At 66.1% G+C, this 53,411-nt stretch carries 53 protein-coding genes (1 of these 53 cut by a window edge); 37 read left to right on the top strand and 16 right to left on the bottom strand.

Going from position 1 to position 53,411, the window contains the following annotated elements:
* Positions 1-58: 58 nt before the first annotated feature.
* Complete coding sequence (locus tag DSAT_RS04525) at positions 59-583, bottom strand: hypothetical protein (protein ID WP_020886413.1); 525 nt, start codon at positions 581-583, stop codon at positions 59-61.
* Between the two features lie 169 nt (positions 584-752).
* Between DSAT_RS04525 and tpx the strand changes: the two genes are divergently transcribed.
* Complete coding sequence (tpx, locus tag DSAT_RS04520; protein WP_020886412.1) at positions 753-1,268, top strand: thiol peroxidase; 516 nt, start codon at positions 753-755, stop codon at positions 1,266-1,268.
* Between the two features lie 51 nt (positions 1,269-1,319).
* Here tpx and DSAT_RS04515 read toward each other — a convergent pair whose 3' ends face one another.
* Positions 1,320-3,218, bottom strand: coding sequence for a hybrid sensor histidine kinase/response regulator (locus DSAT_RS04515; RefSeq protein ID WP_020886411.1), 1,899 nt, complete (start codon positions 3,216-3,218; stop codon positions 1,320-1,322).
* A gap of 100 nt (positions 3,219-3,318) precedes the next feature.
* Positions 3,319-4,116, bottom strand: coding sequence for a M48 family metallopeptidase (locus tag DSAT_RS04510; protein WP_020886410.1), 798 nt, complete (start codon positions 4,114-4,116; stop codon positions 3,319-3,321).
* 153 nt (positions 4,117-4,269) lie between these two features.
* On the opposite strand from DSAT_RS04510, the gene DSAT_RS04505 reads away from it, so the two are divergent.
* Entirely contained in the window at positions 4,270-4,938 is a 669-nt protein-coding gene (locus DSAT_RS04505; protein WP_020886409.1) for a LexA family transcriptional regulator, read from the top strand.
* Positions 4,939-5,018: 80 nt separating this feature from the next.
* Entirely contained in the window at positions 5,019-6,329 is a 1,311-nt protein-coding gene (locus DSAT_RS04500) for an MFS transporter (protein WP_020886408.1), read from the top strand.
* A gap of 39 nt (positions 6,330-6,368) precedes the next feature.
* Here the strand turns inward: DSAT_RS04500 and DSAT_RS04495 are convergent, their stop codons facing one another.
* The 3 genes from DSAT_RS04495 to DSAT_RS15820 all read right to left on the bottom strand — a co-directional run bounded on the left by DSAT_RS04495 (position 6,369) and on the right by DSAT_RS15820 (position 7,701).
* On the bottom strand, positions 6,369-7,349 hold the full coding sequence (locus DSAT_RS04495) for a lytic murein transglycosylase (protein WP_020886407.1): 981 nt from the start codon (positions 7,347-7,349) through the stop codon (positions 6,369-6,371).
* Positions 7,350-7,449: 100 nt separating this feature from the next.
* Positions 7,450-7,557 carry a hypothetical protein gene (locus DSAT_RS15825; RefSeq protein ID WP_268870150.1) on the bottom strand — a complete coding sequence of 36 codons (108 nt, stop codon included), beginning with the start codon at positions 7,555-7,557 and terminating at the stop codon, positions 7,450-7,452.
* Between the two features lie 12 nt (positions 7,558-7,569).
* Positions 7,570-7,701, bottom strand: a complete 132-nt coding sequence (locus tag DSAT_RS15820; protein WP_268870149.1) for a hypothetical protein — start codon at positions 7,699-7,701, stop codon at positions 7,570-7,572.
* A 68-nt stretch (positions 7,702-7,769) separates the two neighbouring features.
* Between DSAT_RS15820 and DSAT_RS04490 the strand changes: the two genes are divergently transcribed.
* From DSAT_RS04490 to DSAT_RS04480, 3 genes are all read left to right on the top strand, one after another.
* On the top strand, positions 7,770-7,994 hold the full coding sequence (locus DSAT_RS04490) for a hypothetical protein (RefSeq protein WP_020886406.1): 225 nt from the start codon (positions 7,770-7,772) through the stop codon (positions 7,992-7,994).
* Positions 7,991-8,245 (top strand): hypothetical protein, encoded by a 255-nt coding sequence (locus tag DSAT_RS04485; protein WP_020886405.1) that lies wholly within the window; start codon positions 7,991-7,993, stop codon positions 8,243-8,245. Before DSAT_RS04490 ends, DSAT_RS04485 begins: the two co-directional genes overlap by 4 nt.
* Positions 8,246-8,384: 139 nt before the next feature.
* Positions 8,385-8,726: a YbjQ family protein gene (locus tag DSAT_RS04480; protein WP_020886404.1), complete on the top strand. Its 342-nt coding sequence runs from the start codon at positions 8,385-8,387 to the stop codon at positions 8,724-8,726.
* Positions 8,727-8,933: 207 nt separating this feature from the next.
* On the opposite strand, the gene DSAT_RS04475 is transcribed toward DSAT_RS04480, so the two are convergent.
* Positions 8,934-9,233 (bottom strand): hypothetical protein, encoded by a 300-nt coding sequence (locus tag DSAT_RS04475; protein WP_020886403.1) that lies wholly within the window; start codon positions 9,231-9,233, stop codon positions 8,934-8,936.
* Positions 9,234-9,445: 212 nt separating this feature from the next.
* Here DSAT_RS04475 and hemW point away from each other — a divergent pair, with 212 nt between their 5' ends.
* From hemW to eno, 5 genes are all read left to right on the top strand, one after another.
* Positions 9,446-10,585, top strand: coding sequence for a radical SAM family heme chaperone HemW (gene hemW / locus DSAT_RS04470; RefSeq protein WP_020886402.1), 1,140 nt, complete (start codon positions 9,446-9,448; stop codon positions 10,583-10,585).
* A 38-nt stretch (positions 10,586-10,623) separates the two neighbouring features.
* Positions 10,624-11,601, top strand: a complete 978-nt coding sequence (locus DSAT_RS04465) for a magnesium transporter CorA family protein (protein WP_020886401.1) — start codon at positions 10,624-10,626, stop codon at positions 11,599-11,601.
* A 103-nt stretch (positions 11,602-11,704) separates the two neighbouring features.
* On the top strand, positions 11,705-12,019 hold the full coding sequence (locus tag DSAT_RS04460; protein ID WP_020886400.1) for a hypothetical protein: 315 nt from the start codon (positions 11,705-11,707) through the stop codon (positions 12,017-12,019).
* Positions 12,020-12,044: 25 nt separating this feature from the next.
* The gene (locus DSAT_RS04455; RefSeq protein WP_020886399.1) at positions 12,045-12,848 is read left to right on the top strand and encodes a type III pantothenate kinase; all 804 of its coding nucleotides are present in this window, start codon (positions 12,045-12,047) and stop codon (positions 12,846-12,848) included.
* 22 nt (positions 12,849-12,870) lie between these two features.
* Positions 12,871-14,187 (top strand): phosphopyruvate hydratase, encoded by a 1,317-nt coding sequence (eno, locus tag DSAT_RS04450; RefSeq protein WP_020886398.1) that lies wholly within the window; start codon positions 12,871-12,873, stop codon positions 14,185-14,187.
* Between the two features lie 265 nt (positions 14,188-14,452).
* On the opposite strand, the gene hflC is transcribed toward eno, so the two are convergent.
* Complete coding sequence (hflC, locus tag DSAT_RS04445; RefSeq protein WP_020886397.1) at positions 14,453-15,301, bottom strand: protease modulator HflC; 849 nt, start codon at positions 15,299-15,301, stop codon at positions 14,453-14,455.
* A complete protein-coding gene (gene hflK, locus DSAT_RS04440; protein WP_020886396.1) occupies positions 15,298-16,326 on the bottom strand; it encodes an FtsH protease activity modulator HflK in 1,029 nt (342 codons plus the stop codon). Before hflK ends, hflC begins: the two co-directional genes overlap by 4 nt.
* 149 nt (positions 16,327-16,475) lie before the next feature.
* Between hflK and DSAT_RS04435 the strand changes: the two genes are divergently transcribed.
* From DSAT_RS04435 to DSAT_RS04415, 5 genes are all read left to right on the top strand, one after another.
* Complete coding sequence (locus DSAT_RS04435; RefSeq protein WP_020886395.1) at positions 16,476-17,834, top strand: phosphomannomutase/phosphoglucomutase; 1,359 nt, start codon at positions 16,476-16,478, stop codon at positions 17,832-17,834.
* Positions 17,835-18,096: 262 nt separating this feature from the next.
* The gene (pgm, locus tag DSAT_RS04430; protein ID WP_020886394.1) at positions 18,097-19,749 is read left to right on the top strand and encodes a phosphoglucomutase (alpha-D-glucose-1,6-bisphosphate-dependent); all 1,653 of its coding nucleotides are present in this window, start codon (positions 18,097-18,099) and stop codon (positions 19,747-19,749) included.
* Between the two features lie 90 nt (positions 19,750-19,839).
* Positions 19,840-21,075, top strand: a complete 1,236-nt coding sequence (locus DSAT_RS04425) for an efflux RND transporter periplasmic adaptor subunit (RefSeq protein WP_020886393.1) — start codon at positions 19,840-19,842, stop codon at positions 21,073-21,075.
* Positions 21,072-21,755: an ABC transporter ATP-binding protein gene (locus DSAT_RS04420; RefSeq protein ID WP_020886392.1), complete on the top strand. Its 684-nt coding sequence runs from the start codon at positions 21,072-21,074 to the stop codon at positions 21,753-21,755. The genes DSAT_RS04425 and DSAT_RS04420 overlap by 4 nt, the downstream gene beginning before the upstream one ends.
* Positions 21,748-22,980, top strand: coding sequence for an ABC transporter permease (locus tag DSAT_RS04415; protein WP_020886391.1), 1,233 nt, complete (start codon positions 21,748-21,750; stop codon positions 22,978-22,980). Before DSAT_RS04420 ends, DSAT_RS04415 begins: the two co-directional genes overlap by 8 nt.
* A gap of 45 nt (positions 22,981-23,025) precedes the next feature.
* Here the strand turns inward: DSAT_RS04415 and DSAT_RS04410 are convergent, their stop codons facing one another.
* Positions 23,026-24,036 (bottom strand): HD-GYP domain-containing protein, encoded by a 1,011-nt coding sequence (locus DSAT_RS04410; protein ID WP_020886390.1) that lies wholly within the window; start codon positions 24,034-24,036, stop codon positions 23,026-23,028.
* Between the two features lie 17 nt (positions 24,037-24,053).
* Positions 24,054-25,460: a pyruvate kinase gene (gene pyk, locus DSAT_RS04405; RefSeq protein WP_020886389.1), complete on the bottom strand. Its 1,407-nt coding sequence runs from the start codon at positions 25,458-25,460 to the stop codon at positions 24,054-24,056.
* Positions 25,461-25,953: 493 nt separating this feature from the next.
* On the opposite strand from pyk, the gene mraZ reads away from it, so the two are divergent.
* The 18 genes from mraZ (at position 25,954) to DSAT_RS04315 (ending at position 45,751) form a co-directional block, all read left to right on the top strand.
* On the top strand, positions 25,954-26,403 hold the full coding sequence (gene mraZ, locus DSAT_RS04400) for a division/cell wall cluster transcriptional repressor MraZ (protein WP_040370704.1): 450 nt from the start codon (positions 25,954-25,956) through the stop codon (positions 26,401-26,403).
* Positions 26,404-27,384, top strand: a complete 981-nt coding sequence (gene rsmH, locus DSAT_RS04395; RefSeq protein WP_020886387.1) for a 16S rRNA (cytosine(1402)-N(4))-methyltransferase RsmH — start codon at positions 26,404-26,406, stop codon at positions 27,382-27,384.
* Complete coding sequence (locus DSAT_RS04390) at positions 27,377-27,676, top strand: hypothetical protein (protein WP_020886386.1); 300 nt, start codon at positions 27,377-27,379, stop codon at positions 27,674-27,676. Before rsmH ends, DSAT_RS04390 begins: the two co-directional genes overlap by 8 nt.
* A gap of 5 nt (positions 27,677-27,681) precedes the next feature.
* The gene (locus tag DSAT_RS04385) at positions 27,682-29,667 is read left to right on the top strand and encodes a penicillin-binding transpeptidase domain-containing protein (RefSeq protein WP_020886385.1); all 1,986 of its coding nucleotides are present in this window, start codon (positions 27,682-27,684) and stop codon (positions 29,665-29,667) included.
* 1 nt (position 29,668) lies between these two features.
* Positions 29,669-31,132 carry a UDP-N-acetylmuramoyl-L-alanyl-D-glutamate--2,6-diaminopimelate ligase gene (locus DSAT_RS04380; RefSeq protein ID WP_020886384.1) on the top strand — a complete coding sequence of 488 codons (1,464 nt, stop codon included), beginning with the start codon at positions 29,669-29,671 and terminating at the stop codon, positions 31,130-31,132.
* On the top strand, positions 31,123-32,538 hold the full coding sequence (locus tag DSAT_RS04375) for a UDP-N-acetylmuramoyl-tripeptide--D-alanyl-D-alanine ligase (protein ID WP_020886383.1): 1,416 nt from the start codon (positions 31,123-31,125) through the stop codon (positions 32,536-32,538). The genes DSAT_RS04380 and DSAT_RS04375 overlap by 10 nt, the downstream gene beginning before the upstream one ends.
* Positions 32,539-33,615: a phospho-N-acetylmuramoyl-pentapeptide-transferase gene (gene mraY / locus DSAT_RS04370; RefSeq protein ID WP_020886382.1), complete on the top strand. Its 1,077-nt coding sequence runs from the start codon at positions 32,539-32,541 to the stop codon at positions 33,613-33,615.
* Positions 33,616-33,628: 13 nt separating this feature from the next.
* Positions 33,629-34,930, top strand: a complete 1,302-nt coding sequence (murD, locus tag DSAT_RS04365) for a UDP-N-acetylmuramoyl-L-alanine--D-glutamate ligase (protein WP_020886381.1) — start codon at positions 33,629-33,631, stop codon at positions 34,928-34,930.
* Positions 34,927-36,102: a putative lipid II flippase FtsW gene (gene ftsW / locus DSAT_RS04360; RefSeq protein WP_020886380.1), complete on the top strand. Its 1,176-nt coding sequence runs from the start codon at positions 34,927-34,929 to the stop codon at positions 36,100-36,102. Before murD ends, ftsW begins: the two co-directional genes overlap by 4 nt.
* Positions 36,099-37,190 (top strand): undecaprenyldiphospho-muramoylpentapeptide beta-N-acetylglucosaminyltransferase, encoded by a 1,092-nt coding sequence (murG, locus tag DSAT_RS04355; RefSeq protein ID WP_020886379.1) that lies wholly within the window; start codon positions 36,099-36,101, stop codon positions 37,188-37,190. Before ftsW ends, murG begins: the two co-directional genes overlap by 4 nt.
* Before the next feature lie 8 nt (positions 37,191-37,198).
* On the top strand, positions 37,199-38,569 hold the full coding sequence (murC, locus tag DSAT_RS04350; protein WP_020886378.1) for a UDP-N-acetylmuramate--L-alanine ligase: 1,371 nt from the start codon (positions 37,199-37,201) through the stop codon (positions 38,567-38,569).
* A 4-nt stretch (positions 38,570-38,573) separates the two neighbouring features.
* Positions 38,574-39,452, top strand: coding sequence for a UDP-N-acetylmuramate dehydrogenase (gene murB / locus DSAT_RS04345; RefSeq protein ID WP_020886377.1), 879 nt, complete (start codon positions 38,574-38,576; stop codon positions 39,450-39,452).
* Entirely contained in the window at positions 39,449-40,327 is an 879-nt protein-coding gene (locus DSAT_RS04340) for a cell division protein FtsQ/DivIB (protein ID WP_020886376.1), read from the top strand. Before murB ends, DSAT_RS04340 begins: the two co-directional genes overlap by 4 nt.
* A 181-nt stretch (positions 40,328-40,508) precedes the next feature.
* Positions 40,509-41,741 carry a cell division protein FtsA gene (gene ftsA, locus DSAT_RS04335; RefSeq protein ID WP_020886375.1) on the top strand — a complete coding sequence of 411 codons (1,233 nt, stop codon included), beginning with the start codon at positions 40,509-40,511 and terminating at the stop codon, positions 41,739-41,741.
* Between the two features lie 51 nt (positions 41,742-41,792).
* The gene (gene ftsZ / locus DSAT_RS04330) at positions 41,793-43,067 is read left to right on the top strand and encodes a cell division protein FtsZ (RefSeq protein ID WP_020886374.1); all 1,275 of its coding nucleotides are present in this window, start codon (positions 41,793-41,795) and stop codon (positions 43,065-43,067) included.
* A 130-nt stretch (positions 43,068-43,197) separates the two neighbouring features.
* Complete coding sequence (locus DSAT_RS04325; protein WP_020886373.1) at positions 43,198-44,871, top strand: radical SAM protein; 1,674 nt, start codon at positions 43,198-43,200, stop codon at positions 44,869-44,871.
* Between the two features lies 1 nt (position 44,872).
* The gene (locus DSAT_RS04320) at positions 44,873-45,103 is read left to right on the top strand and encodes a hypothetical protein (protein WP_020886372.1); all 231 of its coding nucleotides are present in this window, start codon (positions 44,873-44,875) and stop codon (positions 45,101-45,103) included.
* Between the two features lie 279 nt (positions 45,104-45,382).
* Positions 45,383-45,751, top strand: a complete 369-nt coding sequence (locus DSAT_RS04315; RefSeq protein ID WP_020886371.1) for a VOC family protein — start codon at positions 45,383-45,385, stop codon at positions 45,749-45,751.
* A 111-nt stretch (positions 45,752-45,862) separates the two neighbouring features.
* Here the strand turns inward: DSAT_RS04315 and DSAT_RS04310 are convergent, their stop codons facing one another.
* The 3 genes from DSAT_RS04310 to DSAT_RS04300 form a co-directional block, all read right to left on the bottom strand.
* On the bottom strand, positions 45,863-46,132 hold the full coding sequence (locus DSAT_RS04310; protein ID WP_020886370.1) for an FmdB family zinc ribbon protein: 270 nt from the start codon (positions 46,130-46,132) through the stop codon (positions 45,863-45,865).
* A gap of 145 nt (positions 46,133-46,277) precedes the next feature.
* Positions 46,278-46,478, bottom strand: coding sequence for a hypothetical protein (locus DSAT_RS04305; RefSeq protein ID WP_020886369.1), 201 nt, complete (start codon positions 46,476-46,478; stop codon positions 46,278-46,280).
* 147 nt (positions 46,479-46,625) lie between these two features.
* Positions 46,626-49,220, bottom strand: a complete 2,595-nt coding sequence (locus DSAT_RS04300) for a glycogen/starch/alpha-glucan phosphorylase (protein ID WP_020886368.1) — start codon at positions 49,218-49,220, stop codon at positions 46,626-46,628.
* A 369-nt stretch (positions 49,221-49,589) separates the two neighbouring features.
* Here DSAT_RS04300 and DSAT_RS04295 point away from each other — a divergent pair, with 369 nt between their 5' ends.
* A complete protein-coding gene (locus DSAT_RS04295) occupies positions 49,590-50,396 on the top strand; it encodes a 2-amino-3,7-dideoxy-D-threo-hept-6-ulosonate synthase (protein ID WP_020886366.1) in 807 nt (268 codons plus the stop codon).
* A 121-nt stretch (positions 50,397-50,517) separates the two neighbouring features.
* Complete coding sequence (locus DSAT_RS04290) at positions 50,518-50,811, top strand: hypothetical protein (protein ID WP_020886365.1); 294 nt, start codon at positions 50,518-50,520, stop codon at positions 50,809-50,811.
* A gap of 220 nt (positions 50,812-51,031) precedes the next feature.
* Here DSAT_RS04290 and DSAT_RS04285 read toward each other — a convergent pair whose 3' ends face one another.
* Positions 51,032-51,814: a glycosyltransferase family 2 protein gene (locus tag DSAT_RS04285; protein ID WP_020886364.1), complete on the bottom strand. Its 783-nt coding sequence runs from the start codon at positions 51,812-51,814 to the stop codon at positions 51,032-51,034.
* A gap of 8 nt (positions 51,815-51,822) precedes the next feature.
* Positions 51,823-52,938 carry a glycosyltransferase family 4 protein gene (locus DSAT_RS04280; RefSeq protein WP_020886363.1) on the bottom strand — a complete coding sequence of 372 codons (1,116 nt, stop codon included), beginning with the start codon at positions 52,936-52,938 and terminating at the stop codon, positions 51,823-51,825.
* Between the two features lie 226 nt (positions 52,939-53,164).
* Here DSAT_RS04280 and DSAT_RS04275 point away from each other — a divergent pair, with 226 nt between their 5' ends.
* Positions 53,165-53,411, top strand: partial view of an RDD family protein gene (locus tag DSAT_RS04275; RefSeq protein ID WP_020886362.1) — the 5' portion only. It continues 245 nt past the right edge of the window; the window shows 247 of its 492 coding nt (coding positions 1-247); it begins with the start codon at positions 53,165-53,167; its stop codon lies beyond the right edge, outside the window.

The raw sequence follows: 53,411 nt of genomic DNA, 5'->3' as shown, positions 1-53,411 counted from the left end.
GCGCGGCGGCCTCCGACTTTTTGCGGAAACGCGGCGGACGGGAGCCTCGGGCGGCCCGCTAAGCCCCGTCGTCCTTGGGGAGCCTGTCCGTGCGGAAGCGGTTGCGGAACACAAGCAGGGCGATAAAGATGTAAGTCAGGTATCCGGTCGTGAGGAAATTGGTGATCAGGTCCAGATTCAGGTCGGCATGGTCGATGTTGACCTTGAAGATGGCCTGGAACGTGCCCACGAACATGATCAGGGTGGCGTTGCCCAGCCAGATGAAGTGGGTGGACACCGAACGGATGGTCTCGGCCTTGCGCTCCGGGGCCAGCCAGTGGTCGCGGCCGGGCAGGATTCTGAAGGCGCGCTCGGGCAGTTTGTGCAGGAGCAGGCCCACGCCCAGGAAGTAGGCTCCACCGCCGAGCAGAATGACGGTGTAGATGGCCCCCAGAAAAGCCTTGGCGATGACCAGTGATGGTTCGCCCGTGGCTGTCTGCTGCGTGATCACGCGAGCCGGGAGGTCGGGGAAGAAGGTCACGAACTGCCACAGGCCGACCAGGATGAGAAGGGCGCACACGCACGCCGCGATGGTTTTGTTCATCGCGGCTGTCTAGCCTTGGCGCGGCTCGGGGTCAACCACGGCGTGGCGCGGGACCGCGACGTGGCAGATGGATTTGGGTGCCCCCTGGGCGCTTCGCTTCTCGTCTCTTGCCTTGAACCCGAAAGTCTGGTCTATGGTGGAGCATGAAAACCCCCGGGAGGACGTTGACATGAACGAACGCGCAAACGCCGTGACCCTGCACGGCAACCCCCTGACGCTGCTCGGCGATCTCGTCGCCGCAGGCGACAAGGCTCCGGATTTCACGGTCGTGGACAATGAGTTGAAGGAAAAGCGGCTGGCCGACTACGCCGGAAAGGTGCTGATCATCGCCAGCGTGCCTTCACTGGACACCCCTGTCTGCGAGTTGGAGACCAAGCGTTTCAATAAGGAGGCCGGGAGTCTTTCGGACGACATCGTCATGCTTACCGTGAGCATGGACCTGCCATTCGCCCAGAAGCGCTGGTGCGGGGCTCAGGGCGTGGAGCGCCTCGTCACCCTCTCGGACCATCGCGAGGCCTCCTTCGGCCTCAACTGGGGCGTGCTCATCAAGGAGCTCAGGCTGCTTGCGCGGGCCGTCTTCGTGGTGGATCGCAAGGGCCGCGTGACCTACGTGCAGCTCGTGAAGGAAGTGACCCAGGAGCCGGACTACGCAGCCGCCATCGAAGCGGCGAAGGCCGCGGTCTAGGGCCCGTCTCTTCCTTGTCGGGCTGGTTTCGGGGCGTCCCGGCGGGTTTGGTCAGCCGCCGGGGCGCGATTCGATGGCCGCCAACGTGGCCGAGACGCCCGCTTCGAGCAGTCCGGCTTCGGCGGCCAGGAGCCGTGCGGGAGCCGAAGCACTCTGGACGACAAGCCGCTCGGCCAGATCCTGTACGAGTTCCGCTCCGATTCCGGCTGCTGCGTCCCGCACGTTTTTGGCCGCCTTGGCCGCGCTTTCGCGGTCAAGGGCCGCAACTGCCGCGTCGAGCGCCTCCATGGACGAGCGGACGTTGTTCGCGAAGGCCGCAAGCGCTCCGGGCGACATGCCGGACTCTCGCAGGAGCCGGATCTCGCGGGCGGTGGGCGGTTTGGCCTGCGCCCTCGTGCGTCTGGCTTCATCGTTTCGGGCCAGGTCCGAAACGGTAGCCAGAAGGCTTTTAGCGTCCAGGGGCTTGGTCAGATAGGCGTTGGCTCCGGCTGCGATGAAGCGTTCCCGGTCGCCCTTCATGACGTGTCCCGCGAGTGCGACCACCGGCACGTTCGGGTCGACCCCTGGGGCCTTGCTCGCGCGAATGAGACGGATGGCTGTCACGCCGTCCATGACCGGCATTTCAATGTCCATGAGCACCACGTCGATCGCGTCCGCGTACGTGGCCAGGAGCGTCAACGCCTCGCGGCCGTTTCCGGCCTCCAGGACATTGGCCCCGGCCTGCTGCAGCAGCGTCCGGGCCATGTGTCGGTTGGCGATGTTGTCCTCGACCAGGAGCACGCTCTTTTCGGCCAGCAGCGCGGCGTCTCCGTATGAATCCCTGATCGCGGGGCGCGCGTGGGTGCGGAACCTGGCGGTGAAGACGAAGGCGCTGCCCTTGCCAGGTTCGCTCTCCACCGTGATGCCTCCGCCGAAAAGTTCCAATATCCGGCAGGAGATAGCCAAACCCACGCCAGCTCCGCCATGGCGGCGGGTAAGGTAATTCTCGCACTGGGTAAAGCTTTGGAATATCTCCTGCGCCTTGGCCTTGGGGATACCCTGGCCCGTGTCGCGCACCGTGAAGCGCAACAGCGCTCCGGCGTTGCTCAGGTCCACGAGTTCGGCCCGCATCTCCACTCGCCCGCTGTCCGTGAACTTCACCCCGTTGCCTACTATATTGTAAAGCACCTGCCTGAGCTTGTCCGCATCGCCGAGGAGGTTGTCGGGCACATCCGGGGCCACGTCCCAGGAAAGCTCCAGCCGTTTGACCGCCGCCTGGCCGCGCAGGGCGCGCATGACACCGTCCACGCAGGCGCGCAACTCGAAGGGCTCCTCCTCCAATTCCACGCGGCCAGCCTCGATCTTGGAAAGGTCGAGCAGATCGTTGAGCAGGCCGAGCAGAGACTGGGCCGACTCCTTTATGATGGTCAGGAACTCGCGCTGCTCGGCGTCGAGGCGGGTATCCGCGAGCAGGTTGGTCATGCCGATGATGCCGTTCATGGGCGTCCTGATCTCGTGGCTCATGTTGGCCAGGAAGGCCGACTTGGCGCGGCTCGCGGATTCGGCCTGCTGCTTGGCTTCGCGCAGTTTGCGTTCGAGTTCGTGTTTGGTCAGGGCCACGGCAATGCTGGAGTGCAGTTCGCGCTCCTCGAAGGGCTTGACCAGAAATCCGAAAGGCTGCTCGGCCGTGGCGCGGGCCAGGGTCTCGTCGTCGGAGTAGGCGGTCAGGAAGATGATGGGGACATTGAACAACGCCTTGATGTGAGCCGCGGCTTCGATGCCGTCCATGCCCTCTCCGAGGCTGATGTCCATGAGCACCAGATCCGGCCGGGTTTCTCCGGCCAGGGACACGGCCTCCTCGCCGGAGGCGGCCGTGGCGGGCACTTCGTATCCAAGCCGCTCGAGCGTGCGGCGGATGTCCATGGCGATGATGCGCTCGTCGTCCACCACGAGGATGCGCGTTTTGTCCATGCGTCCCCCTATGGAAGCCGGAGCCGAAAGGGCTCCGGCGGCCATTTACCGTGGCGGCACAATGCCCCACGCGCGCGATGGTGTAAAGGGAGGGAAAACCCTACGAGGTGCGGGGGCGGTAGAATCCGCGCGCCCATGGGACAAGGGCTCGGATGTTCTCGATGCGGTCTTGGGTGGCCGGGTGGGTGGAGAGGAAGGTCGGCGGCCGCTTGGCGGCGTCCTCGTCGTCGGCCATGTTCTGCCAGAATTCCAGCGCCTTGGCGGGGTCGTATCCGGCTTCGGCCATGAGCCTGAGGCCCACATGGTCGGCCTCCTCCTCCTGGCGGCGGGAGAAGGGCAGGATCACGCCGACGTTGGCCGCGAGGCCGTAGGACTGCGCGAAGACCTGGCCCGCGCCCGAGCCTGCTGCGCCGCCGATGGCGATGGCCCCGATGGTGCCCACGCCCTGGGCTGCCATGGCCATGCTCATGCGCTCCGCGCCGTGGCGTAGCAACGCATGGGCCACCTCGTGGCCCATGACCGTGGCCAGTTCCGCATCGTCGGTGGCGTACTTGAGGATGCCAGTGTAGACGAAGACCTTGCCTCCCGGCAGAACGAAGGCGTTGGCCACGTCCTTGTCAATGACGAAGAATTCCCACTTGAAGTCCGGGCGCGAGGACACGGCCGCAATGCGCTCGCCGATGCGTCTGACCTGGGCGTTGATCGCGGGGTCCTGGCTCAGTTTCTCTTCCTTGAGGATTTCCCGCGCAGCCTGTTCGCCGAGCGCCAACTCCTCACTTTGGCTGACCATCATGATCTGCGTGCGGCCGGTGTAGGGCGTGGTGGCGCAGTAGGCCAGCAAAAGGGGCAGCACCAGGGCCGCAAGGATAAGAAAAAGGCGCGCGCGGAACGTCTTCATGATGTGCACTATAGCCACGCCCCGGCGCGAGGTAAAGACCCGGCGAGTCGTTTCGTGAACGAACGTATGTTTTTGCAGGACAGCCTTGTCCGCAAGGCCTTGACATGAGGCGGTTCCGAAAGCCACAGTGCGGCCCGAAACCGGGAGGGAGCGATGAAAGGCCTGTTTCTCGAAGACATCCTCGGCCGCATGATGCACGTCTCGGGCAGCCGCAACCAGGCCGAGCTTGCGAACGTGCTCGGCGTCAAGCGTGCCGCCGTGACCGACGCCAAGCGGCGCGGGGCCGTGCCCTCGGACTGGTACATGCGGCTGACGCGGCTTTACGGGGCCAATCCCGTGTGGCTGGAGACGGGGCTTGGCGAGGAGCGGCTTGGGCAGGCCGACGGGGGCCTTGGCGGTGAATGGGCGCTCGTTCCGGCCACGGGCTCGGAGCCGAAAATCGGACGCGACGGCAGGCTGCTCGCGTCGGAGGAGGCCGAAGGCCAGGCCTTTAAGCGCTCCTGGTTGGCCTCGCTTGGCGTGCGCGATTCCGACGACCTGTGCCTGATGCCCATGCTCGGCCCGGCCATGGCGCCGGGGCTCTTGCCTGGCGACGCGCTGCTCGTGGACCAGGGCAGGCGCGAGGCCTCGGCCGGTGCGGTCATGGTCTGCGCCGTGGACGGCGCGGCGCTCGTAAGGCGCATCGAGCGCCGCCCCGGAAAGATCCTGCTCGCGGCGAACGACCCGCACGTCGCGGCCATGGAGCTGCCCGCGTCCGCGCCCGTAACCGGCGCGCTGCGCCTCGTCGGCCGGGTGATCTGGGCGAGCCGCGTTTTGGCGTGACAGCCTCTACGGCGTGAAAATCCCGGAACGGGACGCGGTTTCGGCTTGATCGGGACGCGAAAGCCGGTACACTGGCCACGATGCCCCTGAAATCCACGCCAGACAAGGCCGCCGGGCCGCACGCCGACCCGAAGGTCGTGCGCGCCTGGTGCATGTACGACTGGGCCAACTCGGCCTACATCCTGACCGTGGCCACGGCCGTGCTGCCCGCCTGGTTCGCGGCCGGGATCGTGGGGCCCGAGGGCTACGACGTCTTCGGCACGAACGTCAGCGCCACCACCTTGTGGGGGCTGACCGTGGGCCTTTCCGCCCTGGCAGTGTTCATGTTCGCGCCGGTGCTCGGCGCGGCCGCCGACCTCACGGGCCGGGCGGGCTCGTTCCTGCGCCTCTTCTGCCTGCTCGGCGCGGCCTCGGCCTTCGGCCTCGGCTTCCAGGGGCCCGGCGACGTCGTGGCCGCCATGCTCCTCTTCGCCCTGGCCCAGGCCAGCTTCAACAGCGCCAACGTCTTCTACGACGCCTTCCTGCCGCGCATCGTGCCCGATTCGCAGACCGACACGGTCTCCGGCCGGGGCTACGCCTACGGGTACATCGGGGGCGGGCTGCACTTCCTGCTCTGCCTCGTTCTCATGGCCCTGCACGAGCGACTGGGACTCACCCAGGGCCAGGCCGCGCAGATATCCATCGCTACGGCCGCGCTGTGGTGGGCCGGGTTCTCCGTGCCCACGTTCCTGGCGCTTCGCGACGCGCCCACGGGCAACGGCAAGGGGATCGCGCACATCGTGCGCCACGGCGTGGACGAGGCCGTGGCCACGGCGCGCACGCTGTTGCATGGCGGCCCGGCCTCGGTCTTCCTGCTGGCCTATCTGCTCTATAACGACGGCATCCAGACGACCATCAGCATGGCCACCATCTATGGCGCGGAGGAACTCGGGCTGGCGACCACGGAGTTGATGATCACGCTGCTGGTCATCCAGGCCGTGGCTTTCGCCGGCTCGCTGCTTTTCGCGCGGCTGGCCGGGCGCATCGGCACCAAGGCGGCGATCATGGTCGCCCTGGCCGTGTGGACGGGGGTGGCGGGCTGCGCCTACGTCATCGAGACGGCCGTGCAGTTCTTCGTGCTCGGCGGCTTCGTGGGGCTGGTGCTCGGCGGTTCGCAGGCGCTTTCGCGCTCGCTCTACGCCAAGCTCGTGCCGCGCGAGGCTTCGGCCCGTTATTTCGGGTATTTCTCGGTGGTCACCAAGTTTTCGGCCGTGGGCGGCCCGCTGATCTTCGCGCTGATGCGCCACTGGACCGGCAGCTCGCGGCCCGCGGTGCTGGTCATTGCGGTCTTCTTCCTTCTGGGCATGGTGGTGCTTTCGCGCGTGCGCGTGCCGCCCGAAAGAGACGCCTGAGTCCGGGCCGTTTCTCCTCTTGACGAAAAGCGCCGGGCGTCAGCCCTGGCGGGCGGCCCTGGCCTTGGCCAGGTGCTGGGCGATGACGACCACGGTGCGCGCGTAGCGGCTGTCGCGGTTGTAATGCATGATCAGCCGCTCCTGGCGCTCCTCGGAGAGGCCCGGCCGCCAGCCGTGGAAGGCCAGGTAGTTGGCGATGGAGTGTAGTGCGTCGGCGGGCGAGAAGAGATCGACCGTGCCGTCGCCGTCGCCGTCCACCCCGAAGCGCACGGCGTTGGAGGGCATGAACTGGCAAAGGCCGATGGCTCCGTAGGGGGAACTGGGCACGTTCAGCGGATCGAGCCCCGAGGCCATGGCGAAGCTGATGAAGGCCAGCAGTTCCTCGTAGGCCCAGTTGGCCTTTTGGAGCGTGCGCCGGACCAGCCATTGGCGCAGGTCCGGGGTCAGGGAGTTCATGGGCAGATAGGCCTGCACGAGCAGGAAATCTTCGGCCAGGGCCATGGAGGCCAGGTTCACGAAGGCGTTGCCCTTGCCCAGATAGGAGCCCAGCCGCGTCTCCACGAGCATGATGGCCACCAGCACCTCTCGCTCCACGCCGCGCTCGTTCTCGGCCGCCTGCAGGACGTCGGTGTGGTCCTCCATGAAGCGTTGGGCGTTGGCCAAAAGCGCGGGCTGCATGTAACGCTCGTAGACCTTTGGGCGCGGCGGCGGGGCGGGCTTGGCGGGCTCGCGCGGGGCTTCTCCGGCCCGGGATGGCGGGGGCGGGGCAACAGGCTGGGGAGGCGGCTCGGCGGTTTTGATCCTGAGCAGGGAGATCATCTTACGGGCCATGACCCGCGGCTGAAACGAGACCTCGGACCGGGCGAAGAGCCGTTCCACGTAGTCGCCGGGCAGGCCGTCCTCGACCAGCCGTTCCATGAGCGGCCGCCAGACGTCTCCCTTTGTCGCGGAGAGCGGGCTCGCCACGGCGACAAGGGCGGCCAGGGCCGCGACGCATGGAAGAAGACGCATCAGACGCATGCCGAACCATTCCCCCCTGGTTGAGCCCGTTCGACCAGTAACTTTTACCAGGGCAGGCCATGGGCTGTAAACCGGCCGGGAAAGAGCCGCCGCGCTTGGGTCAGCAGCGGTCGGAGAAGATGGAGGCCATGCGGTCCTCCAGTTCGTCGTCCAGAAGGTGACTGTGGGTGCGAAGGGAATAGAGAGCGCCGCACGCCGTGCAGCGCAACGAGACCTCGCGTCAGCGGCGGCAGGGGATGAGGCGGCCGTCGCAGGCGGGACAGTGGCCGGGCCGCGCGGGCCGCTCGTTGTGGCCGGATTCTGGGCCGGAGTGGGGCGTGGAAGGGATGTTCGTCATGGCGTGCGCGGTCATGCCACAACCCCCGCCCGACCGCAAGCCGCATGGACTTGAATTCCCGGCCGGTTGAGGTACAAGTGGGCATGCGCCCGACAACGCCCGTCCACATTCCGGACGACGCCCCAGGGTTGGCCCCGAAGTTCGTGCCCATGCTGGAGATGCTCTTGCGCCATACGGAAAGGCTGCTCGAACACTTGCGCGCCTCCGAGAACGCCTCCTTCGCGCTGCGCAACGGCCCCATTACTTCGCGGACCATGAACGCCGAGGTTTTTTCCACCGTGGGCCGCATCGTGGACGACACGCTATGAGCGAAGAAGAGCGCCTGTTGCGGGAGATACTGGCCCTGCAGCGCGAGATGCGCGAGGAACTGCGCCAGATGCGGACCGAGCTTTTCCGGCACGGGGAAGGGAGCGGAGCGGCCGGGGCCGCGCGCCGCACGGAGCCTGGCAAGGCGCGCGGCGACGACCTCTCGGGCCTTGTGGAGATGATCACGGAGCGCAACCGCCGCGCCGACGGTTCGGTTCCTGCGGCGAAAGGGCGCAAAGGATCAGGCCGCTGAGGACGCGCCATCTGCTGCGCCGCGGCGAAAAGCTCAAGTTTTCGCGCAGGGCAAATGGCGCGTCGGCTTTGAACTTTTCGCCGCAACGCGGCAGATGGAGTTTTTCAACGGCCTGACAACAGCCTGAAAGGATGGCGATATGGTCTTTTTCGGCGGGAAGAAGCGGCCCGGGGACGAGGTGGACGAGCAGCGCTACGAGGCCGCGCGCAACGCCTATTTCAACGGCCGCGTCAAGATCGTGACCACCGAGCGCGTCGAGGGGCGCGAGATCAAGTGGGTTTTCGGCTTGGTGGCCTCGCGCTCGTTTTCGGCGGACACGGCCTTCTACGGGCTGGTCAACTCGGCCCTGGAGGCCGGGGCCGACGCCATCGTGGGCTACCGCGAGTCCGTGGCCTTCCACCCCGAGGGCGAGCGCCACTTCACCTGCTACGGCACGGCCGTGTTTCTCGAACCGCAGAAGAAGACCGGTCGCACCGTCTAGCAGGCCGCACACAAAAACACCATCTGCTTGGTGCCTTGAACTTTTCTTGTGTCTTGCATCCGGCACGTTTTGAGCCGTCCAGGACGGCACCGGGTTGTGCGCACACGAATCCCAGCCACTGGGAAGCATGCGCAGTTGGGCCGCTTCCCGCCCCTTTGCGCGGGCGTGCGCCTGGAGGCGGACGGAGCGGGAAGGGCCCCCGTGGGACTAAAGTTCGTCCAGCCAGCCCTCCACCCAGTTCTGCGCCGCCTCGATCATCTCGGGCATGGTCAGGCCGCGCGCGGGCATGTTGTCGGCATAGGCGTACAGTGCCAGATCGTTGTCCTCGGGCATGGCGTAGGCCCGCCACAAGGTGTAGAGCACGAATTCCTCGTGGTCTTCCCAGATCACGACTACGCCGCGCTCGGGGCGGCAGGCCAGTATGGGCCCCTTCAAGGCCAGTTCTTCGAGGGTAAAGCCAAAGAAGGCTCCGACACCGGCTGCTTGTTGCACATAGATGGTTTGCATGTCGCCCTCCCGTAGATTTCAGACCGTTAGGGTAGGGAAAGGTTCCGCGTATCTTTTTCCTTATTTCCCCTTTGGCACGAAAATAGGAGAGGTGCAAGCGATTTTCTTTTCCCTCTGGATGTTCTATTTTTGGCGGACCACTTGGGCATGGGCAAAGGCCCGGTCCAAGAGCGTCCTTGCCATCGCCGCCCACGCGGCTACAATGGCGGCTCATGCTGCTCTACCTGCACGTTCCCTTCTGCCGCGCCAAGTGCGCCTATTGCGCCTTCTACTCCAAGGTCCCCCAGGGGGATGACCTGGCGCTTTTCGAGCGGGCCGCGCTGGCCGAGATCGAGGCGCTGGGCAGGAGGCACGGGCGGCCGAGGCTCGACACCGTGTACGTGGGCGGCGGAACGCCCACGCTCATGCCCGTCTGGCTGTGGGAGCGGCTGGTGGCCGCGATCGGTCGGCATTTCGATCTGCCGCGCGGCATCGAGTTCACGACCGAGGCCAACCCCGACTCCGTGGACGTCTGGCTCTTGCAGGATTTGCGGGGTCTTGGGGTCAACAGGCTGTCGCTGGGCGTGCAGAGCCTTTCGGATGCGGACCTCGAACTTCTGGGCAGGCCGCACACCCGCGCCCAGGCGCTGGCCGCCGTGGAGGCTGCGCGCGCGGCGGGTTTCCGTAACCTGAGCCTGGATTTCATCTGGGGCCTGCCCGGCCAGCGTTTGGCCACCTGGCTCAGGCAGCTTCGCTTCGTGGCCGAGAACCTGCGGCCCGAGCATCTGTCCTGCTATTCCCTGACTCGGGAGCCCGGCACGCCCTTGGCCGCGCGTCTCGATGCCGAGGAACTCCCTCTACCCGACGAGGGCGAGCAGGCGCGTATGTTCGTCAACGGCACGTCCTTTCTGGAGTCCGCCGGCTTTTTGCATTACGAGATATCCAATTTCGCCCGCATGGGCTTCGTCTGTCGTCACAACATGGGCTATTGGGAGGGCAGGGACTACCTCGGCGTGGGCCCCTCGGCCGTGTCCACGGTGTCCGGCAGACGCTGGGAGAACCCGCGCGAGCTTTCGGCCTGGGCCAAGGCGGCCCTGGCCGGGACCACAGGCGGGAACGCTGAGCAGCTTTCCGAGCGGGAGAGGCTGCGTGAGACGATCATGCTTTCCTTGCGCACCGCGCGGGGTCTTTCGCTCAAGGCCTATGGTCGGGCCACGGGCAGGAGTTTCGTGCGCGAACACTCGCGGCTGTTGACGGGGCTTCGGCAGCACGGGCTCGTGCGCATCACCCGGGACTACGTGCGCCTGACCACGGGCGGCATGCTCGTCTCGAACCTGATATTGGAGCGATTGCTCGGGGATGCGGACGGCTAGCGGACCGCCCCAATGGATGGCCACGCGGGAGGCGCGCAATGATCACGATCCATGCTTTCAAGAACGGCAAATGGGAGGCACGGCAGGTGCGGGGTGAAACGGACCTGGCACTGCCCGAGGGAGCCGTGTGGCTCGATTTGGCCTCGCCCGGCGAGGACGAGAAGGCGTTCGTGGCCAGGGCCATCGGCGCGGACGTACCCACGCGAGAGGAGATGCAGGAGATCGAGGCATCGAGCCGACTCTACCAGGAGAACGGGGCGGTCTACATGACCGCGACCATCCTCTCGCGCCTGGAGCCCGACCATATCGACGCGGCCGCCATCACCTTCATCCTCGCCGGGCAGCGGCTCGTGACCCTGCGCTACACCGAGCCGAGACCCTTCGAGGTCTTTGCGGCCAGGCTGCGCAAGGGGATCGCGGGCGGAGAGACGAGCCCGGACCTGATGCTCGGACTGCTCGAAGCCATCGTGGACCGTCTGGCCGACATCGTTGAGGCCACGGGCAACGGAGCCAACGACATCTCGCACCGCATCTTCCGCCAGGGCAAAGGACCGGGCGGGCTGGACCTGCATCAGGCCATCACCGACATCGGCATCGAGGGCGACCACGTCACCAAGCTCCGCGAGTCGCTGGCCAGCATCAGCCGCATGGTCATGTTCCTCGGCCAGGCGGCCGGGCCGCACCTGCCCGCTCAGGACTTTCCCGAGCGGCTGCGCACCCTGGGTCGCGACACGGCCTCGCTCATAGACCACGTGGGCTTTCTCTCCAGCAAGATCACCTTCCTTCTGGACGCCTCGCTGGGGATGATCAACATCCAGCAGAACAACATCATCAAGATATTCTCGGTCGCGGCCGTGGTCTTCCTGCCGCCCACGCTCATCGCCAGCATCTACGGCATGAACTTCGCGCACATGCCCGAACTTGCGCATGAGTTCGGCTATCCGCTGGCGCTCGGGCTGATGGTGGTCTCGGCCGTGCTGCCCTACGTCTACTTCAAGAGCAAAAAGTGGCTGTGACGGTCCCGGCGTGTCAAGAACGGGTGACGATGCGCCGCGCGTCTTGCCATGGCGCGTGGCCCATTGTACACGATGGGGCGTGCCTGCCCTGAAGGAGGACGCCATGAGGCTTTTGAAAGTTTTCGCGCCGACCGTGCTAGCGGCCCTTTTGCTGTGGACCTCCGCGCCCGCGATGGCGGGCGGCTTCTGCCCGAGCTACGGCATGGGCTGCTACAAAACGCCCAAGGCCGACCCGAGCTTCTTCCTCCTGGAGATCGCGAGCAAGCCCGGAGACTACATGGGCTCCATCCGGCTCGTGGGCGGACAGTGCGGCCTTTTCTGGTGCGGCCCCTGCGACGAGGCCAAGCGCGGCATCGACTACGACGTCCTATGCAACGAGCGCTTCGTCGAATGCGAGGGCCGTTGCGAGGCCCGCTAGCGTCTTGCCGCGCATGGAACCACGCATGACACGCACGCGCCTTCTGCTCGTCGATGCAGGAAATACCAACGTCAAGTTCGGCCTGGCCGGGGCGGACGGGGCCATCGAGTCCTATTCGCTGCCCACGGCGCATCTGGCCACGGCCGACGCCATGGGGCTGGCCATCGACGCCTTGTGCCGCCACGCGCGTGTCGATGTCACCGATCTTTCCGCCTTTGTGGTCTCCTCTGTGGTGCCGCGCCTGAACCCGCTCTTGCGAGCGGCCGCGCGCCGCTATGCGCGCTGCGAGGCGCTCTTCGTGCCGGGCGACATCCCGCTGCCGCTGGAGAACCGCTATCTGCGGCCGGCCGAGGTCGGCGCGGACCGCCTCGTCGGGGCCTACGCGGCCACGCGCCTCTTCCCCGCGCCCGGGCATCTGGTCATCGACTTCGGCACGGCCACGACCTTCGACTGCGTGGCCCACGGGGCCTACCTGGGCGGCCTGATCTGCCCGGGGCTCCTTTCCTCGGCGCAGGGTCTGGCCGGGGGCACGGCCAAGCTGCCCCAGGCCGATTTTCTGGTCGAGGAGGACGAAGTGGACGTGGGCACCTCCACGGCCAAGAGCCTGAACCACGGCCTGGTCTTCGGCTTCGCGGCCATGGTCGAGGGGCTGTGCGCCCGCCTTCTGCCCAAGCTTCCGGCGGGAGCGCCCGTGATCGCCACGGGCGGCTTCGCAGAGATCATCCGCCGGGTCTGCCCGGTCATCGCCCACAACCGGCCCGACCTCCTCATGGAGGGCCTGCGGCTAGCCTATCTGGACAATCCGGTGTACACTCCCGCCGCACCGTAACCCGTATCCGAAGGAGACAGCCATGAGTGCGATCCTGTCCGTCTGGTCCCGCGAGATTCTCGATTCGCGCGGCAATCCCACCATCGAGGTGGAAGTCACCCTGGAGTCCGGCCACACCGGCGTCGCCGCCGTGCCGTCCGGCGCCTCCACCGGCTCGCGCGAGGCGCTCGAACTGCGCGACGGCGAAAAGGACCGCTACCTCGGCAAGGGCGTGAGCAAGGCCGTCGCCAACGTCATGGACGTCATCGCCGAGGAGATCATCGGCCTGGACGCCCTCAACCAGACCGCCCTGGACAACACCTTGATCGATCTCGACGGCACCGAGAACAAGTCCAAGCTCGGCGCCAACGCCATGCTGGGCGTTTCCATGGCTACCTGCCGCGCGGCCGCCAACTTCCTGGGCTTGCCGCTGTACCGCTACATCGGCGGCATCAACGCCAAGGTCCTGCCCGTGCCGCAGATGAACATCATCAACGGCGGCGCGCACGCGCCCAACAATCTGGACATCCAGGAGTTCATGATCATGCCCATCGGCGCGGAGACCTTCGCCGAGGCGTTGCGCATGGGCTCGGAGACCTTCCACACCTTGAAGAAGATCCTGGCCAAGGACGGGCACGTGACCAGCGTGGGCGACGAGGGCGGTTTCGCGCCCAACCTGAAGTCCCACGCCGAGGCGCTGGAGTACATCGTGCGCGCCATCCAGGAGGCGGGCTACGAGCCCGGCCGCGACATCTCCCTGGCCCTGGACTGCGCGGCCTCGGAGTTCTTCAAGGACGGCCGCTACAACCTGAAGGGTGAGGGCAAGGTCTTCACCGCCGCCGAGATCACGGATTTCTACAAGGACCTGTGCACCCGCTTCCCGATCATCTCCATCGAGGACGGCTTGGCCGAGTCCGACTGGGAGGGCTTCGCGCACCTGACCGACGAGTTGGGCGGCCACATCCAGCTTGTGGGCGACGACATCTTCGTCACCAACCCCTCGATCCTGGCCGAGGGCATCGAGAACGGCATCTGCAACTCGATCCTCATCAAGCTGAACCAGATCGGCACCGTGACCGAGACCCTGGACACCATCGAGATCGCCAAGGAAGCCTCCTACACCACGGTCATCTCGCACCGCTCGGGCGAGACCGAGGACCACTTCATCGCCGACCTGGCCGTGGCCGTGAACTCCGGCCAGATCAAGACCGGCTCGCTGTGCCGCTCGGACAGGCTGGCCAAGTACAACCAGCTTCTGCGCATCGAGGAGAACCTGGAAGACGAGGGCCTGTACTACGGCCCGTCCATGGCCGCGCAGTGGTACGGCGACGAGCACGATCACGACCACGATCACGACTAGACCGAATCCAGCCATCCCCGTTCGATCCGAGCGCCGTCCCGCAAGGGGCGGCGCTTTTTTTGGGCGGCCATAAAGTCCTGGCTGCCGCGAACGCGCCGATCCCTCGCGTATTCTTTGATACGCGTCGGGCCCGGCGCTTTCTTGCGCCTTGCATCTGAGCCTTTTTGAGCAGCCTGAAAAGGGGTGGCAGCAAGCTGCCGCCCATGAAAAAAGGCCCCGTGAAGGGGCCTTTGGTATGATCCTGGTCGCGGGCCTTGGCCCGGAGCTATCTCATGTACTTGAGGAACGGGCTTTCAGGCGTGAGGATGATGCGCGCGTTGGACTTCATGCTCTGCCGGTAGGCCTCAAGGCTCCGGTTGAACTCGTAGAAGTCCGGGTTGCGCGAGAGCGTCTCCGCGTAGATGCGGGTCGCATCGGCGTCGCCTTCGCCGCGCAGGATCTCGCCCTGACGCTCGGCCTCGGCGAGGATGATGCTGCGCTCTCTGTCCGTGGCGGCCTTGATCTTGGCCGCCTCCTCCATGCCTTCGGAGCGGTACTGCTTGGCTTCGCGCTCACGCTCGGCGCGCATGCGGCCGAAGATGGCGCGTTCGTTCTCGGCGGGCAGGTCCGTGCCCTTGATGCGCACGTCCAGAATCTCCACGCCGAGTTCTTCGAGCAGCAGCTTGGACGAGGCCGTGACCTGCTGCATGATCTCGGCGCGGTTCATGGCCACGATCTCGATGAGCGAGAAGCGGCCGAGCGCCTCGCGCATCTCGGAGTAGACGATGTCGTCCATGCGCGCCTCGGCGCGCGGGATGGTGCGCACCGTGCGGTAGAACTGCAAGGGCTCCACGATGCGCCATTTGACGTAGTTGTCCACCACCATGGTCTTCTTGTCCCTGGTGATGACCTCGGAGGGCTTGGTGTCGTAGTCGAGCACGCGAATGTCGAAGAGGACGGCGTTTTGCACGAAGGGCAGTTTGAAGTGCAGTCCCGGTTCGCGCACGCCGTCGAGCGGGCGGCCGAGTTGGAGCACGATGGCCCGCTCGGTCTGATCGACCACGAACAGGCACTGCTGGCCGAGGATGAAGAGTGCGGCCAGGGCCACGATGATGAGCATGGGTTTCTTGTTCATTTCCCGGCCTCCCTGGGAGCGCGCGGCGCGCTGCCGGGCAAGGGCAGGTAGGGCAGCGTACGCGACGCGGTCTGGTCGGGAAGGATGATCTTCTCCATCTCGGGGTTGGAGAGCACCTCTTCCATGGTTTCAATGTACAGGCGCTTGCGAGTGATGTCGCGGGCCTTCTGGTATTCGTCGAGGATGGAGGCGAAGCGCGCCGAGTCGCCCTGCGAGCGGAGCACTTTGGACTCCTTGTAGGCCTGGGCCTCGTTGATGACCGCGGCCGCCTGGCCGCGCGCGCGGGGGATCAGGTCGTTCCTGTAGGCGTCCGCCTCGTTGATGAAGCGCATCCGGTCCTCGCGGGCCGAGGCCACGTCCTTGAAGGACTCGATGACCTCGTCGGGCGGATAGACGTCCTGCAACTGCACGGCCACCACGCGGATGCCTGCGTTGTAGCTGTCGAGCACGTCCTGCAGCAGTTCGCGGGTGCTTTGCTGAACGGCCTGTTTTTCGGTGGTCAGCACGGCGTCGATGGTGTTCTTGCCCACGACCTCGCGCATGGCGGCCTCGGCCGCGCTCTTCACCGTCTCGGACTGCCGGTCGATGTTGAAGAGGAAGTCCACGGGCTCGCGGATTTGGTACTGCACGATGAACTGCACGTTGACGATGTTTTCGTCGCCCGTGAGCATCAGCGATTCACTGGGAACCGAGCGCGGGTTCGAAACTCCCCGACCGGCGGTGAACAGGCCCGCTTCCTGCGTGCCGGAGCGGAATCCGATCTCGAGCCGCCGAATCTCGGTGACCTTCGGAGTCATCGCGCTCTCGATGGGGAAGGGCAGATGGTAGTGCGGACCGGGCGAGGTGATGCGGTCGAACGCGCCGAAGCGTTTGACCACGCCGACTTCGTCGGGCTGCACGAGGTAGATCCCCGAGGCGAGCCACAGGAGAACCGCGACGATGACGACCCATTTGGCGCCGCCGCCTCCGAAGTTCAGGTTTTGAAATTTCTTGAACCTGTCCCCGAGTTGGTCCATGTCGGGCATGGACGGTCCTTGGGTGCGCCGTCGCCGATCTTGCAGTTTATCCCAGTCCCAATTCATGTTAATTCGATAAACGCTGCCGCGACGGCGGTCAAGCAAATCCGGTCGGCCCGCCGTTTCGCGGCGCGCCGCCTTCGTTTTGGAGAATGCGCATGAAGCCAGTCGCTCCCGGCGTTTTCAGGGCATATGATGTCCGCGGCGTGGTGGACGTTGATTTCGACCCCGAGTGGGTTGAAATGTTCGGCCGCGCCTGCGGCGCCTTCTTCATCTCGCGCGGGCTTTTTCGCGCCGCGCTGGGGCGCGACGCCCGGCATTCCTCGCCCGGCTATCTCGACGCCTGCGCGCGGGGCCTCGCCTCCACGGGCGTGGACGTCCTGGTGCTGGACATGGTCCCGACCCCGGTCTTCTACTGGGCCTGCGCGCGCCTGAATCTTCGCGCCGGGGTGATGGTCACGGCCAGCCACAACCCTCCCGAGTACAACGGCTTCAAGGTTTGGGCCGGGGCGACGACCATCCACGGCGACGACATCGCGGCCATCCGCGACCTCATGCTCCGGGGCGGGTTTCCGGACGGACGCGGCATCGTCTCGCGCTACGATCCCGTGCCGAGCTACATCGAGGAGCTTTCGGGGCTCGTACGCCTCGCGCGGCCCGTGAAGGTGGTGCTCGACGGCGGCAACGGCGCGGGCGGGCTCGTGGCCGCGGGCCTTCTTCGCGCCGTGGGGGCCGAGGTGGTGGAACTCTTCACCGAGCCGGACGGCGATTTCCCCAACCACCACCCCGATCCGACCATTCCCGAGAACATGGCCCAGTGCGCCGAACTGGTCCGCGCGAGCGGGGCCGAGGCCGGGCTCGGCCTGGACGGCGACGCCGACCGCCTGGCCGTGTGCGACGAGACCGGGCGGCTCCTCTACGGCGACGAACTGGCCGCGATCTTCGCCCGCCAGGTGCTGGCCGAGGAGCCCGGCGCGCTGATCCTTGGCGACGTCAAATGTTCGCACCGCTATTTCCGCGACGTCGAGACCCGCGGCGGCCGCGCGCTCATGGCCGCCACGGGCCATTCCCTGATGAAGGCCAAAATGGCCGAGACCGGCGCGGCCTTCGGCGGCGAGATGAGCGGCCACATGTTCTTCGCCAACCGCTTCTTCGGCTTCGACGACGCCCTGTATGCGGCCGCGCGCCTGTGCGAGGTGCTGGCGGCGACGCAGACGCCCGCCTCGCGGCTGCTGGCCGACTGGCCGAAGACGCACCACACCCCGGAGATCCGCATGGAGGTGCCCGAGGAACGCAAGTTCGGCCTCGTGGCCCGGGCCGTGGCCCATTTCAGGGAGCGCTATCCGTCCACGGACATCGACGGCATCCGCATCGATTTTCCGGACGGCTGGGCCCTGGTGCGCGCCTCCAACACCCAGAACGTCATCGTGCTGCGCTTCGAGGCCGAATCGGCCGAGGGGCTTTCGCGCATGCGCGCGGAGGTCGAAGGGGCTATCGCTAGTTGGCTCACTGAGTGACCGGCAGGCCGGACCGCTGAAAAAGCGCCATCTGCTGCGTTGCTGCGGAAAATCCAGGCCCTCGCGTATTGGTAATACGCGTCGGACCTGGATTTTCCTTGCGCCTTGCATCTGACGCTTTTTCAGCGGTCCGGAGAGCGGAATCTGGCGGTGGTCAGGGTTGCGCGGTTTTGCATGTCATTTTGCGAATGACTCCCTTTCCTTCGCCCGCTCCCGTTGCTACACTGAACGGCGTATCGATACCGAATCCCAAGGAGCGCCCATGCCCCTGCATCCCCTGGCCGGAAAGCCCGCCTCGCACGACATCCTGGTCAACGTCCCGCGCCTCGTGGCCGCCTATTACGAAACCGCGCCCAACCCGGACGATCCCGGCCAGCGCGTCTCCTTCGGCACCTCGGGCCATCGCGGATCCTCGCTCTTAGGCTCCTTCAACGAGGCCCACATCCTGGCCGTGTCCCAGGCCGTGTGCGACTACCGGGCCATGAAGGGCATCGCCGGGCCGCTCTTCTGCGGGGCCGACACCCACGCCCTGTCCGAGCCCGCGCGCATGACCGCGCTCGAGGTCTTCGCGGCCAACGGCGTGCAGACCGTGATCCAGGAGGGGCTCGGCTACACGCCCACGCCCGTGGTCTCCCACGCCATCCTGACCCACAACCGCGACAAGGCCGGACAGCGGGCCGACGGCGTGGTCATCACGCCCTCCCACAACCCGCCCGAGGACGGCGGCTTCAAGTACAACCCGCCCGAGGGCGGCCCGGCCGATACCGAGGTCACGGGCTGGATCGAGAAGCGGGCCAACGAGATCCTGGCCGAGGGCGGCCGGGGCGTGCGTCGCACGACCTGGCAAAAGGCCCTGGCCGCGCCCTGTACCCATGCCGCCGACTTGGTCATGCCTTACGTGCGCGACCTGGAAAACGTCGTGGACATGCAGGCCGTGAAGGGCGCGAAGCTCAGCGTTGGCGTGGACCCGCTCGGGGGCGCGTCCGTGGCCCACTGGGCCGCCCTGGCCGAGCACTACGGCCTCGACGTCGAGATCGTGAATCCGGTCGTGGACCCCACTTTCGGCTTCATGCGTGTGGACCGCGACGGCAAGCTGCGCATGGACTGTTCCTCGCCCTACGCCATGGCCGGGCTCCTGGAGATGAAGGACCGTTTCGACCTCGCCTTCGGCAACGATCCGGACACCGACCGCCACGGCATCGTCACGCGCGGAGCCGGGCTCATGAACCCCAACCACTACCTTTCCGTGGCCATCGACTACCTTTTCCGGAACCGGCCTACGTGGAGCCCCGCGGCCAAGGTCGGCAAGACCCTTGTCTCCTCGTCCATGATCGACCGTGTGGCCAGGGCGCTCGGCCGCGAACTGGCCGAGGTGCCGGTGGGCTTCAAATGGTTCGTGAAGGGGCTTCTTGACGGCAGCTACGGCTTTGGCGGCGAGGAGAGCGCGGGCGCGTCGTTTCTGCGACGCGACGGCACGGTCTGGACCACGGACAAGGACGGCGTGATCATGTGCCTGTTGGCCATGGAGATCACCGCCGCCACGGGCCGCGATCCCGGTGAGCACTACGCCCGGCTGACCAGGGAGCATGGCGAGCCGCTCTACGAGCGCCTTCAGGCCCCGGCCGACCGCGCCCGGCGCGAAATTCTGGCTCGGATGTCGCCCGAGACGGTCACGGCCGCCGAGCTTGCGGGCGAGCCCATCCGGGCCGTCTTGACCCGCGCCCCGGAGGGCGGGGCATCCATCGGCGGCCTGAAGGTCGTCACGGACAACGGCTGGTTCGCGGCCCGCCCCTCCGGCACCGAGGACATCTACAAGATCTACGTGGAGAGCTTCCTTGGGCCGGAACACCTCGAACGGCTCAAGCAAGAGGCCCAGGCTTTGGTGGGCGGCGTTTTTGCGGCGGCGGGGGTGTAGCGTGCGGATCGGACATACGGTGCGTGTCGCGCGACGCGTTTGCGGCGAGGCACGATTCCTGCTTGAAGCTCCTTCCCGGAGCGCCAGAAAATGAAGAAAATCATCGTCATCATTCTCGTCCTGGCCGTCCTGGCGACAGGCGGCTACTTCGTGTTCGGCACGGGCAAGTCCGACCAGGTGCAGGTGCTGGCCACGGCCACCGTGCAGCGTGGCGACGTGCGCAAGGTCCTGGAAGCCACGGGCATCGTCAAGGCCATGGTCGGGGCCGAGGTCAAGATCGGCGCGCGCACCTCGGGGGTCATCGAGCGCATGTTCGTCAGGGTCGGCGACTCTGTGACCAGGGGCGATCTCATCGCCCTCATCGACGCCCGCGAGGAAGAGGCCCAACGCATTGAGGCCGAGGCCAGGCTGCTTCGCGCCAGGGCCGAATTGAACCGCGTGGAGACCGTCTTTCCCCTTCAGATACGGGAGTCCGAGGCGGCCCTGCGCGAGGCCCAGGCCGAACTCGAATACGCCGAGACGAATTTCTCCCGTCAGCAGCGACTGGTGGAACAGGCGCTGCAAGCCCAGGACGAACTGGACCGGGCGCGGCAAGAGACGCTTTCTTCCCGCAACCGGGTGGCGGCGCGCGAACTGACCGTGAACCGGCTGCGCGAGGAGTTCGCCCAGGAGCGCATCAAGGCGCAAAAAGCCATGCTCGAAGCCGAGGCAAACCTTGAAACGTTGGCCGTGCGGCTGTCCTACAAGCGCATCATCTCGCCCATCACCGGGATCGTCTCGCAGGTCACGGCCCAGGAGGGAGAAACCGTGGTCTCGGGGCTTCAGGTTTCCAACCTGATCACGGTCATCGATCCTGCGCGTCTTGAGATGTGGATCTACGTGGACGAGACCGACGTGGGGCTGGTCAAGCCCGGCCAGGACGTGGAATTCTCCGTGGATGCCCAGCCCGGCGAACTCTTCACCGGAACCGTGGACCGCATCTATCCCCAGCCCGAGATTCGCGACAACATCGTCTATTATCTGGCCATCGTGACCCTGAACGAGGAGCAGGCCCTGCGGCTTAGGCCGGACATGACCACGCAGTGCAAGATCGTGGTCGAGGTCCGCAAGGACGTCCTGGCCCTGCCCAACAACGCCCTCAAGTGGGTCGGCGACACGCAATACGTCTTCGTGGGCGGGCAGGGCGCGGCCGTGCGGCGCGTGCAGCCCGTGCTCGGCCTGCAGGGGCTCGAAAAGAGCGAAGTGATCGAGGGTCTTTCCGAGGGCGACGTGGTGGCAACGCAGGTAGTGCTCCCCGCCGCGATGCTCACCAGGGGCGGCAAATGAGCGGCGACACGCTCGTCCGGCTGAAGGACATCCGCAAGACCTACAGCCAGGAGGGGCTGGATGTCGAAATCCTCAAGGGGATATCGCTTTTGATCGGCGCGGGTGAGTTTGTGGCCCTGCAAGGCCCCTCGGGTTCGGGCAAATCCACGCTCCTGCACATTCTGGGGCTCTTGGACCGGCCCACCTCGGGAACCTACGAACTGGACGGCCGCGACGTCTCCGATCTCACCGACGACGAGCAGAGCGAAGCGCGCGGCCGACTCATCGGATTCGTCTTCCAGAGCTTCTACCTCATCCCCTACATATCGGCTTTGCACAACGTTATGCTGCCCGCGCAGTATTCTTCCGCGCCCGAGCGCGAGGTGCGCGAGCGGGCCCAGCGGCTCCTGTCCATGGTGGGGCTTGCCGACCGCATGGATTTTCGACCCACGCAGCTTTCTGGTGGACAGCAGCAGCGCGTGGCCCTGGCCCGGGCCCTGGTCAACCAGCCGCGCATGCTGCTCGCCGACGAACCCACGGGCCAACTCGACTCCACTACCAGCGTCGAGATCATGGACCTCATCGCTTCCATCAATCAAACACAGGGCACGACCGTGGTCGTCGTGACCCACGAAGAAGCGACCGCGGCCTACGCGTCGCGCCGCGTCGTCGTCACCGACGGACTCGTCTCCCATGGCTAGCAGGCTCATGCAGTTCATGCGCCTTGCGCGCATGGCCCTGATCTCGCTTTGGGCTTTCAGGCTGCGCTCGCTGTTCGTCATCGTGGCCACGGGGCTTGGCATCGCTTCGCTCACGATCATCGTCGCGGCCGTGGACGGGGCGCAGCGAAAGGCCATCGAGATGACCGACTCCTTCGGCCCGGACGCCGCATTCGTCATCGGCGGGGACATCTTCAGCCGCGCCCTTGGCAGACGCACCATGAGCCTGACCTGGAGCGACGTGCGCGCCTTGCGCCAATCCCTGCCCGGGGCCTATCTTGTCGTGCCACTGCGCGCGGTGGGCAACATCTCGCTGCGGTACGGCAACCGCAATACCACGGCCAGCCTTATCATCGGCGCCACCGAGAATTACGCCACGGCCTGGAACTGGCCGCTCAGCGAAGGCCGCGACCTGAACGAGGAAGACATCCTCAGGGCCGCCAAGGTGACCATCCTTGGCGCGGAGGTCGCCCGCGATCTCTTCGGCGACGAATCGCCGCTGGGCAAGACCATTCAGGCCAATGGCACGCCCCTGACCGTGATCGGGCTCCTCTCCGAGCGCGGCCTGACCACCGGGCACGGCGTGAGTGTGGACAACCGCCTGGTCGCGCCCATCACCACCTTGCAACAGCGGTTCGGGTTGGACCGCCAATACTTCCGATCGCTGCGCGTCAAGTTTCATGATGTGCACAATATGCACGCGAACGTCGAAAATTTGCGCAGTTATCTACGAAAACTGCACAATCTTGCACCTGGACAGCCCGACGATTTCACCATCCTCACGGCGGACGAAATTCTCAAATTTCTGTCCATGCTCCGGGGGAGCCTCGTGGCTTTCCTGGGCGTGACCGCCACCGTGGCGATCCTCGTGGGCGGCTTCGTGCTGGCCAACCTCTTCTACCTCTCGGTCAGCGAGCGCGCCCAGGAGATCGGCATCCGCCGCGCCTTCGGGGCGCGGTCCGGGGCGATCATGACCCAGTTCCTGTGCGAGGCCGTGGCCTTGACGCTCCTTGGCGCGTTGCTCGGGCAGGTGCTCGGGCTCTCGCTCGGGCAGCTTCTGGAACGGCTGGAAATCCTCGAAATCCAGCTCTCCTTCAAGATATTCCTGCTCTCCATGGGCTCGGCCGTGGCCATCGGCCTCATCTTCGGGCTTCGGCCCGCGCGCCAGGCCGCCAAGCTGGATCCCATCCAGGCCCTCCGCAGCTAGGCGGGGCTAGGCGGGGCGTGAAAAATCCGCGATGGCGGCGGGCGTTCAGCGCCCGGCCAGGACCATGGCCTGAAGCGGCAGGGTGAAGCGCGGGTCGTAGCGGCGCTGGTCCTCGGCCAGGATCTTGGCCGCCTCGGCGGGCTCCATGGCCTTGGCGTGGGCGCGGTCGGTGATCATGGCGCAATAGGAGTCCACCACCGCGCACAGGCGCCCCAGAGGCGAGATCTCGCGGCCCTTGAGCTTTTGCGGGTAGCCCGAGCCGTCGAGCCGTTCGTGGTGCTCGCCCAGGCAGGCCTCGACCTCCTTGTAGCGCAGGTCGAGCTTGGAGAGCATCTCCCGGCCCACCAGGGTATGGTTCAGTATCTTCTGCTGTTCGTCGCGCGAGAGCGCCTGGGTCTTGTTGCGGATGAAGAGCGGGATCTTGCTCATGCCCAGGTCGTGCAGGAACAGGCCGAGCGTCACGTGGTCGAAGGTCTTGCGCGTGATCTCTTTGCCGATCTCGGATTCGTTGATCTTGAGGAACAGGCCGAGCCCAACCAGGCCGCAGTTGAGCGCGTGGTTGGCCAGGGTGTGTTCGCGGCGCAGGCGGCGCAAGAGCGCCCGGATGCGGTAGACGTCGTTCCACAGGTATTCGGTGAGCACCATCAGGTCTTCGTTCAGACGGTCAAGGGCCGCTTTCACGGGCTGCTCGAAAAAACCCTCCAGCCGCATGCCCAGAGCCTCGGCGAAGATGTCCGCGATCTCGCGCTCCTTGAGGTTCTTATCCACGAGCACCAGATCGAGTTGGTGGGCGATGTGCTTGACATAGACGGGGTGATCCACGCGCGAGACGAAGCTGAAGCCCTCGCGCGTCAGGCGGGCCAGTTCGTCGATGCGCTCCTTGTCCAGGCGTTCGCCCACGCGGTAGAAGGGCTCGATGCGGGCCACTTCCTCCTTGAAGCGGAAAATGTCCAGCGGGGGGCGGAATTTCGAGAAGCTTTCCAGGATGTCCGGGCTGATCTGGTAGTATTCCTCGTTCAGGTGGTCCGGGACATCGGTAAGCTTCTTGCTGGCCATCGGTGCTCCGTTCCGGCTCATTTCCGGTAGAGTTTGACCACGTTCGTCCTGGTGCTGGACCGGCCGCGCTTGGGCTGTCCCGCCAGGATCACGCAAAAGGCGCCGTCGGGCACGTCCGGCGAGGCGTCCACGAAGGCCTCGGCCCGTTCGAGGTGCGCTTCGTGTTCCAGGGGGGCGGGGCGCGGCCTGACCCCCCAGGAGAAATTCAGAAAGCGCCGCACGGCCGGGTCCGGCGAAAGCGCCTTGATGGGCTGCCTGGGCCTGCGCATGGCCAGAAGCCGCGCCGTCCCGCCGCTCATGGTGTGGGCCACGAGCGCGGCCGCATCCAGCCTCTCGGCCAGGGTACAGGCCGAGGCGGCGAGCACGCGCTCCACGCTCTCGTCCGCAGCGTGGGCCTTTGGCGACCTCTCGGAAAAGAGGTATTCCTCCGCGTCATGCGCGATGTCGCGCATGGTCCGGACCACGCGCACCGGGTCGCGGCCGATGGCCGTCTCCTCGGAGAGCATCAGGCAGTCCGCGCCGTCGAGGATGGCGTTGGCCACGTCCGTCGTCTCGGCCCTTGTAGGCATGGGGCCCGAGACCATGCTCAAGAGCATTTGTGTCGCAACGATTACAGGTTTGCCTACTGCGTTGCAAGCGGCGATGATACGTTTTTGCAGCGCGGGAAGCCTGGCGGGCGGGTATTCCACGCCCAGGTCGCCGCGCGCGACCATAATGGCGTCCGACGCCTCGATGAGCGCGTCGAGGCGGCCCACGGCCGCGCGTCGCTCGACCTTGGCGATGACGGGCAGCGACGCGCCCAGTTCGGCCATGCGCGAGCGTACCAGCGCTATCTCGTCGGGGCCGCCCACGAAGGAGACGGCCACGGCGTCCAGTCCCAGGGCCACGCCGCCAGCTATATCCTCCATGTCTTTGGCGGTCAGGCTGGCGATGGAAAGATCCAGGTCGGGAAAAGCCACGCCCTTGCGCGGCGGGGCGAAGCCAGCGTTCAGGGCCTTGAGCAGCACGAGCCCCTCCTCGGGACGACCCTCCACCGTGAAGCGCAGCATGCCGTCGGAGAGGGCCACCTCGTCGCCGATGGAGAGGGCCGCCAGCACGTCGGGCATGTCCAGGCAAATGAAGGGCAGGGCGGCCGCTGCACCGTGGCCGGGCAGGCCCATGAGCACTTCCTGCCCCTGGGCCACTTCCACCTCGGCCGATTCACATGTGCGCAGCTTGGGGCCGGAGAGGTCCATCATCAGGGTCAGATCCTCGCCGAGCCTGACTTCCACGGCGCGCAGCCGTTCCACCACGGGCGCGAAATCGGCCGCGCTTCCGTGCGAGAAGTTCAGCCGGAACAGCCTGATTCCTGCGCCCACAAGCCTCGCGAGTGTATCCTCGTCGCGGCTGGCGGGGCCGACAGTGGCCATGATCTTGGTGCGCATCGGCATCCTCCGGAAGTCCTTGCGCCGCCCGTCGGAAAATGGAAAAAGGCGGCCTCTTTTCCCACCTATCCCACTTTATACCACACTTCCAGGGGGAAAGGAGAGAAGACGCCCATATCTTGCGAAACTCCCAGGCCGCGCTAATAGCCCCACTGCCGTGTCGTTGCGAGAGAAATTCACACCTCAAAGCGTCTAAAATGGCGTTATGTTTTGTTTTTCATACGCCGTCCGTCCGAGGTTGTTTGAGTGGCCTGGAAGACGGAGTTCGCCAGCAATCCGAGGCCGTCGCATATCCCACGATGTTTTTTTGTATTTGCGGGATAATGCATTTATATATTTGATATATATGTAGAAAAAAATAGATACATTCTTGCATTCGCGCCCCTGTGAAAAATGTTTTCGTTTTCTCCACGCCAGGGGTTGACTTTTTCGGGGCCATCCACGAAAGGTTTGTGGGAAAGAGTGGTAAATAGTAGGAAGCTAGGGCAGGAAAATGATGTTTCGGGGACATTCCCACCGCAGTATAGACCCCAAGGGCAGGCTCATGTTGCCGCCCGATTTCCGGGAAATCCTCGATGCCGGGGGTTCCGGGGGCAAGCTCGTGCTCACCAAGTACGACGGCTGTGTGGTGGGCTATTCCCTGTCCGAGTGGAACCAAGTCCAGGCCAAGTTCACCCAGATCAAGAACCCCAGCCGGCAGATCCGCAATTTCATGCGCGTCTTCATCGGCGGCTCCGAGATATTGGAACTGGACCGGCAGGGCCGGGTCCTCATCCCGCAGAGTCTTCGCACCTACGCGCGCCTGGACAAGGAAGTGATCCTCGTGGGCGTGGGCATCAAATTCGAAATCTGGAACCGTGAGGCCTTCGAGGAAATCGAGGCCCAGGATTTCGACGACGTGGCCGACGCCATAGCAGCCACCGGCGTCGAGGTGGGATTTTAGATGGCCCGGGAATGCGGGACGGGCGAGTGGGGGCATCTCCCTGTCATGCCCGCCCAAGTCGTCGCGGCTCTTTCGCTGCGCCCTCACGGCAGGTACCTCGACGGAACGCTCGGCCTTGGCGGCCATGCGCGGCTCGTGCTCGACGCCGAGCCCACGGCGCGCCTTCTGGGGCTTGATCGCGACGAGGAGGCGCTTTCGCGCGCGCGCGAGCGTCTGCGCGACTGCGGCGACCGTTTCACGGCTTGGCATGGGCCGTTCAGCCGTTTCGAAGACGCCATGGATGAGGTCGGCTGGGAATTTCTCGATGGGGCGCTTGTGGACCTCGGCGTGTCGAGCATGCAGCTCGACGTACCCGAGCGAGGCTTTTCCTTTCTGCGCGACGGCCCCTTGGACATGCGCATGGACCCCACGTCCGGCGCGGCTCCGGCCTCGGCGCTGGTGAACAAGGCCTCGTTCGAGCGGCTGCGCCAGATCATCGGCGAGTTGGGCGAAGAACCCATGGCCGGGCGCATCGCCAAGGCCATCGTGGCCGCGCGCGAGGAGGCCGAGATCGAGACCACGGCCCGTCTCGCGGTCATCGTGGAGAGCGCCTATCCCGCCAAGTGGCGGCGCACGGCCAGGAACCACCCGGCCACACGCACCTTCCAGGCCCTGCGGCTGGCGGTCAACGACGAACTGGGCGAACTCGAACGCTTTTTGAACCGCATCCCCGAGCGACTGGCTCCTGGCGGCCGCGTGGCGGTCATCTCCTTCCATTCGCTGGAGGACCGCATGGTCAAGCGGTTTTTCCGCGACGAGGCCAAGGGCTGCGTCTGCCCGCCGCGTCAGCCGCTGTGCACCTGCGGCATCGCGCCCAGGCTCAGGCTGGTGACGAAGAAGCCGCTCATCCCGGACGAGGACGAGATGATGCGCAACCCCCGCTCGCGCTCCGCCAAGCTGCGTGTGGCCGAGCGCCTGGCGCCGGAGACTTTCGATGGCTAGGGCCGAGGGTGCGGGAAAGCGCGAACTGGCCTGTTTCGCAGGGCTGCTCGTCCTGCTTCTGGCCGTGGGCCTCTCGCTCGTGTGGCTGAACATCGAGCGCTGGGACATGGCCTACCGCATCGAGCGCCTGGAGCGGGAACTTGAGGACAAGTCGAGCCTGGTGGCCAAGCTGGAGGTGGAGAAGGGCAACCTGCTCTCTCCGCAGCGGCTTCGCAAGCTGGCCAAGGATTTCGATCTGGCGCAGGCGCGTCCCGGCCAGATCAGGCACCTGGAGGCGGGCCAAAGGCCCTGAAGCGCATGAGCATGCGAAATCCCAGAAAGAAGCCCGCGCCTGTCGCGAAAACCGCCCGTCCCGGCAGTGGGCGCTGGCGGATCGTGGTTGTGGCCGTGCTTTTCGGCCTGACCTGGGTCGCGCTGTGGGCACGCGCGGGGCAGGTGCAACTCGTGCAGGGCGAGGAACTGGCCGAGAAGGCCCGCCGCCAGCACGTCATGGGGAGCTTCGAGCGCGGCGAGCGCGGCGACATCCTGGACCGCAACGGCCGCAGTTTGGCCCGCAGCGTGCGCTTCAACTCCGTGTACGTGCGTCCCGGCGAGGTCGAGAATCTCGACGCCATGATCCGCCACCTCGCCGAGGTGCTTCGCCAGCCCGTGGGCGAGTTGCGGCAAAAACTCGTCCGCTCCAGGGACTTCGTCTGGGTCGCCAGGCAGATCGACGACCGCGCGGCCGCCGTCCTTGCGGAGCGGAAGTTCAAGGGTGTCTACCTGACTCCGGAGTTCGGGCGGCTGTATCCCAACAACCATCTCGCCGGGCAGGTGCTCGGCTTCGCCGGAGTGGACGACAACGGGCTCGAAGGCGTGGAACGCTCCATGGACTCCGTGCTCGCGGGCGGACGGGCGGATTTCCTCGTACAGCGTGACGCCTCGGGTAACCGCCTCTATCTCGACGACCAGGGCCGCGAGGTCAACATCCGGGGCCGCGACGTGGTGCTGACCCTGGACGCACACATCCAGGATCTGGCCGAGACGGCTCTGGCCCGCTCGGTGGAGCATTTCAACGGCCGCGCCGGAGTGTGCGTCGTCGTGGACGTGGCCTCGGGCGAAATCCTGGCCCTGGCCCATTACCCGTTCTTCAATCCCAACGTCTATCGCCGCCAGAACGCCGACCTGTGGCGCAACCGCGCGGCCATGGACATCTTTGAGCCCGGCTCGACCTTCAAGCCCTTCCTCGTCGCCGCAGCGCTCCAGGAAAAGAAAATCACGCCCCAGAGCCGTTACTACTGCGAAAACGGACGCTGGAAGCTCGGCCGCCATACCATCCGCGACGACATTCACGCTTACGAGTGGCTGACCGTGGACGAGATCATGCGCTATTCCTCGAACATCGGCTCGGCCAAGATCGGCCTGGAACTCGGTGCGAAGCGCTATGCCTCGTATCTTTCCCGGCTCGGTTTCGGCGAACGGCCCGGACTGGCCCTGCCCGGCGCGTCCAAGGGGCTCATGCGGGCTCCCGAAAAATGGCGCGAGATGGATATTGCGGCCATCTCCTTCGGCCAAGGCATCGGCGTCACGGTTCTGCAGATGGCCAGGGCCTTCTTGTGCCTGGCCAACGATGGCGTGACGCGCGAATTGAAGCTGGTCAAGAGCCCAATCGTCTCGGAATCCGAGCCCGGAGAGCGAGTTTTCGACGAGGACGTGGCTCGTGCCGTGCGGCGGATGATGGTCGACGTGGTGCACAAGGACGGCACGGGCGTGCGCGCGCGCATCGACGGCCTCGTCGTGGGCGGCAAGACCGGCACGGCGCAAAAGCCACTGCCCGAGGGCGGCTACGGCCGCAACTACATTTCCTCCTTCGTCGGCTTTTATCCCGGCGACAAGCCCAAGTACCTGATCATGGCCTTGGTGGACGATCCCTCGCGTGCCTTCTACGGCTCCACCGTGGCCCTGCCCGTGGTGCACGACGTGGCCTTGGGCGCGCTGGCCTACGCCTGCGAACTGCCCGGCCAGGACAACGCGCCGGTTGAGCTCGCGGCCCTCGCCGTTCCCTCGAACGAGGTTTCCGCCAGGGTCGTGCGTGAGGCGCAGCCTGTTCCCGAAGGCAAGGTGCCTGATCTGCGCGGCCTGCCGCTGCGCAAAGCGGTGGAAATTCTGGTGCGTCAGGGTGTCGTACCGCTTGTCGAAGGAAACGGCGCGGTCGTGGCGGGGCAGTCCCCCACGCCTGGCACGGCTTGGCCCAAGGCGGCCCAACCATTCACCCTGCGGCTGAAAGGCCATGCGGAATCCTGAAATGACGACCGACAGCCGGTGGAGCGAGCTTTTGGACCGCGTGGGGCGGGGGCTGATGGTCTGGACCCATTCGGGCAAGATCAGGCCCGGCGATGTTTTCGTGGCTCTGCCCGGCGCGCGGGTGGACGGCTCTGCCTACATTCCCGAGGCGCTTCGTCGCGGTGCGGGCTACGTGGTGGCCAAGAGCGCCGAGGGCTGGCCCGCGGACCTTGCCCGCGAGACTGGGGCCGAGCTCGTGCTCAGGCCCGATCCTTCGCGCGCCCTGGGCGAGCTGGCCCGGGCCTTCTTCAAGACGGACGCGCATCCCTTCAAGCTCGTGGGCGTCACCGGCACCAACGGAAAGACGACCACCACCTACCTCATCGAATACCTGATGCACGCCAACAACCGCCGCGTCGGGGTGCTTGGGACCATCAACTACCGCTGGCCCGGCGTGGTCCTCGAATCGCAGTTGACCACGCCGGACTGCTGGAAGCTGCACGAGCTTCTGGCCAACATGGCCCGCGCCAAGGTCGAGGCTGTGGTCATGGAGGCTTCCTCCCATGCCCTGGACCAGGGTCGCGTGGCCGGGTTGTCCTTTGACGTGGCCGTGATGACCAACCTGACCCAGGACCACCTAGACTATCACGGAACCATGGAGGCCTACTTCGCGGCCAAGACGCGGCTGTTCACCGAATACGCCGCGCCGCAAGGCACGGCCGTGCTCAACTGGGACGATCCTTCCTGCGCCGCACTCCTGAAGACGATCCCCGGCGCCATGGGCTACGGGCTGACCGAGCCGCCCCAGGGCGACTTCAAGCCTCTGCAGGGCCGCCTGATTTCCTCCACAGCCGCGGGCATGCAAATGGAAGTGCTCTGGGAGGACCGCAAGATCGCCTTCACCACGCCGCTCGTCGGTCGCCACAACGCCCAGAACCTTCTGGCCGCCTTCGCCGCGGGGCTGTCGCTCGGGCTGCCGCTGAAGGCCGTGAAGGAATTGGAAGGCTTTCATGGCGTGCCAGGCAGACTCGAACGGGTGCCCAACGACAAAGGGCTGAACGTTTTCGTGGACTACGCCCACACGCCCGATGCTCTGGAGAACGTGCTCGCGGCCATCACCGCCATCGGTCCGCGCAAGCTTTACGTGGTTTTCGGCTGTGGCGGCGACCGCGACCGCACCAAGCGGCCGCTCATGGGCCGCGCCGTGTGCAAGTGGGCCGACGTGGCCGTGCTGACCTCGGACAATCCCCGTCACGAGGACCCCTTGCGGATTATGGACGACGTGCGTCCCGGCCTTTCCAGCTGCAAGCGGATCATTGAGGAGGTCGACCGACGCGAGGCCATCCGTCTGGCGCTCAAGGAGATCGGCCCCGAGGACGTTTTGGTCGTGGCTGGAAAAGGGCACGAGATGTACCAGCAGATCGGTGACCTGAAATTCCCCTTCAATGACGCCAACGTGGTGCGCGAGGTGCTGCAATGCTCTTGAGCGTGGCCGAGATAGCCGCCGTCACGGCGGCCGATCCGACCGGCCTTTCGGCCGCCGAACTCGCGCGCGAGTTGCGCCGGGTGGTGGTGGACAGCCGCGAGGCGCGCGAGGGCGATCTTTTCGCCTGCCTGCCGGGCGAGCGGGCCGACGGCCACGACTTCGCGGCCCAGGCTGTGGAAAAGGGCGCGGGCGCGGTGCTCGCGTCGCGGCCCCTGCCACACGTCGCAGCTCCGGTGCTCGTGGTGCGCGACGTACTGGCGGCGCTCGGTGTCCTGGCCCGGGCTTGGCGCTTGTCGCGCCGTTCGCGCGTCATCGCCGTGACCGGATCGGCGGGCAAGACGACGCTCAAGGAGATGCTCGCAACGACCCTCTCCACACGCTTCACGGTGGCCAGAAACCACAAGAATTTCAACAATCAGCTCGGCCTGCCCCTGTCCATCTTGGGAACCAGCGGCGAAGAAGACTACTGGGTCATGGAGCTTGGCATCAGCAGGCGCGGCGACATGGAGGAGCTTGGCGCCATCGCCCTTCCCGACGTGGCCGTGATCCACAACATCGGCCCCGCGCATCTGGAGGGTCTGGGCGACCTCAAGGGCGTGGCCAAGGCCAAGGCCGCCCTGGTGGGTTTCGTGCGCGAAGGCGGAACGGCCGTGATCAATCGCAGTCACCCCGATCTGTGGGAGGCCGCCTGCGCCCACGGCGTGCCGCTCGTGGCCCTGTCCACGCGCGAGGACGTCACGGGCGACGTGGTCTGCCTGTGGCGTGGACCGGCCGGACCGGGCCTGGGTCGCTTCGAACTCTCGGTTATGGGCGAGAAGATATCCTGCGAGCTTCCCTATCCTGGCGAGCACTTCGCCGAGAACGTGGGCGCGGTCTTCGCCGTGGCCGCGCTGGCTGGATTCACGCCGGACGAAACCGCGCGGACGCTTACGCGCGCCGTGGCCGTGGAAGGGCGCTTCAGCTGCCGCGAGATCGGCGGGTCCACTCTCATCGACGACACCTATAACGCCAATCCGCTCTCCATGCGCCGGGCCATCGCCTGCGCCGAGGGCATGGCCGCCGGACGTCCGCTGGTGCTGGTGCTGGGCGACATGCTCGAACTTGGCGAGAGCGCCGTTGAAGCTCACCGCGACCTCGGCCGTTTCATTGCCAAGACGGCCGTGCGGGCCGTCTTCTGGCGGGGTGAGCGGGCCGAGGACGTTCGCCTGGGTCTTGGCGGCGAATCCTGGCGTGGCCTGTTTGTGGCCGTGCAAAGTCCCGAGGATTTCGCCGCAGCCTGGGCAGGATTCGTGGCCCGCGAGGGCTGCGATGGCGTGGTCCTCGTCAAGGGCTCGCGTTCCTGCCGCATGGAAGAGTTCTGCGCGCTGCTCGAAAACGGCCTGCGCGCCGGGGAGGGTGAATCCTAGATGCTTTACAACCTGCTCGTCCCCCTCTCGGACCAGTTCGGCGCGCTGAACGTTTTCCGCTACATTACGTTCCGCTCGATCTACGCCTTCCTCACTGCGCTGATCATCGCCATTGCCGTGGGCCCGGCCGTGATCCGCTGGCTGACCAAGCTCAAGTGCGGCCAGTGCATCCACGAGGACGTAAAGGCCCACGCGAGCAAGGCTGGCACGCCGACCATGGGCGGCCTGCTCATCATGTTCGCCGTGCTTCCGGCCACGCTGCTCTGGGCCGACGTGGCCAACCCCCGCGTGTGGCTGGCTCTCCTGGTTTTCACTGGATTCGGCCTCGTGGGGCTCTACGACGACTATCTGAAGGTCTGCAAGAAACAGAACAAAGGGCTTTCGGCCAAGGCCAAGTTTATCGGCCAGGTGTTTATCGCGGCCCTGGCCGTCTTTCTCCTGCTCGACGATCCGGCCTACTCCACGCGGCTTGCCGTGCCATTCTTCAAGAACGTGCAGCCCGACCTGGGACTGCTCTACATCCCCTTCGCGGTGCTGGTCATGGTCGGGGCCTCCAACGGAGTGAACCTGACCGACGGCCTGGACGGACTGGCCATCGTGCCCACGGTCATCGCGGCCGTGGTCTTCGGGGTCTTCGTCTACGTGGCGGGTAACGTGCGCATGGCCGAATATCTTCAGGTGCCCTACGTGCCGGGCGTGGGCGAGATCACGGTCTTTTGCGCCGCGCTGTTGGGCGCGGGCCTCGGTTTTTTGTGGTTCAACGCCTATCCGGCCCAGGTCTTCATGGGCGACGTGGGCTCGCTTTCGCTCGGCGGGGCTTTGGGCTTCGTGGCCGTCACGGCCAAGCAGGAGTTGTTGCTGGTGCTCGTGGGCGGGCTGTTCGTCATCGAGACACTCTCGGTCATCGTCCAGGTCGGCTACTTCAAGATGACGGGCGGCAAGCGCATCTTCCGCATGGCCCCGCTGCACCATCATTTCGAGATGAAAGGCATTCCCGAGTCAAAGATCATCATCCGGTTCTGGATCATATCCGTGCTCTTCGCCCTGGTGGCCCTGAGCACGCTGAAACTGCGTTGACGGGACGAACGACGTGCGCGAACTGATACACAGCGGACAACTCGCGGGCCACAAGGCCGTGGTGGTCGGAGCCGGGGCCTCGGGCCGCGCGGCCGCGCGGCTGCTTTTGGCGCTCGGGGCCACGGTCAGGCTCCTGGACTCCGCAGAGCCGGGCGAGGCCGTCAAGGCCTTCGTTGAAGAAACCGGCGTGGCCTTCGAGAGCGGCGCGCACACCAGGGAGCAATTCGCCGGGGCCGACATGGTCGTGCTTTCGCCTGGCATCGCCAGGGCGAGTCTGGGCGAGGTGCTGGCCGACGTGCCCGAGCAGAAAATCATGGCCGAGATCGAGCTGGCCTCGTGGTTTCTCTCCGAGCCCGTCATCGCCGTCACGGGTACCAACGGCAAGACGACCACGGTCAGCCTCGTCGCGCGCATGCTCGAAGAGGCGGGCAAGAAAGTCTTTCTGGGCGGCAACATCGGCACCCCGCCCTCGACCTACCTCCTGGAGGGCGTGAACGGGGAGAAGGCCGACGTGGTGGTGCTCGAAGTGTCGAGCTTCCAACTCCAGAACTGCCGCTCCTTCAGGCCGCGCGTGGCCGTGCTGCTCAACTTCTCGCCCAACCACCTGGACTGGCACGCGGACATGGAGGAGTACCTCCAGGCCAAGCTGCGCATCTTCGCCCGGCAGGACGCCGGCGATTTGGCCGTGGTCCCGCTGGAGATGAAGGACGAACTGGAAGGCCGCGAGTTCACCAGGGCCGCGCGCGTCTATTTCGTGCCCACGGAACGCTTCTCGGCCGTGTCGCGGCTCATCGGCCCGCACAACAAGGCCAATATGGAGGCCGCCTGGCTGGCCGTGCGTCCCTTCGGCGTGACCGAGGAGCAGGCGCGCGCGGCCGTGGCCGCCTTCTCGCCCAAGCCCCACCGCCTGGAGGCCGTGGCCGAGGTGAACGGCAGGCTCTTCGTCAACGACTCCAAGGCCACCACCTTCGAGGCCGTGGCCGCGGCCCTGCGTTCCTTCGACAGACCCGTGCGGCTTTTGGCGGGCGGCAAGTACAAGGGCGGCGACCCGGCCCTGCTCGTGCCGCTTCTGCGCGAGCACGCCGCCTCGGTGGCGCTGTTCGGGGCCAGCCGCGAGATCTTTGAGCCCGCCTGGAAGGGCGTGGTGCCGCTGACTTGGCACGCGACCCTGGAAGAGGCCGTGCGCAAGGCCTTTGCCGATTCCGCCGAGGGCGACGTGATCCTGCTCTCTCCGGGCACGTCGAGTTTCGACCTGTACACCGACTACACCGCGCGCGGCCGCGATTTCGCGCGCGTGGCCAAGGAGCTCGCGTGAGCGCCGAAGCGAAGACTGCAAACGCCCTGGGCGTGGACTGGTGGCTGCTCGCGGCCGGTCTCCTGCTTGCGGCCTTCGGCCTGATCATGGTCCTCTCCGCCTCGGGCATCATGGCCGAGCGCTTCTTCGGCGCGAAATACCATTTCTTCCATCGCCAAGCCCTGTTCTGCGCCGTCGGCGCGGTCTGCATGGCCGCTTGCGCCGTGATTCCCCGGCGCGTCGTGCACGGCGGCGTGTACATCTGGCTGGCCCTGGTCATCGCGCTGTTTCTGGCCACGGCCTTCTCGCCCCTGGGCGTGGAGGTCAACGGCGCCAAGCGTTGGCTCAGGCTCGGGCCGCTCTCCGTGCAGCCCCTGGAGATGGCCAAGGTGGCCCTGGTGCTCTATCTGGCCTATTTCTTCGCGGGCAAGCAGGACAAGGTGCAGTCCTTCGCCATCGGCTTCATCCCGCCCTTCGCGGTCACGGGGCTTTTGGCCATGCTGCTTCTGGCCCAGCCCGACTTCGGTGGCGCGGCCATGCTCTGCGCGCTGCTCTTCCTCATGTGTCTGGCCGGCGGCACGCGCTTCGTCTACCTTTTCATGACCTTCGCCCTGGCCTGCGGCGCGGCCGTAATGCTCATCCTGCACTCGCCCTACCGCCTGAAGCGCATGCTGGCCTTCCTGGACCCATTCCAAGACGCGGGCAACACCGGGTATCAGCTCGTGCAGTCGCTGTACGCCTTCGGCGCGGGCCGGATCACCGGCGTGGGGCTCGGCGCGGGGCGGCAGAAGCTCTTCTTCCTGCCCGAGGCGCACAACGACTTCCTGATGGCCGTGGTCGGCGAGGAGACGGGATTCCTGGGCGTCTCCGTGGTCTTCGTGTTGATCGGCATCATCCTCTGGCGCTCGTTCCTGACGGCGCTGCGCCAGGACGACCTGCGCGACCGCTTCACGGCCTACGGCCTGACCCTGGTCCTAGGGCTCGGGTTCCTCATGAATCTGGCGGTGGTGCTCGGCACCGTGCCGCCCAAGGGCGTGCCCATGCCCTTCCTGAGCTACGGCGGCTCGCAGGTGGTCATGTCTTTCGTCTGCCTCGGGCTTTTGCTCAACCTCTCGCGCACGGCCCGGCCCGGCAGGCAGGGCGAGCGCACGGTCCAGGCCCTGGGCCCGGCGGCCATGGGAGGCGCGGCATGAAGCTTTCGCGCGTCATCCTGACCACGGGCGGCACGGGCGGCCACATCTTCCCGGCCCTGGCCGTGGCCGAGGAGATCAGACGCCGCGAGCCATCGGCGCGGGTGCATTTCATCGGCGGCGCTTACGGACCCGAGAAGGAGCTTGCCGCGAAGGCCGGACTCGAATTCACGGGCCTGCCCGTGCGCGGCGTGCTCGGCCGGGGGCTTCGCGCCGTGGGCGCCCTGGCGGGGCTCGCGCGCGGGATCGTGCTGGCCCGGGGGATCGTGGCGCGCGAGAAGCCCCAGGTGGTGGCCGGGTTCGGCGGCTACGCGGGCTTTTGCCCGGTCGTGGCGGCGCGACTCTGCCGCGTGCCCACGGCCGTCCACGAGCAGAATTCCGTGCCGGGCGCGGCCAACAGGCTGCTCGGCCGCCTCGCGGACCGCGTGCTCATGACCTATCCCGACGAGCAGGGCGCTTTCGACTCGGACAAGACCGTGCGCACGGGCAATCCGGTGCGCGCCGCCATCACGGCCGTGCGCGGGGCGGGTGAACGCGAGAGCGGGAGCGGCGGCGCGCATCTTCTGGTCCTTGGCGGCAGCCAGGGCGCGCGAGCCCTCAACTCCGCCGTGGCCGCGGCCTGGCCGCGGCTTGCGCAGCGCGGCGTGAAGTTGTGGCACCAGACCGGCGCGGCGGACCACGAGCGAGTGGCCTCGATCTACGCAGCCCAGGGAGGCGAGCCGCCGCGCGTCGCGCCCTTCGTCGAGGACATGGCCGAGGCCTACGCCTGGGCCGATCTGGTGGCCGGACGCGCCGGGGCCACGACCCTGGCCGAGCTGACCGTGGCGGGCAGGCCTTCGATTCTCGTGCCTTTCCCGTACGCCACGCACGATCATCAGACCGTCAACGCCCGGTACTTGGCCTCTCGCGGCGCGGCCGAGCTGTTGCCCGAGAACGAGGCCACGCCCGAGCGGCTGGCCGAGATCGTGCTCGGGCTTTTCGGCGATCCGGAAAAACTTTTGCTCATGGCCCGCGCCGCCAGGGCCGAGGGCCGCCCGGACGCGGCCGCCGCCGTGGTGGACGAGCTCGAGAGGCTGGCCGCTTCGGCCTGAGGAGAGACATGCGCACCAAGGTCAGACACATTCACATGATCGGCATTGGCGGCTCCGGCATGAGCGGCATCGCCGAGGTGCTCCTCAACCAGGGCTACGCGGTGTCCGGCTCGGACGTGGCCATGGGGCAGGTCACCAAGCGGCTGATGAAGCTCGGGGCCACGGTCTTCATCGGCCACGGCCCGGACAACGTGGCCGAGAACGTGGATGTGGTGGTCAAGTCCACGGCCATCCCCGATTCGAATCCCGAACTCGAAGTCGCCCGCGAACGCGGTATCCCCGTGATCCCGCGCGCCGAGATGCTGGCCGAGCTGATGCGCCTGAAATCGGGCATCGCCGTGGCCGGAACGCATGGCAAGACCACCACCACCTCGCTCATGGCCGAGGTCTTCGCCGCCGCCGGGCTCGACCCCACGGTGATCATCGGCGGCAGGCTCAACGCTTACGGTTCCAACGCCTACCTGGGCGAGGGTGAATACCTGATCGCCGAGGCCGACGAATCCGACGGCTCGTTCTTGTGCCTCACGCCCATGCTCACCGTGGTCACCAACGTCGATGCCGACCATCTCGACCACTACACCGGCGGCATCGAGGAGATCGACGAAGCCTTCGTGCAGTTCATGAACTCCACGCCGTTCTATGGACTGAACGTGGTCTGCGGCGACGACCCCGGCGTGCGCAGGCTCCTGCCCCGCGTGCGTCGCCGCGTGCTGACCTATGGCTTCGGCAAGGACAACGCCATTCGCGCTCAGGTCGTGCAGTCCGGGCTTCGCGGCATCTTCCGGGTTTTCGTGCACGGCGAGCACTGGGCTGACGTGACCCTGAACCAGCCGGGCAGGCACAACATTCTGAACGCCCTTGGCGTCATCGGCGTGGCCATCGAGGCCGGGCTGCCCAAGGAGAAGGTCGTGGAGGCCCTGGCGGGCTTCGGCGGCGTGGGCCGCCGCTTCGAAATCAAGGGTGAGAAGCGCGGCGTGCTGGTGGTGGACGACTACGGGCACCACCCGGCAGAGATCAGGGCCACGCTCGAAACCGCCCGGGCCTGCTATCCGGACCGTCGTCTGGTAGTGGCCTTCCAGCCGCACCGCTTCACCCGCACGCAGGCCCTGTTCGGCGAGTTCTGCACGGTCTTCGAGAACTGCGACCTGCTTTTGCTCACTGAGATCTACGCGGCCTCCGAGGCCCCGATCCCCGGCGTCTCGGGCCAGAGCTTGGCCCAGGGCGTGCGTCAGGTGAGCAAGACCGCGGTCGAATATTTCCAGAGCCTGGATGAAATGCTGGCCGCACTGCCCAACATTCTCAGGCCGCGCGACCTGTTGCTCACGCTCGGCGCGGGCAACATCACCACCCTTGGCCCCCGCTACCTGGAGCAGGCGTAAGCGCATGGACATCTTCCGCGACGTCTCCCTTGCCAAGCGCACGACGCTTCGACTCGGCGGCACTGCCCTGGCCGAGGCCGTGGTGCGCGAGGCCACGGACGCGGAAGAACTCGCCCTTGCGCTCGACGAACTCGGCGGCGAGCCGCTGGCCTTTGGCGCGGGGTCGAACATCCTGGCCCGTGACGGCGACCTGGGCATCGTCCTGGTCAGCTCGCGCGTGGCCACCGGTCCGATGATCGTGGGCGAGGCCGAGGGCGGGAAAATCGTTCGCGTGGGCACGGGACTCAAGCTCCCCTCGTTTCTGAACTGGCTGGCCTCGCAGGGGCTTTCGGGCCTTGCCAGACTGCGCGGCATTCCCGGGTCCGTGGGCGGGGCCGTGGCCATGAACGCGGGCTCCTGGGGCCAAAGCTTTTGCGACCGTCTGGCGCGGCTGCTCGTCTATTCGCGCGAGCGCGGGCTGCGTTGGATCGAGGCTCACCAGTGGGAGGCGGGCTATCGCCGTTTCGCGCCCGAGGGCGAGTCGGGCTTCTTCTTGGCGCTTGAGGCCGAACTCGTGCTCGATGCGGCCGATCCAGGCGCCATCCGGGCCGAAATGGCCGAATACTTCGCCCGCAAGAAAGCCGTGCAGCCCCTGGCCGCGGCCACCTGCGGCTGCGTCTTCAAGAACCCTGCGGGCGAGAGCGCTGGCAGGCTTCTGGACAAGGTCGGCTTTCGCGGCCGGTCGGTTGGCGGCATGGCGCTCTCAGAGATGCACGCCAACTTCCTCGTCAACACGGGCGGGGGCACGGCCGAACAGGCCCTGGAGCTCATCGCTCTGGCCGGGGCGGCCGTGCGCGAGCGTTTCGGCATCGAGCTGGAACTCGAAGTGAAGGTCGTCGGATGAGTTCCCTGGTGCTTTCGCGGCGTGAGAGCCGCGTCCAGCTTTCCCGCAACGGCGGAAGCAAGCCGGCCAAGGCCAGGAAGATTCCCAACCGCTATCCGCCCCCCAAGGGCGAAGGCGGGGCCGTCGTGAAGGTCGCGCGCGGCGCGGGACGAATGATCACGCGGCTCTTGACCCTATGCCTGGCGTTGGCGTTCGTGGCCCTCGTCAGCCTCGGACTCATCTACGGCTACCGCTGGCTCAGCGTTCACCCGTATTTCGCGCTCACGGCCATCGAAATCGAGGGCAACAGCCGTATGGGCGACGCCGAGATACTCGCTCTCTCCGGCGTGGCGCAGGGCGACAACTCCATCGACCTGAACATGTACGACGTGGAGCAGCGGCTCGTGGCCGATCCGTGGATCGCCTCGGTGACGGTCGAGCGGGTGCTCCCCGGCACGCTGCGCATTCTCGTGCGCGAGAAGGAGGCGGCCTTCTGGGTGCGGCGCGGGGACACACTCTTTTACGCCGACGCGCGCGGCGAACTGATTGCGCCCATCGAGACGGCCCGCTTCGCCTCGCTGCCCGTGCTGGACCTGATGCCGGGCGCGGAGCGCTGGCTCGACGACATGCCGCGTTTCGCCGCCGAGGCGGGCAAGGGGCGCTGGTTTTTCGCCCTGCGCGACGTGGAATGGATGCAGGCGGGCGGCGGCAGTCTCACGCTGCTGCTCGCGGATGGACGGTCGTTGGCCCTGGATCTGGCCGATTGGGAGGCGGGGTTGGACCGCCTGGCCTCGGTGGCCTCGGATCTGGGTCGGCGGGGTGAATGGGATTTCGCGCGCAGCCTGCACGCCTCGGGCGGCAGGGTCTGGGTGCGCCTGGAAAAGACGGGGAGCTAGCATGCTGTTGAAAAAACACCATCTGCTTCGCTGCTGCAAAAAATTCAGACCTTCGCGCAGGTCAAACCGCGCGTCGGCCGTGAATTTTTTGCGCGCCTTGCATCTGGCGCTTTTTGAACAGCCTGCAAAACGGTGTTTTGGGGCAGTTTGCTGACGCCTCCGAAGAAAAGGACGAAAGGACATGGCCAAGTCGAAAGGTGAACTCGTCGTCGGACTGGACATCGGCACCACCAAGGTCTGCGCGGTGGTGGGCGAGCTTGGACCCGAGAGCGTCGATATCGTGGGTATCGGGACGAGCCCGTCCACGGGACTGCGCAAGGGTGTTGTGGTGAACATCGAGCAGACCGTGCAGTCCATCAAGAAGGCCATCGAGGAGGCCGAACTGATGGCCGGGTGCGAGATCCGCTCGGTCTACGCGGGCATCGCGGGCAGCCACATCAAGGGCTTCAACTCCCACGGCGTGATCGCGGTCAAGGGTGGCGAGGTGGCCTCCAAGGACGTGGAACGGGTCATCGACGCGGCCAAGGCCGTGGCCATCCCGCTGGACCGCGAGGTCATCCACATCCTGCCGCAGGAATTCATCGTGGACGACCAGCGGGGCATAGCCGATCCCCTGGGCATGGCGGGCGTGCGCCTGGAAGTGAAGGTGCACATCGTCACCGGCGCGGTGACCTCGGCCCAGAACATCGTGCGCTCCTGCCACCGCTCGGGGCTGGACGTGGCCGAGATCGTGCTCGAATCCATGGCCTCGGCCAAGGCCGTGCTCACCGAGGAGGAACGCGAGATCGGCGTGGCCCTGGTGGACATCGGCGGCGGCACCACGGACATCGCGGTCTTTTCCAACGACTCCATCAAGCACACGGGAGTGTTGGCGCTTGGCGGCACGAACCTGACCAACGACATCGCCTTCGGCCTGCGCACGCCCATGGTCGCGGCCGAGAAGATCAAGGTCAGGCACGGCTGCGCCCTGGCCGAGATGGTCCGTTCCGACGAGGTCATCGAGGTGCCCAGCGTGGGCGGCCGCGAAGCCCGCAGGCTCTCGCGCCAGGTGCTGGCCGAGATCTGCGAGCCGCGCGTGGAAGAGATTTTGACCCTCGTGGACCAGGAGTTGGTCCGTTCGGGGTTCAAGAACGGCGTGGCGGCAGGGGTGGTTCTGACCGGCGGCACCTCGCTCATCGAGGGCTGCCAGGAACTGGCGGAGCAAATCTTCAACCTGCCGACGCGCGTGGGCTACCCGCAAAACGTCGGCGGACTGAAGGATGTGGTCAATTCGCCCATGTATGCGACGGCCGTGGGGCTGCTCATGTACGGGGCGGAGAAGGAAGGCGTGGAGCAGCGGTTCCGCATCCGCGACGACAACGTCTTCAACCGCATCCTGGGAACCATGCGCAAGTGGTTCACGGACATCAAGTAGGGCTCGGATCAGGGAACCAACAGGACCAGAGGGGATCAAGGAGGACCGACCATGGAACTTGAACTCATCACTGACAACAACGCCAAGATAAAAGTCATCGGCGTGGGCGGCGGCGGCGGAAACGCCGTGAACAACATGATCGAATCGCAGCTTCGCGGCGTGACCTTCATCACCGCGAACACCGACTGCCAGGCCATGAACCGCTCCAAGGCGGAATTCAAGATTCAGCTCGGCGACAAGCTGACCAAGGGCCTTGGCGCAGGCGCCAACCCCGAAATCGGCCGCAGTTCGGCCATGGAGAGCATCGAGCAGATCCGTCAGGCCATCGGCGATTCGGACATGGTCTTCGTGACCGCCGGCATGGGCGGCGGCACCGGCACCGGAGCCGCGCCGGTCATCGCCCAGGTGGCCCGCGAGATGGGCTGCCTGACCGTGGGCGTGGTCACCAAGCCCTTTTTCTTCGAAGGCAAGAAGCGGTTGCAGCAGGCCGAGAAAGGCATCCAGGAGTTCGGCCAGCACGTGGACTCGCTGATCACCATCCCCAACGACCGGCTGCTTTCCCTGGCCTCCAAGAAGGCGACCTTCATCGAGATGCTCAAGAAGGCCGACGAAGTGCTGTACTACGCGGTCAAAGGCATCTCCGACCTGATCATGGTCCACGGCCTGATCAACCTCGACTTCGCGGATGTCAAAGCCGTGATGAGCGAGTCTGGCCTCGCGCTCATGGGCACGGGCATCGCGCGCGGCGAGAACAGGGCCAAGGAGGCCGCGCTCAAGGCCATCACCAGCCCCCTGCTCGAAGACGTGACCATCGATGGCGCGCGAGGCGTGCTCATCAACATCACCTGCGGGCCGGACATGACCATCGACGAGGTCTCCGAGGCCGCCAACACCGTGTCCGAGGCCGCCCATGAGGACGCGCAGATATTCTTCGGCACGGTCTTCGACGCCGAGGCGGGCGACGAGATGCGCATCACCGTCATCGCCACGGGCATCGAGAAGGAAGAAGCCGAGGGCCAGTCCGGCGGCAGGCTGACCACCATCCGCGGCGGCGGCCGCAAGGCGACCGTGCCCGCGGCCGCGCAACCGGCGGCGCAGGCCGGGCAGATCAGGCCGCGCGGGGCCACCGGCGCCATCAGTCATGAAGACTTGGCCATCCCCGCTTACTTGCGCAGGCAAAAGACCCTCGGAGCCGAGGCCGCCGAGGCGGCGCCCAGGGCGCAGCCCAAGGCCAAGGCGGTGGGCGCGGCCCCCGGCGAGGAGGATTTCCTGTTCGACGAGGAAGAGTTCGAGATCCCGAGCTTCATCCGCAAGCAGGCGGATTAAGCATACATGGTCCTCCCCGGGGGGCGGCATGCGGAAAACGCCCCCCGGGCCCTTTGGGCCGCATGGACGACTCCTGCCGAGCGGCGGGAGAGAGCGGGCATGCGGACTTGAAACGGGAGGAGGCGAACGGGTGACGACGGCTGACCAGGCGATCCAGTTTCACGGCCGAGCGGCCCCCGAACTGCCCGATCCGGGCGGCAGACTTCCCGTTGCCCTGGTTTTTCCGGGCGAGGCCGGATTGGCCCTCTCGACCCTGGGCTGGCAGTCGGCCTGGCGCATCCTGGCGCGAGAGCCGGGAGTGCGCGTGGAGCGCGTCTTCGCTCCCAAGCGAGGGCAAGAGCCCGTGTCCCTCGATTCCGGCCTTCCCCTGCGTGATTTTCCCCTGATCTGCATCTCCGTGAATTTCGAGGAGGAGTTCAAGACCGTCATCGAGATGCTCGATGCGGCCGGGATCCCTCCCCGCCGGGCCGAGAGGCCCGGATGGCCGCTGGTGCTCGTGGGCGGGCCCGTGGCCTTCCTCAATCCGGCTCCTCTGGCGCCGCTCGCCGACGCATTCTTCGTGGGGGAGGCCGAGGACGGCCTCGCGGACACTGCATCCGCCGTACGCGGGGCGTTCTTCGCGGGCGCGGACAAGGCCGATGCCCTTTCGCGCATCGCCTCCATGCCCGGCATCTACGCTCCGGGGAGATCAGAAGTTCCCGTGCGCCGCCGCATTGCGGGCGGCATCGGGCCCATCCTGCACGATCCGGCCTATTCCTCCTTCGTCAGTTCCGAGGCGGCCTTCCGCGACATGTTCCTGGTCGAGGTCAACCGCGGCTGCCCATACGGCTGCCGTTTCTGCGCCGCCGGGTCCATCTATCGCCCACCCCGTCGAGCCACACTTTCGCGCCTGAAGGAACTGGTCGAGGCTGCGAACCCGCGCAAGGTGGGGCTCGTAGGCACTGCCCTCACGGATTGGCCCGACCTGCGCGAATTTTTACTCTGGCTCAGGGAGCGCAAGACCGCCTTTTCCCTGTCCTCGGTGCGGGCCGACGGCCTGGACGACGATTTTCTGCAATTCCTGCGCGACACGGGCGCGCGCAGCTTGACCCTGGCGCTGGAGGCTCCGAGCGAGCGGCTTCGCCGCGCGGCCGGGAAACGGCTCGACAGCGAAGCCCTGCTTCGGGTCGTGGAGACGGTGAGCCGACTACGCTTCAACAAGCTCAAGCTTTATCTGATCGTGGGCTGGCCCGGCGAGGAGGATGCAGACTACGAGGAACTGGCCGGTTTCATGGCCCGCGTTCAGGAGGCCCGCGAACGTGGCCGAGGCAGGAAGGGGTCGGGGCTTGAGCTTCTTGTGCTCTCGGTGTCGCCGCTGGTTCCAAAGCCTTTCACGCCGCTGCAATGGGCTGCCATGGCGAGTGAGGAAGACCTCTCGCGTCGCATCGAGCAGGTCAGGGTCGCGTGCCGCCCCTTCAAGGGCATGCGCGTGGAGGGCGAATCGCCATTCGCGGCCCGGCTCCAAGGGCTCTTGGCGCGCGGCGACGAGGCGGTGTTCGATCTCGCCGAGTTGGCGGCGCGACGTGGGAGTTGGCGGGCTGCGCTCAAGGCGTGGGGTGTCGATACGGCACGGTATTTGCTGGAGAAAAGCCAGGGAGAGTTATTTCCCTGGGAGGTCATTGACCCGGGCGTCTCGCGCGCCCACCTGTGGAAGGAATGGCAGGGCTATCTGGACTGCCGCGCGGGCGGAATATGCCCAGCGGAAGGGTGCGGCCCGTGTGGACGGTGCGGCCTGTCGCCGAAACAGGGAAGAAGGAGTACTTGAAATGCGTAACAATCTGATAATTATAGCCTTTGCATCTCTTGCCGTGGCCATCAGCGCCTGGGTTTTCGCTCCTGCGCAGGCATCTTTCTGCGTTTCGACGATCGAGCGGGAAGTTGCCGAAAAGACAAGTGAAGTCAAGGTTTTGGCCGAGGATGAGGTCTGCCGGATCGATCAGCGTGGACTCGCTTCGTATCTGCTCCTGAACCGGCTCGCCTCGCACAGAGGTCGCTAGAAAAATCCGTCCGGAACCGCCTGCTCTCCGTCTTCACCCGCGCTTCCGCGCGGGAGGCTGTTGTTGCATTTTTGCCACAATCTGTCGATTTTCCATACATAATGGAGTTGCGCTCCACAAAAAGAGGCCGTCGTGACGAAAGACGGCTGTACTTTTTTGTGTTCTGTGGCAGGATAGTAATCTAGCCCCCTTATCCTTGGATTATTTTGGGGGAGTATGCGCGGCGGCCAAGCGGGCGGAACCGATTGTTTACCGTTGGCGGCGCAGGAGGTGCGGGATATGGAAAGAATGGTGCATTTCGACGTTTTTGCGGACAATCCCGAGCGTATGGCCGGGTTCTACGCCCAAGCCTTCGGGCTCGATTTCGTCCGGGACTCCCGGGGTGAGAATTATTGGCTGCGCGACGGCCTGGATGACGGACAGAGCCTGATCTTCGGCCGCGTGGGCAAACGACCCGCCCATCGGGTCACGGGAACGCCGACCATTCACACGTCCTCGGTGGACGAGGCCCTGAATCGGGTCGTCGCGGCCGGAGGCAGGGTCATCGTGCCGCGCCGCGCCATCCCCGGCATCGGCTACATGGCCTATTGCGAAGATCCCGAAGGCAACGCCTTCAGCATTTTTCAGCCGGATTCGCAGGCAGCTTGACCGCATGAAACGGCAGAGCCGTCCCAGGGCAATTGTCCCTCAGGGCGAAGCGATTGGTCTTGCGTTACGAGTGTTTGAAGGCGCCCGCACGGGGAGCCGGGATTACACGCCTCAACCGCCGCTTGGCTTGCAGCCGCCGCAACCGGTAGGACCGCCGGGGCCGCGGTTGAGGTGCGCGGGACGCGCATTGGGATGAATCTGCTTGATGGTGTCGAGCCCCTTGATGGGGGGCACGCCGGTCTTCAGGGAATGGCGGGAGACGAGCCGTTTCGTCTCGACGCTGGCGCAGGCCGGGCAGGGCGGGCAGGACTCGTCGCGCAGGCTGCCGAGTTCCTCGAACTCGACGCCGCAGGCGGCACAGGAATATTCGTACATGGGCATGGCGTCACCTCGTTGGGAAAATCCCTGCGAGGATAGGACCATGAGCGCGAAAGTCAAGCCGCAAAGCCGCATCCGCGCCCGATCCGGGCGGAATCGGGATGATCCGGCCATGCCCGGCTGCGGGCGGGGCTTTTGAGACGGCCTGCTATTCCCGGCAGGTGTTGTCCGACGCCGTGAAAAGGCAGTGGCCGCAATAGACCATGACCTGATCGTCGCAGCATTCGACCAGAAGATGCGCGCCACAGCACGGGCACTCCACGACCGCCACGCTCGAACGGGCCTTTTCCAGCGCTTCCCTGGCCCGGCGAAGCTTCAGCCTGTTCAGGTCAGCTCCCAGTCCGTTCATCATCCACTCCCGCGCAAATGATTGCTCCCCCGATTCAGCGCCTACCGCCTTTTCAGGACGCAATCAATTGGGGAAAACACGTATTGCGCTCATTTTGGCAGCGCCATGTCCGCCATCCGTGGCATGGCCCCCATCCAGGAAGGGTGCTTACGTGTCCAACGCGAGGGGCGTAACCCCCCAGATCCTGGTCGCGTACTCCATGATCGAGCGGTCGGAGGAGAACTTGCCCATGCCTGCCGTATTCAGGATGGAGCGTTTGGCCCACTCGTGCGGGTCGGCGAAGACCCTGGCCGCCTCGTCCTGGGTGCGCACGTAGTCCGCGTAGTCGGCCATGACCATGAAAAAATCGCCGCCGTCGAGCAGCGAGCGGACGATGGGCGCGTACAAATCGGGTTCGCCGGGCGAGAAGTAGCCCGTGGCGATCATGCCGATCGCCCTGGCCAGTTCGGGGTGCTCGGTGCACACGGCGCGCGGGTCGTAGCCGCCGCGTCTTTTTTCGAGCACGTCCTCTACGCGCAGGCCGAAGAGGAAGAAGTTTTCGGCCCCGACCTCCTCCAGAATCTCGATGTTGGCTCCGTCGTAAGTGCCGATGGTCAGCGCGCCGTTCAGGGCGAACTTCATGTTGCCGGTGCCCGAGGCCTCCATGCCGGCCGTGGATATCTGCTCGGAGAGGTCGCAGGCCGGGATGATGTGTTCGGCCTGCGAGACCGAGTAGTTGGGCAGGAAGGCGGCGCGCAGGCGTCCGCCCACGGCCGGGTCGGTATTCACGGCATAGGCCACGGAACTTATCAACCGGATGATCAGCTTGGCCATCGCGTAGCCCGGCGCGGCCTTGCCCGCGAAGAGCACCGTGCGCGGCGTCATCTCAAGCCCTGGATTGTCGCGCAGCCGGTTCAAAAGAGTGATCAGGTGCAGGCAGTTGAGCAGTTGCCGCTTGTATTCGTGGATGCGTTTGACCTGGACGTCGAAAAGACTTTCGGGATCGGGTCGCACGCCGCACAGGTCGGACACCAGGCTGCCCAGGGCCTGTTTGTTGGCCTTGCGGATGTCGAGCCAGCTCTCCCTGAAAGCGGCGTCCTCGGCCAGCGGGGCCAAGCCCTTGATGCGGTCGAGGTGCGTCTGCCAGCCGTCGCCCACGGCCTCGGTGATGAGGCGCGCCAGCGGCTTGTTGCACTGCGCCAGGAAGCGGCGCGGCGTGACGCCGTTGGTGATGTTGGTGAAGCGCTCGGGGTACATCTCGAAGAAGTCGCGGAAGATGGTCTTGGTGATGAGTTCGGAGTGCAGCGCGGCCACGCCGTTGACCGTATGCGAGCCGATGATGGCCAAGAAGGCCATGCGCACCTGCTTGTCCTCGCCTTCCTCGATGAGCGACATGCGGCGCAGCCGCTCCGTGTCGCCGGTGAAGCGCATGGCCACCTCCTGCAGGAAGCGGCGGTTGATCTCGTAGATGATCTGCATGTGGCGCGGCAACAGGCGCTCCATGAGTTCGGCGGGCCACTTCTCCAGGGCCTCGGGCAGCACGGTGTGGTTGGTGTAGGCGAAGGTGCGCACGCAGGTGGCCCAGGCATCGTCCCAGTCCATGTGCTCGCCGTCCACGAGCATGCGCATCAGCTCCGGGATGGCGATGGCCGGGTGGGTCTCGTTGAGCTGCACGGCCACGTATTTGGGCAGGTCGGTCCAGGGCACGCCCTTCTTGCGGAAGCGGCGCACGATGTCTTGCATGGTCGCGGAGACGAAGAAGTATTGCTGCTTGAGGCGCAGTTCCTTGCCCGCCATCTCCGTGTCGTCGGGATAAAGGACCATGGAGATCTTCTCGGACATGATCTTGTTCTCCAGGGCGCCGATGTAGTCCCCGGAGTTGAAGAACTGCAGGTCGAAGGCCTTGTCGGCCTTGGCCACCCACAGCCGCATGTTGGTGGCGTAGCCGTTCTTGTAGCCCGGAACCATGATGTCCAGGGCCATGGCCTTCAGTCGCTGCTCGGCCACCCAGTGGAAGCGGGTGTTGCCTTCGTGGTCGGTGTAGGGCCGCACGTAGCCGCCGAAATGGACCGAATACAGGTGCTTGGTGCGCTGAAAGCCCCACGGCGTGCCGTAGTGCAGCCAGTTGTCGGCCTTCTCCACCTGGCGACCGTCCTCGATGTCCTGGCGGAAGATGCCGTAGGCGTAAGAGATGCCGTAGCCGTAGCCCGGGATGCCCAGGGTGGCCATGGAGTCGAGGTAGCACGAGGCCAGACGGCCCAGGCCGCCGTTGCCGAGCCCCGGCTCGGCCTCCTGCTCCTCCAAGTCGGCCAGGGTCAGGCGCGTGCCCTTGAGTGCGGCCTCCACGTCCTCCTCGATGCCCAGGTTCAGGATGCTGTTGGCCAGAAACCTGCCGGGCAGAAATTCGAGCGAGAGGTAATAGACGCGCTTGGTGCCGTTCTCGTACATCGACCGTTGGGTCTTGATCCACTGGTCGATGAGTCGGTCGCGCACGGCGTAGGACAGGCCCTGGCTGTAGGTGTAGGCGCTGGGCCTGTCGAAGTCGTTGCCCAGGGTCACGGTCACGTGGCGGCGCAGGTCGGCCGCGATCTTCTCCGACTCGGGCGCGGCGGCCGTATAGCACAGCGAATCCACGAGGCGCTTGGTGGGTTGTATTCTCGGGGCGGGTCCGGCTTCGGATTTTTTCTTTTCGCCCGCGCGGGACGTTGCCTTGGGGGCCGTCTTGGCGGCGGGCTTTTTCGGAGCGGTCTTCTTGTCGGCCATCGGGAGGTCCCCTCGGATGCGTCTATGGTTTTGGATAGTTTGGGTCTTTATCACGGGTCATGCCACGAGGAAAGAAGAACCGGAGATGATAATTTCGTGAAACCCGGGCGATGCATTGACAGGCCGGGCCTTGTGGGCATAGGAGAATTTCCATGCGCACGAACCCCGCCGCCAGAACCCGCTTCCAAGCCGTCTTTTTCGGCTTTTTCTTCTTTAGAAGCGCCCGCGGCCACGGGGAGCGCGCAGGGTAGCCACACCCGGCGAACGATCCGAAAGGGGCCGCGGGCATCACGCTCGCGGCCCCTTTCGTTTGGGACCGCGAGCCGCCTTGCGGCCTCCTTTCGGGCAAACACGTGAACGGAGGTTCGCATGCTTCTCGGAAAGGCCGTCCGCCTCGAACGCATTCTCAATCGCAACACGCGGCGCACGGTGATCGTGCCCATGGACCACGGCGTGACCGTGGGGCCCATCAAGGGCATGCACGACTTCAAGGGCTCGGTGGATCGCGTGGCCGAAGGCGGGGCCAACGCCGTGCTCATGCACAAGGGCATGCCTCGCTGCACCCATCGCGGCTACGGCAAGGACATCGGACTCATCGTCCACCTCTCGGCTTCCACCTCCCTGTCTCCCTTTCCCGGCGCGAAGACGCTCGTGGCCAGCGTGGAGGACGCCATCAAGCTTGGCGCGGACGGCGTCTCGGTGCACGTGAACCTGGGCGACGAGCGCGAGCGCGACATGCTGGCCGACCTCGGGATGGTCTGCTCGCGCGCGGCCGAGTGGGGCATGCCGGTGTTGGCCATGATGTACGCGCGCGGGCCGCACATCGTGAACGAGTACGACCCGGCCGTGGTGGCCCACGCCGCGCGCGTGGCCGTGGAACTCGGGGCCGACGTGGTCAAGTGCGCCTATACCGGCGACATGGAGAGCTTCGCCCGCGTGGTGGAGGCCTGCTGCGTGCCGGTGGTCATCGCGGGCGGCCCGCGCCTGGACGACGACGCGGCGCTTTTGACCATGGCGCACGACGCCTGCCTGGCCGGATGCGCGGGGCTGTCCATCGGCCGCAACGTCTTTCAGCACGACCGGCCGGAACTCCTGGTCAAGGCGCTCTCGCGCGTGGTGCACGACGAATGGGACGTGGAGCGCGCCCTTGAGGTGGTCAGAAGCGGCCGCGCGTGACAGGCGCCTTAAGGCGTCGGCTGTCCCTCGGCCGGAAATTTTTTCGAGCGCCTAAAGAATTGCGCCTTTTCGGCCGATAGGCATGAAAAGGGATAATTTACGCTTTTGCCGGAGGCTCGTCATGGGCATCGAGAAAATGGGCGCGATGGGTGGTTTCGGGGGCTTCGCTCCCGTGGGCAGGCAGACGTTCGGCGCGGCCGTGGTGACCAAGACACTCGACTACATGGGCGGGCGCGGGGCGTTCTCGCATGCGCCGGTGGACAAGGCCTCGTTCGGCGCGGCCCTGGTCTCGGGCACGCTCGACCTCATGAACACGGACCCGTTCAGCGGCAAGAGCGATCCTTTCTACGAATCGCAAAAGAGCATCCTTGCCGCCCACACGCTCAAGGGCGGCCTGTTCGGGCGCAAAGCCTAGCGGACCGCCGCGAGGCGCGCCGCACGGGAATACAGCCAGCAAGTCTTGGGCCGCCGAGCGACACGGTTGCCTGAGTCACCGTCACACCCCTCCCTTGCGTCCGGGCGGTCCGGACGCCAGGGAGGGGCTTCGATTTTGCTCAAAACGCGCCCGATGGCCGCGCCGTTTTTCCGTGGCAGCCTGGGAAGGCGGTCGATGCGAGGGACGGCTCAGGAATGGGTCAGGAGCGGGAAGAGGGCTTGCCCGTCTTCTCGTCGCGCAGCCGCATCTCCTCCAGGAGCAGGTACTTCTGGAAGACGTAGAGCATGTCGTACAGCGCCAGGACGAAGCCCGCGCGGCCGTCGAGGAAGCCGAGCTTGAACACGTACTTCTTCACGAAGCGGCCAAGCGCCCGCAGGCAGGCCCCGGCCACGCCGCAGCGCTTGCCACGCGCGTACATGATCCCGGCCGAGGTCTTGGTGTAGGCCGCGATCTTGCGCAGGTGCTCGGCCAGATCCTCATAAGGATAGTGGACGATGTCCTCGTGGATGCGGCCCGCCTCGCCCTTGGGCCGGAACTCCTCGTGCGGCAGCGTGCCCTTGAGCTCGAAGCCGTCCATGCGGAAGACCCTGAACAGCCAGTCCGGATACCAGCCCGAATGTTTGAGGAAGCGGTCGAGGTAGAACGAGCGCCGCTTGACGTAGAAGCCGCACGCGCTGCCGGGGTTTTCGAGCGCCTGGACGATGGCTTGCCGCAGTTCCGGCGAGCAGTATTCGTCCTGGTCCAGGGTCACCACCCAGGGCGTGGCCACGTGCGTAAAGGCAAAGCGGAACTGCGGGATCGTGCCTTCCCAGGCGCGGTGCAGCACGCGCGCGCCGAACTCGGCGGCGATGGCCAGGGTCTCGTCCGTGCTGCCCGAGTCCACGACCACGATCTCGTCGCAGAAGTCGAGGCTTTGCAGGCATTCGCGCAGCAGGCGCTGGCCGTTGAAGGTCAGGATCACGGCGGTGACGGGTTCTCGCATGCGTGCTCTCAGGCGTGCAGTCCGGATGTCAGTCCCTGGTAGAGGCTCAGGGTCTGGTTGAGGAAATCCTTGCCCGAATACTGGGCCATGATGCGCTGCTCGTCCACCTGCACGGCCTTCAGCCAGTCGGGCCGGGTCAGGGCCTTGTGCAACAGGCGGCCGAGGTCTTCGGGGTCGGATGGCGCGGCCAGGGCCGAGGGCGGCACCAGGTCGGGCAGCACGCCCACCCGCGTGGCGATAAGCGGCCTGCCGCAGGCCATGATCTCCATGGGCGCGCGGGCGATGGTCTCGGAGTAGCGCGAGGCGCACACGCCCATATCCAGGGCCGAGAGGCAGGCGGCCACGTCCTTTCGCGCCCCCGAAAGGCGGGCGATGTCGTCCACGCCTTCGCGGCGGCACCATTCCTTGATCTCGCCGCTGCCGGTGATGGAATCGAAGCCCACGAAGAAGAGCTTGAAGCTGCAGCCGCCCAGGCGTCTGGCCTCCCCGGCCGCGCGGATTAGATCCTCCTGCCCCTTGACCGGGTCGAATCGGCCCACGATGCCCACCACCACGTCCTCGGGCGCGAAGCCGAACTCGGCGCGCACGCGCGCGCGGCCCTCGGGGTCGAAGCGGAAGCGGCCGGTGTCCACTCCGCCCAGGATGGTCCAGACCTTTTCCGAGGGCAGGCCCATGGCCTGGATGAAGTGCCGGGCCATGGAGGAGTTGGTGGCCACCACGGCGTCGGCCACATCGCGGTGCAGCCAGCGGTTGGGCAGGTTGTTCCTGGGCAGGCGCTGGTCGCCGCGCGTGCGCACCAGGGCGAAGGAGCGCGTGGCGCGCTTAAGGAGCCCCCAGAGCAGGAAGGATTCGCCGCGATGGCAGTTGACCACGTGCGGTCGGAAATCGCGTACGAGGTCGGCCATCTCGCGGTACAGGGCCAGGAGGCGGCCGGGGTGGGTGGTGTTCATGTCCATGGGCACGGGCTCGATGCCCCATTCGCGCGCCACCTCGAAGCTTTCGGTATCCGGCAGCCCGATGACCAGCGCCTGGTGCCCGGCCTCGCGCATGAGGCGGGTCAGGTACAGGCCGTACCAGGCCGTGGCGTTGAAGAACCGGACGTTGACCACCTGTATGGCGCGCATGGGCCGCACTATGGCGGCAGCCGGGCGTTTTGGCAATGCCCGCCGTGCTCATGACGCTGAAAACGGCCTTCCGCCGCGAGTGTGCGGGGAGACGGGCCGCCGTGGCCGCAAAGCGGCGAATCGTGGGTTTCGGGCCGCGCGGGGCTTGCGTTCGCATGGGCTTGGGGCCTATATCCTGACGGATCAGGGCCGGGCCGCGAGGCTTTGGCCGCCCACGGGAGGCTCGATGGACAGGAACGACGACGGCTGGGAAGAATTGAAGGCGCGGCGCGCGGCGGAAGCCGGGCGCAACGGCGGATACGCGAGTTTCATGCAGCGCCTGGGGGCCTACATCGCGGACCAGGGAATTTTGTTCGTCGTGACGTTCGCGCTGACCTATTTCCTCGACTTCGGCGGCGTGGAGAACGTCAGCGGCGAGGAACTGACGCGTGACGACACCATGGGCATGATCATCGCCTTGTGCCTTTCCTGGG

Source organism: Alkalidesulfovibrio alkalitolerans DSM 16529 (assembly GCF_000422245.1).
Classification (GTDB): domain Bacteria; phylum Desulfobacterota; class Desulfovibrionia; order Desulfovibrionales; family Desulfovibrionaceae; genus Alkalidesulfovibrio; species Alkalidesulfovibrio alkalitolerans.
This window is presented reverse-complemented; position numbering and strand designations above follow the sequence as displayed.

What these genes read in the sequence shown, in the direction of transcription:
- DSAT_RS04420 (WP_020886392.1), top strand. Translation starts at nt 21,072, where the DNA reads ATGAGCGGCGACACGCTCGTCCGGCTGAAGGACATCCGCAAGACCTAC.
- DSAT_RS04480 (WP_020886404.1), top strand. Translation starts at nt 8,385, where the DNA reads ATGGTCTTTTTCGGCGGGAAGAAGCGGCCCGGGGACGAGGTGGACGAG.
- pgm (WP_020886394.1), top strand. Translation starts at nt 18,097, where the DNA reads ATGCCCCTGCATCCCCTGGCCGGAAAGCCCGCCTCGCACGACATCCTG.
- murG (WP_020886379.1), top strand. Translation starts at nt 36,099, where the DNA reads ATGAAGCTTTCGCGCGTCATCCTGACCACGGGCGGCACGGGCGGCCAC.
- DSAT_RS04515 (WP_020886411.1), bottom strand. Translation starts at nt 3,218, where the DNA reads ATGGACAAAACGCGCATCCTCGTGGTGGACGACGAGCGCATCATCGCC.
- DSAT_RS04305 (WP_020886369.1), bottom strand. Translation starts at nt 46,478, where the DNA reads ATGAACGGACTGGGAGCTGACCTGAACAGGCTGAAGCTTCGCCGGGCC.
- DSAT_RS04310 (WP_020886370.1), bottom strand. Translation starts at nt 46,132, where the DNA reads ATGCCCATGTACGAATATTCCTGTGCCGCCTGCGGCGTCGAGTTCGAG.
- DSAT_RS04380 (WP_020886384.1), top strand. Translation starts at nt 29,669, where the DNA reads ATGACGACCGACAGCCGGTGGAGCGAGCTTTTGGACCGCGTGGGGCGG.
- DSAT_RS04525 (WP_020886413.1), bottom strand. Translation starts at nt 583, where the DNA reads ATGAACAAAACCATCGCGGCGTGCGTGTGCGCCCTTCTCATCCTGGTC.
- DSAT_RS04485 (WP_020886405.1), top strand. Translation starts at nt 7,991, where the DNA reads ATGAGCGAAGAAGAGCGCCTGTTGCGGGAGATACTGGCCCTGCAGCGC.
- hemW (WP_020886402.1), top strand. Translation starts at nt 9,446, where the DNA reads ATGCTGCTCTACCTGCACGTTCCCTTCTGCCGCGCCAAGTGCGCCTAT.
- DSAT_RS04375 (WP_020886383.1), top strand. Translation starts at nt 31,123, where the DNA reads ATGCTCTTGAGCGTGGCCGAGATAGCCGCCGTCACGGCGGCCGATCCG.
- DSAT_RS04435 (WP_020886395.1), top strand. Translation starts at nt 16,476, where the DNA reads ATGAAGCCAGTCGCTCCCGGCGTTTTCAGGGCATATGATGTCCGCGGC.
- DSAT_RS04280 (WP_020886363.1), bottom strand. Translation starts at nt 52,938, where the DNA reads ATGCGCGCCATACAGGTGGTCAACGTCCGGTTCTTCAACGCCACGGCC.
- murC (WP_020886378.1), top strand. Translation starts at nt 37,199, where the DNA reads ATGCGCACCAAGGTCAGACACATTCACATGATCGGCATTGGCGGCTCC.
- mraY (WP_020886382.1), top strand. Translation starts at nt 32,539, where the DNA reads ATGCTTTACAACCTGCTCGTCCCCCTCTCGGACCAGTTCGGCGCGCTG.
- pyk (WP_020886389.1), bottom strand. Translation starts at nt 25,460, where the DNA reads ATGCGCACCAAGATCATGGCCACTGTCGGCCCCGCCAGCCGCGACGAG.
- DSAT_RS04415 (WP_020886391.1), top strand. Translation starts at nt 21,748, where the DNA reads ATGGCTAGCAGGCTCATGCAGTTCATGCGCCTTGCGCGCATGGCCCTG.
- DSAT_RS04320 (WP_020886372.1), top strand. Translation starts at nt 44,873, where the DNA reads ATGCGTAACAATCTGATAATTATAGCCTTTGCATCTCTTGCCGTGGCC.
- DSAT_RS04510 (WP_020886410.1), bottom strand. Translation starts at nt 4,116, where the DNA reads ATGAAGACGTTCCGCGCGCGCCTTTTTCTTATCCTTGCGGCCCTGGTG.
- hflK (WP_020886396.1), bottom strand. Translation starts at nt 16,326, where the DNA reads ATGCCCGACATGGACCAACTCGGGGACAGGTTCAAGAAATTTCAAAAC.
- DSAT_RS04410 (WP_020886390.1), bottom strand. Translation starts at nt 24,036, where the DNA reads ATGGCCAGCAAGAAGCTTACCGATGTCCCGGACCACCTGAACGAGGAA.
- DSAT_RS04475 (WP_020886403.1), bottom strand. Translation starts at nt 9,233, where the DNA reads ATGCAAACCATCTATGTGCAACAAGCAGCCGGTGTCGGAGCCTTCTTT.
- DSAT_RS04495 (WP_020886407.1), bottom strand. Translation starts at nt 7,349, where the DNA reads ATGCGTCTGATGCGTCTTCTTCCATGCGTCGCGGCCCTGGCCGCCCTT.
- hflC (WP_020886397.1), bottom strand. Translation starts at nt 15,301, where the DNA reads ATGAACAAGAAACCCATGCTCATCATCGTGGCCCTGGCCGCACTCTTC.
- ftsA (WP_020886375.1), top strand. Translation starts at nt 40,509, where the DNA reads ATGGCCAAGTCGAAAGGTGAACTCGTCGTCGGACTGGACATCGGCACC.
- DSAT_RS04500 (WP_020886408.1), top strand. Translation starts at nt 5,019, where the DNA reads ATGCCCCTGAAATCCACGCCAGACAAGGCCGCCGGGCCGCACGCCGAC.
- mraZ (WP_040370704.1), top strand. Translation starts at nt 25,954, where the DNA reads ATGATGTTTCGGGGACATTCCCACCGCAGTATAGACCCCAAGGGCAGG.
- DSAT_RS04290 (WP_020886365.1), top strand. Translation starts at nt 50,518, where the DNA reads ATGGGCATCGAGAAAATGGGCGCGATGGGTGGTTTCGGGGGCTTCGCT.
- DSAT_RS04385 (WP_020886385.1), top strand. Translation starts at nt 27,682, where the DNA reads ATGAGCATGCGAAATCCCAGAAAGAAGCCCGCGCCTGTCGCGAAAACC.
- murB (WP_020886377.1), top strand. Translation starts at nt 38,574, where the DNA reads ATGGACATCTTCCGCGACGTCTCCCTTGCCAAGCGCACGACGCTTCGA.
- DSAT_RS15820 (WP_268870149.1), bottom strand. Translation starts at nt 7,701, where the DNA reads ATGACCGCGCACGCCATGACGAACATCCCTTCCACGCCCCACTCCGGC.
- ftsZ (WP_020886374.1), top strand. Translation starts at nt 41,793, where the DNA reads ATGGAACTTGAACTCATCACTGACAACAACGCCAAGATAAAAGTCATC.
- DSAT_RS04295 (WP_020886366.1), top strand. Translation starts at nt 49,590, where the DNA reads ATGCTTCTCGGAAAGGCCGTCCGCCTCGAACGCATTCTCAATCGCAAC.
- DSAT_RS04285 (WP_020886364.1), bottom strand. Translation starts at nt 51,814, where the DNA reads ATGCGAGAACCCGTCACCGCCGTGATCCTGACCTTCAACGGCCAGCGC.
- DSAT_RS04425 (WP_020886393.1), top strand. Translation starts at nt 19,840, where the DNA reads ATGAAGAAAATCATCGTCATCATTCTCGTCCTGGCCGTCCTGGCGACA.
- DSAT_RS04300 (WP_020886368.1), bottom strand. Translation starts at nt 49,220, where the DNA reads ATGGCCGACAAGAAGACCGCTCCGAAAAAGCCCGCCGCCAAGACGGCC.
- DSAT_RS04390 (WP_020886386.1), top strand. Translation starts at nt 27,377, where the DNA reads ATGGCTAGGGCCGAGGGTGCGGGAAAGCGCGAACTGGCCTGTTTCGCA.
- tpx (WP_020886412.1), top strand. Translation starts at nt 753, where the DNA reads ATGAACGAACGCGCAAACGCCGTGACCCTGCACGGCAACCCCCTGACG.
- DSAT_RS04455 (WP_020886399.1), top strand. Translation starts at nt 12,045, where the DNA reads ATGACACGCACGCGCCTTCTGCTCGTCGATGCAGGAAATACCAACGTC.
- rsmH (WP_020886387.1), top strand. Translation starts at nt 26,404, where the DNA reads ATGGCCCGGGAATGCGGGACGGGCGAGTGGGGGCATCTCCCTGTCATG.
- DSAT_RS04340 (WP_020886376.1), top strand. Translation starts at nt 39,449, where the DNA reads ATGAGTTCCCTGGTGCTTTCGCGGCGTGAGAGCCGCGTCCAGCTTTCC.
- eno (WP_020886398.1), top strand. Translation starts at nt 12,871, where the DNA reads ATGAGTGCGATCCTGTCCGTCTGGTCCCGCGAGATTCTCGATTCGCGC.
- DSAT_RS04505 (WP_020886409.1), top strand. Translation starts at nt 4,270, where the DNA reads ATGAAAGGCCTGTTTCTCGAAGACATCCTCGGCCGCATGATGCACGTC.
- DSAT_RS04490 (WP_020886406.1), top strand. Translation starts at nt 7,770, where the DNA reads ATGCGCCCGACAACGCCCGTCCACATTCCGGACGACGCCCCAGGGTTG.
- DSAT_RS04465 (WP_020886401.1), top strand. Translation starts at nt 10,624, where the DNA reads ATGATCACGATCCATGCTTTCAAGAACGGCAAATGGGAGGCACGGCAG.
- DSAT_RS04315 (WP_020886371.1), top strand. Translation starts at nt 45,383, where the DNA reads ATGGAAAGAATGGTGCATTTCGACGTTTTTGCGGACAATCCCGAGCGT.
- DSAT_RS04460 (WP_020886400.1), top strand. Translation starts at nt 11,705, where the DNA reads ATGAGGCTTTTGAAAGTTTTCGCGCCGACCGTGCTAGCGGCCCTTTTG.